Raw genomic sequence first — 55,279 nt, 5'->3', positions numbered from 1 at the left:
CGCGGTCGCCGAGGACGGGATCCACGTCTACAACCGCGACGTCCACAGGGTCGGCACTGACGCGATGGCCTTCTTCCCTGATCTCGACGTGACGAGCGACGGCGCCCACGCCTTCTATCTCGGAGCCGAGCTCGCCAAGGCCGAGACCGCCTGGCGGCTCGGCAAGCGCTACGTCCAGGACGAGGCCCTCGACTGGGGCTGCGCGGCCGACGCTGACGTCGAGGACTCGACCGCGTTCAAGAAGGCCGGACACACCCGCCATTCCGGTCCCGACGCGCCTCCGCCCGGTACCCGCGATGCACGGCTGGTGAAGCCCGAGGCGGATGCCGACGCCCCAAAGACGATCTCGGAAGTCGAGGTCCGCTACGAGGCGCAGCCAGAGAACCCGCAGCCCGCAACCAAGCTGGTCTGCGGCCGACTGGTGCCGGCGGATAGGGCCTGAGCGATGCCGCTGATCCTCGAGACCATCGTCACCACGCTTGCGCCGTCCGGTGAGCTGCATCTCGTGCCGTTCGGGCTGATCGGCGAGGAAAACGGCTACGTGCTGGCGCCGTTCCGACCCTCGCCGACCATCGTCAATCTCGAGGCCAATCCGTGTTTCGCGGCGTCGAGCCCGAGGGACATCCGGGTCATCGCGGGTGCGGTAACGGGCCGGCGCGAATGGCCGACCGTGGCGTGCGCGGTCATTGCCGGCCGGCGGCTAGCCGACAGTTTCGGCCATGCCGAGTTCCAGGTCGCATCGGTCGAGGACCAGGAGACCCGGCCGCGCTTCCACGGCCGCCTCGTGCATTCGGCCGCCCACGCACCGTTCATTGGCTACAACCGCGCCCAGGCCGCGGTGCTCGAGGCGGCGATCCTCTCGACCCGGCTCCACATGCTTGAGCCGGACAAGGTGTTGACGGAGATGGCCTACCTCGCCATCGCCATCACCAAGACCGCGGGCCCGCGCGAGCGCGAGGCCTGGGGCTGGATCGAGGACAAGGTCGCTGAGGCTTTCGGGGCCGAAGCGCGCATTCTCGGTCGGGACGCAAGCTAGATCCGTATCCGAGAAATCGAATGCGGCTCTGACACTCACTTGTGACACGCACTCGGACGTAGAACCGGTATCTCGATGCCGGACCGCGCCCCGGAGGCGGGAGGAGCAGGACACGATGAAGAAAATGACCCTGGCCCTGGCGGCCACGGCCGCCCTGGTGGCGGCGACCGCGCAGGCCCACGGCCCGACCCGGCGCAAGATTTCCGAGTCGATCGAGATCAACGCCCCGGCCGACAAGGTCTGGGCCGTGATTGGTGACGTTAAGAACGCCGACTGGATGGAGAACGTCACCAAGACCGAGGTCAGCGGCGACGTGCCGAACAAGTTCACGCGCACCCTAACGCTGAAGAACGGCAACCAGATTCAAGAGACCAGCAACAAGTACAAGCCGGACGAGAAGCTTTTTTCGTACTACATCGAGAAGGTCGATGTGAAGGACCTGCCGGCCAACGATTACTCTGCTACGATCACGGTCGAGCCCGCGGGCGACGCCAAGTCCAAAGTCGAGTGGAAAGCGGCCTTTTATCGCGGCTACATGAACAACGATCCGCCGCCCGAACTCAACGACGAAGCCTCCGAGAAGGGCGTCGGTGCCTGGATCAAGGCGAGCCTCGCCAACTTGAAGGCCAAGGTCGAGAAGGGCTCGTGAGCCTGCGCGGGTTTCGCAAAAGCGTCCTGCGGTTTTGCGATAAAAACCTGCGCCGTCACCGCAAATGGGGCCAGGCGGCGTTCGTCGCCGGCCTGTCCCTGACCGCGACGCACGCCCGCGCCGAACAGGCGCGGGAAGCGATCGTGACGACGCAGCTTGGCGGCGCGGTCGAAATTGTCGATCTCGCAGCCGGCAAGGTGGTGCGTAGCATCAAGCTCGACGGGGCGCCGGCAGGAATCGCCCTGTCGCCCGATCGCAAGCGGGCATACGTCACGCGGCCCGAAGGTCACGGTCTCGCGGTGCTTGATCTCGATGCCGGCCTCGTTGCCGCAGAAGTGCCGCTGCCGGGTGGACCCTTGGGCGTCGCTGCCGATCCGATGGGCGTCAAAATCTACGTGGCGGATTGGTACGGGCATCGCCTGTTCGTTTTGACCGAGCGCGACGGCCACCTGATCCCCGATGGCGAGATCGCGGTCGGCGCCTCGCCATCGGGTATCGCCGTCTCACCCGACGGTGCGACGCTCTACGTGGCCAACCGGGAGGCCAACACGGTCTCCGTGGTCGATGCCAGGACCCGCAAAGAAACCAAGGTCATCCCCGTCGGGCAGCACCCGTTCGGAATTACCCTGGATGCTGCCACTGGCCGCGCCTACACGGCGAACGTCACGAGCGACGACGTCTCCGTGATCGATCTGGCGGCCGGACGAGAGATCGGTCGGATCCCGACCGGTCGGCGACCCTATGTGATCGCCCTTACGCAAGGGCGCGGCTTCGTGACCGATCAGTATGCCGGCAGCGTCACAGCCTTCGATCTCACGACTCTCAAGCCGCTCGCGGATATCGACGTCGGCGATCATCCCGAAGGCATCGCGGCCGACGCTGGCGGTCGCCTCTACGTCGCCAATTGGGGTGACAACACGCTGAGCGTCCTCGACGGCCGGACGCTGAAGGTGCTGACGACCATCCCGACCGGGAACGGCCCCCGCGCGTTCGGCGATTTCCTCAGGTAGTGCAGCTGCAAGATCGTGGGTCGCCCCCACACCTTCATCGCCCCGTTCAAGGGTGATGGCCGCTTCGAACTGTTCGCGATGACGGGCGTGTAGCAACCGCGATTGTGAGTAGCGAAAGCACGTCACCGGGCATCCAGACCAACGATGTGGCGTGTGAGCCCTGATCGGTCGACCGGAGGCGTCCTTGAATGGAACGCCGTGCCGGACAACCCCGACACAGAGCGGCAGCGCGGCAAACGGGGCACAGCCTCGCGATCGGAGCGCGCCGGATCACTGAGGTAGCCCGCAAGGCCGATCCGGTCCGCACGCATTGCAATCCGCGCCCTCGGCTCGATCGGCGACGTAGCCTGCCCAAGGCTCCGAGAGTCCGCGCCCGAGAACCGAGCAGGCCGCATGTGAAATGCGCCGAGGAACCTCGAAACGGCCAAGTCGCTTGCCCTTGCATGCCGGACACGACACCCGCAAAGAAGAAAACGCCGGCGAAGCCGAAGCGGGCTAAGCCCGTCGTGAAACCACCTGCCAAGGTCGGCATGGCTACGCAGCTCGCTGCGATCCAGGACCGCTACCGTCGCGCCATGACTGCCGCCCTTGATCACCCGCATCGCGAGCAAGGCAATCTGATCCGCATCGCCTTGGCCGCCCTGCTGGCCGAGAAAGTCGCGCTCGGCGTCGCGGACGGTGAAGAGACGGCTGAGGCTGCGGAATCGTAGTTCCTGGCGCCCGTGCGAAGGCAACTGCCCGCCGCGAAAGCGTCTTGCCCGACCATTCAGGTAAGACGCTCCCGATCTATGCCGGGCCTCCGCGACCATCCGTTGGGGCTGATCCACGGAACGAACCGATCGCTCAGTCCAGCTGACGGTTTGGCGCCCGACGGTAGGCGATGCGGGCGATGACAAGGGCGCCACCGATCTGGAGAAAACCGGATTCACCGAGATCCGCCGGCGCATAATGCGCCTGGATCAGCAATCGTGTCAGCGCGTTCAGCGCAAGGAGAGTCAGGCAGAAGGCTGCTGCAGCGAGCAGACTGGCGACGAACTCGGGCATGCTTCGTTTCCCGTGTCGAACACGGACAGAGTAGCAAGCCCTACGCCAAGGGAAAGGCGGGTGTTTGTCGATCAGCGCTTTCTACCTGGCGAAGCCGGAGTGGCTGCCTGGGCCGCCGGCGCCGCCAGTCGGGGCGTTTCCACCGAGAGGCGCTTCACCGGCCACCCGTCGCTCCAGCGCTCCATGTCTGCGAGCCGCGGATTGTTCTTCATCGCATTCGCGTCCGAGCCGGCGAAGGCAGCGGCAGCGGCGATGTCGAAGGTCTTCCAGAACCCGAGGTAGTCCAGCGCGTCGACGCGGGCGATATTGATCTGTGCGACCAGCGTCTGCTGTTCGCCGGTCAACGCCATATCGGCGGACCAGCGGAACGGCGGCGGCTTCGGGGCGTCCTTGGCCGCGTCCTTTGGATCCGGCCCCGGCTTGATCGCGCCGCCATCATAGGCTGTGTCGGTTCCGGCGGGAGCCGCGAGCGTGGCCGTCAGAGCGGGGAAGCCGTGATCGTCCGAGAGGGCGCGCACGAAGAGCTTACGCTCCAGCGGTACGGCACTCGCTTCACGCAGCAGCCGTTTCGCCGCCAGGTCCGCCGCCCGGGTATCCTTGTCGCCGACCATGGCGATGAGCAGGGTGGAGGACTGGATGCCGGACAGCTCCGTCAGCGCGATTCCCCGCGATTTGGGGCCGCTGGCGATGCCGCCCGGCGCGGCCATGAAGATCAGCTTCGGGACGGGGAGGCCATGCTGCTTGGCGTCGGCGGCCATGTCCATGGCGAGCGGGGCGCCAGCCAGGTGCCCGATCAGGGCGACGCGGCCGAGATCGGGTTTGGCGTCCGCGTCCGAGGCCAAATCCGCCAGCGCCGCTTTGACCAGGCTTTCGGCGAGGCCGGGTGCGTCGGCCGGGCGCGTCCGGTTCACGTCCTGAAAGCGCGGGTAGAGCACAAGCCAACCCTGGCGGGTGAGATGGTCGATCCAGCCGCCGTAGCTTTGCGGATTGACCACGCCCCATCCGTGCAGGAACACAACCACGGGCCGGCCGGCCTCCGGGGCGGCGCCCGCAGCGTGGAACGCGAACGTCGTCGCGGTCCCACGCCCGAGCAGACGCTTCATGATCGTCGCCTTGCGGTCGCCGAAACCGCCGGCCCCCTCAGACGGCTGCGGCGGCGGGGACGCGGCTTGGGCAACGCTCAACCCCGCAAGCGCCAGGATCACACCGGCGGCAAACGATCCGCGAAGAACATTGAGACGCATGAGGGGCTCGACTGAGAGACGCGATGCGCCGGCAGGTCAGAGCGCGCTGAATAGCAGATTCATTGGCCTTGGCGACTCATCCCGACCTGATCGGTCAGGCGCCGCAAGCGCGCTCGGATTCCGGACGGTCCAGGCGCTCGGCCAGCGCCAGGATCTCGGCTGGGACGGCATCGGCGATGGGCCTGTAGTGCGCGCGCAGCTCGTCGGTCACCGTGTCGAGGAGATCGGCCTCCTGATGGGCGTCCCAAGAGCGCCGACGCAGGGAATCGGCGTAGTTGGCAGCGACGATGAGCATGATTGATCTGAGCTGCCGACGGAGTTGCTCGGGATCGGGCGTCTTGCGCCCCGGGAGTGCCGTACAACCCGGAGTAGGTCTCAGGTTTCCAGACCCGGCATAATTAATTTTCCGCCCGGTCCGATCACCGCCGGGCCGGTCGACGCCGACGGACGACCGGCCGCCTGCTCGACCCAGGCCAGAATATCCTCGGCGCGCCAGGGCTTCGGGATGAAGGTCGCCGACATGCGCAGGTCGCTCGGCTGGTCGCCCGCATCCCCGGAGGTCAGCAGCACCCGGACCCGCGGCCAGGTCACGCCGATGATCCGCGCAAGTTCGAAGCCGCCGATCGGTCCGGGCGTACGCACGTCGGAGAACACGACGCTGACTTCGTCCGCGCGGTCGTTGAGGATGGCGAGCGCCCGTTCGGCAGTCTCAGCCTCGATCACCGTGAAGCCGGTATCCTCCAGGAGCGTGGCCGCGAGGAAGCGCTCGTCGGGTTGGTCCTCCACGACGAGGATGACGGGCTTCTGTCCGGGCTGTACCGAGTCGCTCATGGGCCGGGACACTCTACAGGGGCTGAACGGCGGTCGCGACGATCGGTTCAACGCTCCGATCGCAGCGAATGGCCGGACCCGCGCAGGCACAGATCCTCCTGCGACCCTGGCATATTCGGCAAGTTGTGGCCGTGTCCCGGGAAGCACAGCCATCCAGGAACATCCTGGTAAGACCGCCAGGATCGGTTTGATCAGCCGACGCCGTTGGCTTTCAGGAAGGCGAGAGCGCGGGTCCAGCCGTCCTCGGCGGCGTCCTTGCGGTAGCTCGGCCGATAATCCGCGTGGAATCCGTGCGGCGCATCCGGGTAGATCACCAGTTCGACGCTCCTGCCCGCCTGCCTGGCCTTGTCGCGCGCTTCCTCTGCGGAGGCCGGCGGGATGCCGGTATCGGCGCCGCCGTAGAGTGCAAGCAACGGCGCGTGGATCTCGGCCGCGACATCTCCGGCTGTGCGCGGCTGGATAGGAGTCCGATCACCGCCGAGGGGGCCATACCATGCGACCGCCGCCTTCAGGTCGCGACGATGCGCCGCGTACAGCCAAGCGTCGCGACCACCGCGGCACCAACCCATCACGCCGAGCCGACCGGCATCGCCCTTGGCAGCGGAGGCGGCCCAAGCCGCGGTGGCGTCGAGATCGCCGATCCACTGCGCGTCCGGGGTCTTCGAGATGATGTCCCGGATGATGATCTTGGGATCGGTCATGGTCGAGAGGTCGCCCTGCCGGGCATACAGTTCGGGCGCGACGGCGCAGTATCCAGCCTTGGCGAGGCGACGGCAGATGTCTTTAATGTACTCGTGAACCCCGAAGATCTCTTCGATCACCAGCACGATCGGAAACGGCCCCGCCCCATTGGGTACCGCCCGGTAGGCGGGCATCGGACCGTCTGCCGCGGGGATTTTGACCTCGCCGGCCTCGATACCGGTGGCATCGGTGTGAATCGCCTGCGCCTCGACACGGGTCGTCGCGACAGTCAGGCCACTGATGAGACTGGTCATCACGAAGCCGCGCCGCGACAACGGCGGTATCATCAGCCCGTCGAGTTCGGCGTGATTGCTGTCTGCCATGATCTTCCCTCCCGCGATCCTACGTAGAGGGCTATCCGCCGGCACCGGCCATGGTCAAATGCGTCCGCGGCACACCCGAACCTTCATGCGCCTGCCGCCGCCAGTGCGCGCCTGACCGGCTTGGCCGCGACACGGACCGTCGCCGGAGCCGCGCGGGGCTTCAGCACGTCGGCAAGCGTTACGAAGCTGTCCGGCGTGGATGCGTTCACTGCTCGGATCCCGTAGCCCAATGCAAAGGATCGAGTCAGGTCGGCATCGCGCGCGATTCCGAATTGGTCGAGCGCTGCCAGGAATGCCTCGCGAAACAGGCTTGGCCGGCACCAGGACTTTTCGGCCATCTGCAGCGGCCAGTCCCAAAGGTTTTCGGCCCGCCGTGTCGCAAGGCCGACCCGGCTGATGAAGTAACCCGTGCAACGGTGCTCTAGCCCGTCCGCGCTCACCGACCAATCGTCGTTGCCGAACAGCTCGGCATCGGCCACGTTGCTCATCGGGTCCTCCGCGCAAGGCCGGCACTCCGAAGCGCCGGAACAATTCCGGAACATTGGCTCGGAACATCCCGACGGTCAAGGCCATTGTTCCCGCTGCGTTCACGCCAGACCCAGTCGCCTCAGCGTCCCTTGAACAAAGGGTGCTCGATCCGGTCGCCGGCCTGGATCCCGAGCTTGGCGGCCGTCCCGGCATTGAGTTCGAGTACGGCAGAGACAGGGCTGCCGGACGGGATGATCGCGGTCGACAGCGGCTCGGTTTCGGCGGCGATCCGGCTCACGGTCCCGTCCGGACGAATGAACAGCATGTCGAGCGGCAGATAGGTGTTCTTCATCCACATGGTCACGGGTTCGGCGCGTTCGAAATCGAACAGCATGCCATGCTCCGGCGCCATGTGCCGGCGGAACATCAGCCCGCGTGATCGGCCGGCGTCGTCACGCATCACCTCGACGTCGAACCGCTTCGGCCCGGCCTTGGTGGCGATGGTCAGTGGCTCTGTCTTGGCGGCGTTCTGCGGTGATGCGCTCTGGGCAGTGGCCTGATGGACGGAAAGCGGCGCGACCAGGATGAGGCAGGCGATGGCCGCCGCTTGCGGGACGCGGAATAGAACTCTCAAGGACAGCCTCTCGGGAAATGCGGTCGCGGGCGGTGTGCCGACCGCAGATTCAGATAGCGCGCGCGAAATGGGGCGTCAGTGAGAGGCCGGGAGCGCCCCGTCGACGAGACGGATCTCGGCCGCCATGACGCCCTTGGAGCCGTCGCCGTAGCGCACCAAAACGGCGTCGCCCGGCTTGAGCTCGGCGATGCCGTAGCGGCGCAGGGTTTCCATGTGGACGAAAATATCCGGCGTGCCGTCGCCGCGGGTCAGGAAGCCGAAGCCGCGCAGCCGGTTGAACCACTTCACCACCGCCGTCTCCAGGCCGCTCGTTGGCGTGACCGAGACGTGGGTGCGCGGCATCGGCATCTCGGAGGGATGCACGGCCGCGGACTGATCCAAAGTCAGAACTTTGAACGCCTGCCAGCCGCGCGGGCGCTCCACCGCCTCGACGACGATGCGCGCGCCTTCGCTGGCCGCCTGGAACCCGTCCCGCCGCAGGCAGGTGACGTGCAGCAGGATGTCGGGGGCGCCGTCGTCGGGTACGATGAAGCCGAAGCCCTTGGACACGTCGAACCACTTGATGCGGCCGGAGACCTCTACGAGGTCGAGTGCCTCGTCCTCACCGCCGGCCGCTTCGGCGACACGGCTGTCCTCGGTCCGATTGGGATTCTGCAGCCCGGATCCGCGTTCATCAGACATGGCCGAGCAACCTACACCGAATCACGCCGCGCGCTCTCACAGCAAGATTAACGAAGTCCTGATTCCCGGAAAGCCCATATGACCGGCATAGGAGCCCTCGCGAGTTGCAATCTTGCCTGGGGGAGGCAGGTCCGCAACAGTCGATCGGTCGCAGGGAGAGCGGAATTGGGCGTCCTGTCGCCACCAAGGCATCTGGATCGCCCGCCATATCGCGTCCAATCAGGTTTTTGCGACCTTCGTGCGCCCGTGTTCACGTCTTCGAGAGCGGTTTCGATCGCGGCAAGGGCGCGGCTGGGGCGCGGCGCGATCTCGAGCAGCGGTGGCGTCCGAGGTCCAGGCGTGGTTTGAGCCCATCGCCATGTCGATAGCCCCCGCACCTCCCACGCCCCCTGAGACGACCAAGCGCGCCGCGCGGGCAGGCCGCTACCCGATCATCGACGCGGTGCGGGCGGCGGCCCTCGTGGCGATGGCGAGCTACCACACGCTTTGGGACCTCGGCTTCCTGCGGCTGACGGCCGAGAATTACGCGCTGACGGCGGCGGGCCACCGGGCGGCTGAGACGATCGCCGGGAGCTTCCTCACGCTCGTCGGCGTCGGACTAGTCTTGATGAACGGGCGCGGCATTCGTGCGCGCCATACCGTGCTGAGGCTCGCGCGGATCGGCGGGGCTGCGCTCCTCGTGACACTCGGGACCTGGATCGCGTTTCCCGACGCGTACGTGTTCTTCGGCATCCTGCACTGCATTGCCGTCTCGAGCGTGCTCGGCCTGCCGTTCCTCTTCGCCCCTGTGGCGGTGACGGCGCTCGCCGCGATGGCGGTCTTCGCCGCACCGCTCGTGGTGCACGGGTCTCTGCTCGATGACCCGATCCTGTTCTTCCTCGGCCTTGGTTCCGGGACGCCGCGAACCAACGATTACGTGCCGTTATTCCCGTGGTTCGGGTTCGTCTTGTCGGGGATCGTCCTCGGGCGGCTCGGCCTGCCGATTCTTGCGCGGTCCCAGCTCGGCAACTGGGCGCCGCGTTCGGCACCTGGGCGTGCGGCGACGTTCTTGGGGCGCCACAGCCTGATCGTGTATCTCGTGCACCAGCCCGTGCTGCTGGGGCTGCTCACCGGTCTCGTCACCCTGACGGGACCGAACCCGATGGCTGGTCTCCGCGCGTTTCGGGCCGATTACGTGACGATCTGCACACGCACCGGCGGGGAGCCGCCGCTCTGCCGCATCGCGGCCCGGTGCACCTCCGATGCGCTGATCAAGGAGGATCTTTTCCGGGAGGATGGCCGCCCCTTCAGCCCGGCAGAGCGGTTGCGGGCACAAGCCCTAACGCAGGGCTGCTACGGGTCGATCGAGGCGGCCTCTCGAATGCCGAAGTAGGATACGAACCGCGGCAGCCTTGCAAGACAGCGCAGGGTGCGTCCAACCCACTGCCTTGGTCTAGCGAAGAACGTATCGCGGGCTTCGAAGGAGCCGCTCAGGGATCGTCGAACGATCGGGAGAACTCCTGATCAACACCTGCATTGCGTCGGCATCTCAGGATCAGGGCGCGGGCAAGATAAGATCTCCAGCCCACGCCATGATCGTCTCGCAGTCAGAATCCCCTAGCAAATCAATCCTTGGCGCGCTCGACGTAGGCGCCGTCCGCCGTCATCACCACCACGCGGGTACCGGCGGCGATGTGAGGCGGCACGGTGGTGCGGACGCCGTTCGAGAGGGTGGCGGGCTTGTAGGACGAGGAGGCGGTCTGGCCCTTGAGCACCGGCTCGGTTTCGGTGACCTCCAAGGTCACCCGCTGGGGCAACTCGATGGTCAGCGGCACGTCGTTATGGCTCGACAGCATCACGGCCATGCCCTCCTGAAGGTAGGGGGCGGCGTCGCCGACCACGTCCGCCGGTACAGCGACCTGCTCGTAGCTCTCGGGGTTCATGAAGTGGAACCCCTCGGCGTCGCTGTAGAGGAAGGTGTGCTCGCGATCCTCCACGAAGGCCCGCTCGACCTGCTCGGTGGTCCGGTAGCGCTCGGACACCTTCACGCCGTCCGTGATGCGGCGCATGTCGAGCTGGGTCACCGGGGTGCCCTTGCCGGGATGGATGTTCTCGACGAACAGGATCACGTAGAGCTTGCCGTCCTTGTCGACGACGTTGCCCTTGCGGAGCGTTGAGGCGATCACCTTCACGGAATTCGGTCCTGCATTGACAAGGCGGGTCGGCACGCGCCAAGCGCGTGCACTGGATCTCAGGCCCCGCCACTATCGCATCTGCGGCGTGGTTGCCAGCCGGCGAACCTCACCCGGCGGTCTCGGCGAAAGGCACCGATGCTTCCCCGCGGTGGATCGGAGGCCAGCCTCGCGCCTGGGTCGCACTCACGGCGGCTTGCTCGTGCCTGGGGCCGGCCATGCTGGAGACCGATTGTGACCGGAGCTGTCTCGCCCTGGTGGGCGCCCGACCGCCACGCCGACCGCAGGCCTCGCCTGCTGCTGCGCAACCGGATTCTGGCCGCGTTCCGGGCCTGGTTCGCGGAGCGGGACTTCGTCGAGGCCGAGACCGCCTGCCTGCAGGTCTCCCCCGGCAACGAAGCGCATCTCTCGGCCTTCGCCACCGAAGCCATCGGCGGCAGTGGCGCGCGGACGCCGCTCTACCTGCACACCTCCCCGGAATTCGCCTGCAAGAAGCTGCTGGCTGCGGGCGAAACGCGGCTCCTCAGTGTCGCTCGGGTGTTCCGAAACCGTGAGCGCGGCCCTCTGCACCACCCCGAATTCACCATGCTGGAATGGTACCGCGCTGGCGTGCCCTACACGGCGTTGATGGCCGATTGCGCCGAGCTTCTGGCGCTTGCCGCCGAGACCGCCGGCACACGCCGGTTCGACTACCGGGGCCGGGACGCCGACCCGTTCGCCGCGTGCGAGCGGCTGACCCTGGCCGAGGCGTTCGCGCGCTTTGCCGGCATCGACCTGCTGGCCACACTATCGCCGGATGGCGAGACCGACCGCGACGCCCTTGCCGGCGCCGTGGAGGCGGCGGACTTGCGCGTCGCCCCGGATGACACGTGGGCGGATCTGTTTTCGCGGGTTCTGGTTGCGCGGATCGAGCCGCATCTTGGTATCGGGCGCCCGACTATCCTGTGCGAATACCCGATCAGCGAGGCGGCCCTGGCCCGCCCGGTGCCGGACGATCCGCGGGTCTCCGAACGGTTCGAGCTCTATGCCTGCGGTGTCGAACTCGCGAATGCCTTCGGAGAATTGACCGATCCGGTCGCGTTACGCCGCCGTTTCGACGCGGAGATGGCGGTGAAGCTGCGCGTTTACGACGAAGCGTATCCGATCGACTCCGACTTCTTCGAAGCATTGGCCGTAATGCCCGACGCGTCCGGCATCGCCCTCGGCTTCGACCGCTTGGCCATGCTGGCCTGCGGCGCGAATCGCGTGGACGACGTGATCTGGACGCCGGTCGTGGAGACCCTGCCGTGAACCGCACGCTGCGCAGCGCCGCCGACCTCGCCGAGGCCGGCCTGCTGTCCGGCCCGGAGGCGGAGGCGCTGCACGATGTGCTGGCGCGCTACGCCGTCTCGGTCACCCCGGACATGGCCGAACTGATCGACCGGGACGATCCGGCGGATCCGATCGCCCGTCAGTTCGTGCCGCGGGCCGAGGAGGCCGTCGCCGCCCCGGAGGAGCGCGCCGACCCGATCGGCGACGAGGCGCACGCTCCGGTTGTGGGCATCGTCCACCGCTATCCGGACCGCGTGCTGCTGAAGCCGCTGCACATCTGCCCGGTCTATTGCCGGTTCTGTTTCCGCCGGGAGATGGTCGGGCCGGACGGCCTCGGCTCCCTGACCGACGCGGAGCTCGATGCCGCCCTTGCCTACATCGCGCAGGACCCGCGGATCTGGGAGGTCGTCGTCACCGGCGGCGATCCGTTCGCGCTCTCGCCCCGCCGGCTCGGCGCGATCGCCGACCGGCTGTCGGCGATCGCGCATGTCCGGGTGATGCGGATCCACACCCGCGTGCCGGTGGTGAAGCCCGACCTCGTCGGCGACGATCTGGTGCGGTCGCTCAAGCGGTTCGGGCGCGCGGTGTTCGTGGCGCTCCACGCCAACCACCCGCGCGAGTTCACCCCGGCGGCTCAAGAAGCCTGCGCCCGGCTGGTCGATGCCGGGATCCCGATGGTCAGCCAGTCGGTGCTGCTGCGCGGGGTCAACGACGATCCCGCCACCCTGGAGGCGCTGATGCGGACCTTCGTGGAGAACCGGATCAAGCCCTACTACCTGCATCACGGCGACCTGGCCCCAGGCACGGGCCATCTGCGCACCAGCCTCGACGCGGGACAGGTGCTGATGCGCGCCCTGCGCGGCCGCCTCTCGGGTCTGGCCCAGCCGACCTACGTGCTCGACATTCCCGGCGGCCACGGCAAGGTGCCGGTCGGCCCCGGGTACCTGCGCGAGGCGGGCGACGGGACGCGGGTCACCGATCCGAACGGGTGCGAGCACGCCTACCCGCCGAAAGTCTGAGGGAGGTCTTGGTGACGTTGCGCAAGCTCTGGGGGCGGCTCACCTCGGTGAACGTGCAGAAGGCCGTCTGGGGACTCGACGAGGCCGGACTCGCCTATGAGCGGATCGATGCCGGCGGTGCGCATGGCATCGTCGCCGATCGCGCCTACCGCGGCAAGAACCCGAACGGGCTCGTTCCGACCCTCGAGGAGGATGGGTTCGTTCTCTGGGAGTCGAACGCCATCCTGCGCTACGTGGCCTCGACCGCTCCGACCCTGGCGCTGCCGGCCGATCCGCGGACCCGCGCCCATGTCGATCAATGGCTGGACTGGCAGGCCACCACCTTCACGCCCGCGATGCGCGACGCGTTCTGGCAGCTCTACCGCTCGCAGAATCCCGACCGGACGGTGGTCTCCGCCTCGATGACGCGGACGGAGGCGCTGGCGGCCATGCTGGACGCGCATCTGTCGGACCGAGATTACATGGTGGGCGACGGCTTCGGCATCGCCGACATCGCGCTCGGCTGCGCCGCTCATCGCTGGCTGAACCTGCCAGCCGAGCGCATCGAACGCCCGGCCCTGCGCCGCTGGTACGAACGGCTCGCCGGCAGACCCGGTGCGGCTCGGGCGCTCGGCGAGCCGATCGCCTGAGCCGCGGGCCGGCAAGACACCGCCGATCCGGTTACGGTGGCAGGAGTGTCTGTCCCACCGGTGTTTCTTCGAGACCGGGCCGACGTGTTGCGCAGCGAGGAATCAAGCGCGGCCTTGTCGGCGCGCCCGCGCGATCCACCTTGACGGCAACGCGCCGATCCGTCCGGCGGCCCCTCACGGAACATCCCGATGGCGATCGACCCGACCCTGCGCGATGCGCTCTCCGCCGTAACGCCGGCCAGCCTGGCGCGGGCATTGACGCGCGCCGGGATCAAGGCGTTCAGCCCGCGCGGCCTGACGGCACGGGGCGGCAGTGCCATCGGCCCTGCCTATACCCTCCGGATGATTCCGGCCCGGAACGATGCCGCCGGTGACCTCGCTGCCGCGATCGACGCCGTTCCGGAGGGTGCCGTGCTGGTCATCGATGCCGCGGGTTCCGGCCTCGCCCTCCCCTTCGGAGCGATCGTGGCGGCGCGGCTCGCCCAGCGCGGCGTCGCCGGCTTGATCACCGACGGCGCCCTGCCGGATCCCACCGGTCTGCCGGTCTGGTCCGCGCAAGAGGCCGGCAGCGAGACCCTCGCCCTGGTCGGCGCGCAGGAACGCGTCTCATGCGGCGGGGCCGCCATCCATCCCGGCGACATCGTGGTCTGCGGGTCCGGCGGGATCGTCGCGCTACCGGCCGACCTCGCCGAGCGGGTCGCCATGGAGGCCGTCGAGCAACAGCGCCTGGACCTGTGGATCCAGCGCGAGGCCGAGAGGGGCGAAAACCTCGCCAGCCTGCTTCCGCCGGACGCCGCGGCCCTGGCCCGGTTCGAGGCCGAGACGAAGCCGGCTTGAGGCCTACCGATGTTCTTCCCGCTTTCGAAGGTGGTCTACTTTCTGATCACCCCATCGAATTTCTGCCTCTTTGCCGTCCTGATCGGCCTCGGTCTGGTGGCGGTGACGCGCCGGCGACGCTCCGGTCTGGGGCTCGCCGGTCTCGGCCTGCTGGGCCTGATACTGGGCGGTTTGTCACCGCTGTCGGACATGGCGATGTTGCCGCTGGAGCAGCGCTTCCCGCCGTACCCGGACGACGGGCCCGCACCGACCGGGATCGTCGTGCTCGGCGGTGCCATCGAAGCGGGTCCGTCCGAGGTGCGGGATCAGGTCATCGTCAACGATGCCGGCGAGCGGCAGATCTACTTCGCCGACCTCGCCCGCCGTTTCCCTGGGGCCCGGCTGGTCTTCTCCGGCAGCAGTGGCTTCATCGGGGGCGGCATTTCGGAGGCCGACATCGTCAGTCGCCAGGCGGATGTCATCGGGCTGCCGCGGACGCGCATGATCCTCGAGAACCGATCGCGCAACACCTACGAGAACGCGATGTTCTCCGCTGCGCTGGTTCAACCGAAGCCCGGCGAGCGCTGGTTGCTCGTGACGTCGGCCTGGCACATGCCCCGGGCGATCGGGTGTTTCCGGAATGCGGGTTTCACGGTCGATGCCTTCCCGGTGGATTACCGGACCCGGGGCTGGGGCGACGTGGCCCATTTCCACGGCTTCGCTTCGGAGGGGCTCCTCCAGCTCGATCTGGCCGTGAAAGAGTGGATCGGCCTCGCGGTCTATCGCCTCGCCGGCTACACGCCGGATTGGCTGCCCGGGCCGGAGCCGGTCGCCGCACCCGGCAGCGCCAGCCGGTAGATCCCCCGGAAGTCGTCCGGGTCCACCGGCTTACCCTTGCGCAGGATCGCGACCCGGCCCGCATGGGCGAGCCGCACCGCCACCCGGCGCACCGGCTGCATCAGCGGGCCCCATCCGTCCGGATGCGGACCGCCCAGGGCCCTGGCCACCTCCGACGGGCAGATCGTCTTGCCGGCCCCACGCTCGGCCACGAGGCCAAGCAGGGTTTCCTCGATCGTTGCCTCGTCAGCTTTGGTCGTGGTCATATCCGTGCCTCTTCGGCGGGGGCCAGGAGCGGACCCTCGTGCGGCCCTTCACCGGCCTCCAGCAACGCCTTGCGGATCTCCGAGGCGAACTGTCGACGCCACATGATGATGACCACGGAGGTTGTCGAGGCGAGCAACACATATGGGCTGATGAACCAGCCGAGATAGGCCAGCGCGAAGAAGAACGCGCGCTGCCCCCGGGCGAAATGGCGCCCCGCGCTGACGTTCATCGCCGCCACCCGGCGGACGGCCCGCAGCATCTCGGTGTCGCTGGCGCCGGACCCCTTCGACGGCACGGCCCCGAGCAGGATCGCCGCGTAGTTGAACAGCCGGTAGGCCCAGGCGAACTTGAAGAACGCGTAGACGAACACGAATGCGAGGCCGGCGACCTTCAACTCCCAGGTGGTCCGGTTCGCCACCGTGCCGAACGGCAGGGTCGCGAACAGGTTGAGCACGTCGTCGCCGGAGCGCGACAGGGTCAGCACCGAGCCCAGCGCGATCAGCGAGGTTGAGGCGAAGAAGGCGGTCCCGTTCTGCAGCGAGGCGTTGATCTGCGTGTCGACCACCCGGTTGTCGCGGCCGATGACCTGCCGGGCCCAGTTGGACCGGTGGACGTTCATGATCTGGCTGAGGGAGACCATCCGACCGCGCAGGCGCCCGACCGACAGGCCGTACGCCACCCAGGCGAGGATGAAGTACACCAGGGCCCCGATATCGAGGGGCGAGAAGGCGGCGCTGCCGGTGGTCGGGTCGGTCATGATCTCGGAGCGCCAGGGAAGCGGATTCGGATACGGCCTGACGGCCATACCAGTCCGGCCCGCCGCGCAGAACCCGCCCGGATCAACCCCGCAGGATGTCGAAGCCGTGCGTCTCGGGCGGATCGCCGCCTTCCTGCACGATGACCTCGCCGACGCGGGCGTGGGGCGGGCCGGAGCGGCATAATGCGATCATCCGGTCCACCGCATCCGGCGCGCCACAGAACACGGCCTCGACCGAGCCGTCGGCGCGGTTGCGGACGAAGCCGGTCAGATCCAGCGCACGTGCTTCGGCCTGGGTCCAGGCTCGGTAGGAGACGCCCTGGACGCGTCCCTTGACGATCACTGAGACGGTGCAGGTCACGCTCATCGGATCGGCACCGCCTCGCAACAAGCCCGCGCGAACGGCGCGGGCTGCCATACAGCTTATTCGGCCGCCATTGGGCGACGCACGCCGGCGCCGACCCGGGCTGAACGCGTCTCGCCCGTACGGACGTGGGTCGAGTAGAGCATCAGGCCGGTGAAGGCGAGGCCGCCGACGATGTTCCCGAGCAGGGTCGGGATCTCGTTCCACAGCAGGTAATCCATGACGGTCAGGTGGCCGCCCATGAGGATCGCCGATGGGAACAGGAACATGTTCACGACCGAATGTTCAAAGGTCATGAAGAAGAACACCGTGATCGGCATCCACATGGCGATCACCTTGCCGGGCACCGAGGTGGACAGCATCGCCCCGATCACGCCGGTGGAGACCATCCAGTTGCACATCATCGCGCGCACGAAGAGCGTCAGCATGCCGGCGGCGCCGTACTTCTCGTAGCCGAGGGTGCGCGCCTCGCCGATGCCGGCGATCGCCTTGCCGACGGCGTTCGGCTCGGTGGCGAAGCCGAAGGTGAACACGATGGCCATCATCAATGCGGTGGTGAGCGCGCCGGCGAAGTTGCCGAAGAACACCAATGTCCAGTTCCGGGCGATGCCGGCCACGGTGACGCCCGGGCGCTTATCGATCAAGGCGAGCGGCGTGAGCACGCAGACGCCCGTGAACAGATCGTAGCCGAGCAGGTACAGCATCGAGAAGCCGACCGGGAACAGCAGCGCGCCGACCAGCGGCTGACCGGTGGTCTGGTTGATCGTCACCGCGAAGGCGGCCGCGAGCGCCAGGATCGCGCCGGCCATGTAGGCCCGGATGAAGGTGTCTTTGGTGGCCATGAAGACCTTCGATTCACCGGCATCGACGGCCTTCTTCACGAAATCGGCGGGCGCCAGATAGGACATGCGAACCTCTCCCTCGCACGCGGCCGCCGATCGCCGTTGACCGAAGGGCGCGCTGCGCAAATACGACAGCTTTCCGGGGCGAAAGGCTGGTGTGGCTGCCCCGGTCGATCGCGAGCAAGCAGGTTGCGTACCAACTGCCGCCCGTTCAGGCGGGCGGTCCGCGCATCCAGGTACTGAGTTCGCGGATATAGGCCGGCGGAAGCTGGGCGGCACGCGCGGCCGCCAGCACGGCGTCGAGGTATCCGGGTCTTGGCCGGCCCGGTGCGGTGGAGCGGCCGAGATAGATCAGGGCGCGCTTGGTGCCGGCGGCCGTGGTCACGGGCAGCGTCGCCTTGGCGTAGAGCCCGCCCGCGACGCCCTCGTAGCGGTCCAGCGCCGGGATGTCGTCGAGCGCCAGCTCCCACAGGACTCCGTGCACCACCCGGGCGGGATCGCGCACCACCGAGGCGTAGCCCTCGCGCATGACGATGAAGCGATGCCGTTTCAGGCAGCCGCCGCCGATCAGCCGCGAGACCGGGCAGCGCAGGGCCATCGCGGCGGCATCCATGTTCGCGCCGTAGGCGAAGTAGAGGGGCATACCGCAGCGATCAGCGGCCGACCGGTCGAGTCACTTCCCCGATTTGCGCTCGTCGCGCTGCACGGCCCACTCGTTCGCCCGCATCGCCGCGTAGGCCACGGCGACGGTGACGGCGGGAATCACGAACGTCACGAAGATTTCGCCCGAGCTCATGGCTTGATGCTCCGCAGCACGCGCCTGCCGATCGCATGTAAGCCGATGCCTGCGGAAAGCCAGATCGCCGCGAAGAATGCGGTGGCCGGATGCAAGGTCGGCGCGCTCGCGACTCCAAAACTCATGGCCGTGATCGGCGTCACGAACCCGATCACCGCGAAAGCCACCGCGATGTTGTTCAGCGCGGTGGCCAGGAGCTTCGTCTGCTCGTTGTGAACTGCAGTCACGACGAGTGCGCTGCGATCAGGCGAATTCGAGGATCACCGCGTCGACCGCGAGGCTGTCGCCTTCCTTGGCGTGGATCTTCGCGACCGTGGCGTCGCGCTCGGCGCGGAGCATGTTCTCCATCTTCATCGCCTCGACCACCGCGATCGGCTCGCCGTTCTTCACCTCCTGGCCCTCGGTGACCAGGATCTGCTTCACGAGGCCCGGCATCGGGCAGAGCACCTGCTTGCCCGAGCCGGCCTGCTCCTTCACCGGCATCAGCGCGGCGAGTTCGGCTTCCCGGCGGGTGTAGACCCGGGCCTCGGCGGCCGCGCCGGCATGCTGCAGGAACACGCCGTTCAGCAGGCCGCGCACCTGGATGGCGACGCGCTCGGAGCCGATCGTTCCGATCCAGACCGGCTCGCCCGGGCGCCACGCACTCGCCACCGGCAGCGCCGTGCCGTCATCGCGGGTGACGATCAGGTCCTCGCCCTCCGGCTCGATGGTCACCGCGTAGGATTGGCCGGCCAGGATCACGACGCGATCCCGCTCGAACGCGAACAGGCCCGGCGCGCGCATCTGCCCGGAGATGCCGCGCTTGCGCTGGTTCAGCTTGTGGTCGATCGCCGCCGCCGCGGCCATCATGCGGATCGCCACCGCACCCGCGGGCTCCGGGGCGACGAAGCCGTTCGGGAATTCCTCGGCGATGAAGCCGGTGGAGAGCTCGCCCTCCTGCCAGCGCGGATGCGCCATCAGCGCGGAGAGGAACGGGATGTTGTGGCGGATGCCGTCGATCGCGAAGGCGTCGAGCGCGTCGCCCTGCGCTGCGATCGCCTCGGCCCGGGTCGGCGCCCAGGTGACCAGCTTGGCGATCATTGGATCGTAGTGGATCGCGATCTCGCCGCCCTCCTCCACGCCGGTGTCGTTGCGCACGATCGCGGTGCCCTGACGGCCCTCCTCCGGCGGCCGGTAGGTGGTCAGACGTCCGATCGAGGGCAGGAAGTTGCGGGTCGGATCCTCGGCGTAGACGCGGCTCTCGACGGCCCAGCCGTCCAGCTTCACTTGCTCCTGCGTCAGCGGTAGCTTCTCGCCGGCCGCGACCCGGATCATCAGCTCGACGAGGTCGAGGCCGGTGATCATCTCGGTCACGGGATGCTCGACCTGGAGGCGGGTGTTCATTTCGAGGAAGTAGAACGACTTGTCCTGGCCGGCGACGAACTCGACCGTGCCGGCGGAATCGTAGTTCACGGCCTTGGCGAGGGCGACGGCCTGCTCGCCCATCTTCCGGCGCGTCTCGGCGTCGAGCAGCGGCGACGGCGCCTCTTCGATCACCTTCTGATTGCGGCGCTGGATCGAGCACTCGCGCTCGCCGAGATAGATCACGTTGCCGTGCTTATCGCCGATCACCTGGATCTCGATGTGCCGCGGGTCGGTGATGAACTTTTCCACGAACACCCGGTCGTCGCCGAAGGACGAGGACGCCTCGGACTTGGCGCGGGCGAATCCCTCGGCGACTTCGCCCGACGAATGGGCGATGCGCATGCCCTTTCCGCCGCCGCCCGCGGAGGCCTTGATCATCACCGGGTAGCCGATGCCGTCGGCGATCTCGACGGCGTGCTCGGGGCTCTCGATCACGCCGAGGTAGCCCGGGACCGTTGAGACGTTGGCGGCGGCGGCCGCCTTCTTGGATTCGATCTTGTCGCCCATGGCGGCGATGGCGCCGGGATTGGGGCCGATGAACACGATGCCGGCGGCCTCAAGGGCCTTCGGGAAGGCCTCGCGCTCGGACAGGAAGCCGTAGCCGGGATGGACCGCCTGGGCGCCGGTCTGCCGGCAGGCCTCGATGATCTTCTCGATGACCAGGTAGGACTGCGCCGCGGCGGCGGGGCCGATATGGACCGCTTCGTCGGCCATCGTGACGTGCACCGCATCGCGGTCGGCGTCCGAATAGACTGCCACCGTCCTGATGCCCATCTTCCGGGCGGTCTTGATGACCCGGCAGGCGATTTCGCCCCGGTTGGCGATCAGGATCTTATCGAACATCGCTGGCGCATCACTTTCGAGATCGCCGGATTGCACACCGGCTTGACTGTCCCGATAGATCAGTTGCGCCGCGGACGGAAGCTGCGCCTTGGTCGAAGGGTCGCTCAGGCGGCGAGCGCGAAGGTGAGGCGCGGAGCCTGGGCCGCCTCACGGGTCCAGCGGTTGGCGTCCAGCGCGAAGGCCATCAAGGTCTCGGCGCTGCCTTCCGCCTCACGGACGATCTCCATGGCGATCCGGGCGCCGACCGGGCTCGGGCCGTCCCGGCCGCTGAGCGAGCTGGCGAGCCAGGCGGCGACATCCCGGTCGATGTAGCCGGTCGGGCGCAGGCCCCAGACGGCGAAGTCGACCACCGAAGCCACAAGAAAGTCCGCGAAGGCCTCGGAGCCGATCACGGCCCGCTCCAGGGCGATCAGCATGTCGGCTTCGTCGCGGCTCATGATCCCCTCCGGCAGAACCTCGCGCTTGAGGACCAGCAGGTCCTCGTCGCTGATCGCGCCAGTGGAAACGGCATGGTTGCAGAACTGTTGAACGGAGATCATGGTCATGGCTGCCTGCTCCTCCGACCTTTGCTGCGGTCGGTGTTTGTCCCGGTGTGATTTGAACTTACGGGACGGCACCCCTGCCGGAAGTTAACGGCAAGATCTGAACGGAAGTTCAGGTAAACACGGACCGAGCAAGCAGGCTTATTGGGACGTTGACCAGTTGCGTTACCGGACGATGACCGTGGCTCCGACCGGGGCACGATCGAACAGGTCCACCACGTCGATGTTGCGCATGCGGATGCAGCCCGACGAGACCGCTTGGCCGATCTTCTCCGGCTCGTTGGTTCCGTGGATCCGGTAGAGCGTGTCCTTGCCGTGATCGGACAGGTAGAGGGCGCGCGCGCCGAGCGGGTTCATCGGTCCGCCCTCCATCGCGTGAACGTGCGGCCAGCGCCGGATCATCTCGGCCGGAGGGTTCCAGGCCGGCCACTCGGCCTTGCGGGTGACCGTGGCTGTCCCGGTCCAGCCATAGGCCTCATCACCCACCGTGACGCCGTAGCGGATCGCCTTGCCGTCCGGCAGCACGAGGTAGAGCTGGCGCTCCCTGGTCTCGACGACGATCGTGCCCGGAGGCTGTCCGGTCGGATCGCTCACCTGGTAGCGCGCGAAGTGCGGATCGAACTCGGCGTCGGGCACGAGCGCCATGAACTCGGCGTCGCGGGCCGAAACCTTCGGGTCGGGCACGGCCTTGAACGTGCAGCCCGCGAGCAGGACGACGCAGGCGATGGCCGGGATGAGACGCGGGATGAGACGCATGCGGCTGTTCTCGGACCTCCTCCGCGCCGCCGGGCATGCGGCCCGGCCGCAATGCGCCCGCGGAAGATTCGAGCAACTATAATCAGGGCGGGCACGCACCCGTAGTCCGCGCGTTCCGCCCATGGCACATTGCCGGCTCTTGTTGCAGGCGCGCGACAGGACCGCACCCGGGAGCGACCGTCGTGACCACCCTGTACGTCAGCCATCCCGCGAGTTTCGACCACGAGGTGCCGGAGGGCCATCCGGAGCGGCCGGCGCGGATGCGTGCGATCGAGCGCGCCCTGGAGGACGAGCGCTTCGCCGGCCTCGTGCGGGTCGCGGCGCCCAGGGCGGAGATCGAGGTGGCCACCCTGGCGCATCCGCGCGAGTACGTGGACGCATTGGTGGCGGCGGTCCCGGAGCACGGGATGGTCGGGATCGATGCCGACACCATCCTGTCCGCCGGTAGCCTGGAGGCGACCCTGCGGGCGATCGGGGGCGCCAACCATGCCCTGGATTCGGTCATGGCCGGCGAATGCCGCAACGCCTTCGTGGCGATGCGCCCGCCCGGGCACCATGCGGAGCGGACCCGCTCGATGGGCTTTTGCCTGTTCAACCACGCCGCCATCGCGGCCCGCTACGCCCGGCAAAAGCATGGTGCCGAGCGCGTCGCGCTGGTCGATTGGGATGTGCATCACGGCAACGGCAGCCAGGACATCTTCTGGGACGATGGCAGCGTGCTCTACTGCTCGACCCACCAGATGCCGTTGTATCCGGGCAGTGGCGCCGCCTCGGAGCGCGGCGAGAAGGACACGATCGTCAATGTGCCGCTGCGGCCCAACGACGACGGCGAGGTGTTCCGCGAGGCGTTCGAGGCCGGCATCCTCTCGCGGCTGGAGACCTTCCAGCCCGACGTGATCGTGATCTCGGCGGGCTTCGATGCACACCGCCTCGACCCGCTGGCCAATCTCCGGCTGGAAGCGGAGGATTTCGGGTGGGCGACCCGCAAGTTGATGGACTTGGCCGAGCGGTCCGCCGGCGGCCGGATCGTCTCGGTGCTCGAGGGCGGCTACAGCCTGGAAGGCCTCGCCAAATCCGTGTCCGCCCATGTCGACGCACTCATGGGCCGGTAGGCCCAGACCTATCGAGATGTTCGAGCAAAGGTCGGCATAGGACTGTCCCGCTTGGCCAGTGACCCCTGGTCTTTGCCGAGGGCGTTCTGAAAACTGCCTCGTCATCCCGGGGCCGCGAAGCGGAGCCTAGGATCTAGAACCAGTGTCGGATCAGTGACTTGCGCCGTACGGGGTTCTGGATCCCGGGCTCGCCTACTGCGCCCCGGGATGACAGGGCAGCGGCTGAAATGTCCGCGGAACCCTGGGATCCGCGGAGGAAGCATAACCGTCGGCGACAGGTCTGTTCCTTCCCCGCCCACTTCTCGGCGGTCACCTTGGCGAGAGCTGGTCGCATGCCCTCGGACCTAGCCTGCGCCCTCCAAAACGCTTGGTCCCATGGCCGAAGCGCCTCGCGTGCAGAGCGATCCAAACACCTCGAAACGGCTGACCGGTAGGCCCCTCGCGTGTCCGGTTGCCGTCGGCATCCGGCACGCCATAGTCGGGTCCACCAACGGGCAGGCGAATCGCGCGATGTCACAGAGAATGATCGGCGCGAGACCGGAGGCGGCCCGCCCGGCCGCCGCAAGCCCGTTGGACCCGGGCTTTGCGCGATGACGTCGGCCGGCTTCCTCACTTACGCCTTGGCGCTCGGCGTCGCGGCCGCGGTGCCCGGCCCCGGCGTCGTCGCCCTGGTCGCGCGCGCCCTCTCTTCAGGCTTCAAGGCCGCCATGGCCTTCGCGGTGGGGCTGGTCCTGGGCGACCTCACGTTTCTGTCCGCGGCGGTATTCGGGCTGGCCCTGATCGCGGAGACTTTGGGCGAGCTGTTCGTGATCGTCCGCCTCTGCGCCGGCCTGTATCTCGCCGTTCTCGCGGTCCGGCTCTGGCGCTCGGCCGGCCGGACCGACCGGGTGGAGGGCGGCCCGGCCGACCGGCCGCTGGCGAGCTTCCTCGCCGGACTCACCGTCACCCTGGCCAACCCCAAGACGATCGTCTTCTACCTCGCTGTGCTGCCGACGCTGATCGACCTTCGCACCATCACGACCGGGGACTACGCCACACTCGTCGGCCTGACCGGATCGGTGCTCGCTGTGGTGATGACGCCCTATGCCGCCCTCGCGGCACGGGCGCGGGATGCCTTGAGCGAACCTGCCTTCCGCGCCCGGCTGAACAGGGGCGCCGCCGCCATCATGGCGGGCGCCGCAATCTGGACCATCGCGCGCCGCGCCTGAGGCGCGTCCGGCCTCGGATCACCCCTCCAGCGGCTCGTCGCCCAGGAGTTCGATACCGAAGCCCGAGAGGCCGACATACGAGCGCGCCGAGGTCGCGAGGTTGCGGATCGACACGATTCCGAGGTCGCGCAGGATCTGGGCACCGAGGCCGACCTCGCGCCACTGGCGGGCGCGCAGGGCCTCCGTGCCCTCCTCGGTGGCACTCTTCATGGGAACGCCCGCCGTGCCGTCGCGCAGGTAGACCAGCACCCCACGACCCTCGGACGCGAAGCGCTTGAGCACGGTGTCGATCTGCTTGCCGCCGCCGATCACGTCGGCGGCGACGTTGGAGCGGTGCAGGCGCACCAGCACGTCCTGGCCGTTGCCGATCTCGCCCATCACGAAGGCAAATTGCTGGATCGTCTCGAACGGCGTGGAGAACGCGTAGGCCGTCACGTCGCCGTGGTTGGAATGGACCGTGAAGTGCCCGACCCGCTCCACCAGCCGGTCCCGGGCCTGCCGGTAGGCGATGAGGTCGGCGACCGAGACGCGCTTGAGGCCGTGCGTCTCGGAAAAGGCCTCGATCTGCGGGCCCTTCATCACCGTGCCGTCGTCGTTTGCGAGCTCGCAGATCACCCCGACCGGGGGCAGTTCGGCGAGCTTGCACAGGTCGACCGCGGCCTCGGTATGGCCCGAGCGCATCAGCACGCCGCCGTTGCGGGCGATCAGCGGGAAGACGTGGCCGGGGCGGACGAAATCGCCGGCGCCCATGTTGCCGTTGGCGAGCGCCCGCACGGTGTTGCAGCGCTGTTCCGCGGAGATGCCGGTGGTCAGCCCATGCTTGGTGTCGACCGTGACCGTGAACGCGGTGCCCAGCGGCGCGTCGTTCGAGGCCACCATCGGGTCGAGATGCAGCCGGCGGGCCTCATCCTGGGTGATCGGCGCGCAGACGATTCCGCAGGTGTTGCGGATGATGAACGCCATCTTCTCCGGCGTGCAGAGCGAGGCGGCGACGACGAGATCGCCTTCGTTCTCGCGGTCGTCATCGTCGGTGACGACCACGATCTCGCCGCGGGCGAAGGCTGCGATGGCCTCGGTAACGGTGCAATGGGGCACGGATCGCTCTCTCGTCTCGCATCTCTCCGCCCCGCGCGGGGTGGACAGGCCCGGCTCGCCCGCGCCGGAAAATGGTCCGGCGCGGGCGAGACTGTGAAATCGTGAATCCGAAGCGCTCGGTCGATCGCGGGGCGATCGGCCTCGGCTGCGGCGCGTCAGGCGGCTCCCACCTGTCCGCGATGACGTAGATAGTGATCGGCCAGCACGCAGGCCATCATGGCCTCCGCCACCGGGACGGCGCGGATGCCGACGCACGGATCGTGGCGGCCCTTGGTAATCAGGTCGACCTCGCCGCCGTCGCGGTTCACCGAGCGGCGCGGGGTCAGGATCGAGGAGGTCGGCTTCACGGCGAAACGCACCACCACCGGCTCGCCGTTGGAGATGCCGCCCAGGATGCCGCCCGCATGGTTGGCCATGAACCGCGGGCGCCCGCCGTTGCCGCTGCGCATCTCGTCGGCGTTGTCCTCGCCGCGCAGGGCGGCGGCCGCGAACCCGTCGCCGATCTCCACGCCCTTCACGGCGTTGATCGACATCATGGCGGCGGCGAGATCCGCGTCGAGCTTGCCGTAGACCGGGGCGCCCAGGCCCGGGGGCACGCCCTCGGCCACGACCTCGATCACGGCGCCGACCGAGGAGCCGTCCTTGCGAATGCCGTCCAGATAGGTCTCGTACAGGGCGGCCGTCTCGGGGTCGGGGCAGAAGAACGGGTTGTTGCCGACCTCTTCCCAGTCCCAGCGCGACCGGTCGATGGCGTGCGGTCCCATCTGCACCAGGGCGGCCCGGATGGTGATGCCCGGAATCACCTTGCGCGCCACCGCACCCGCGGCGACCCGGGCCGCGGTCTCCCGGGCCGAGGAGCGGCCGCCGCCGCGATAGTCGCGGATGCCGTACTTGGCATCGTAGGTGTAGTCGGCGTGGCCGGGCCGGTAGCTGTCGCGGATCTCGGAATAGTCCTTCGAGCGCTGGTCGGTGTTCTCGATCATCAGCGCGATCGGCGTGCCGGTCGTGAACTGACGCCCGCCGGTGCGGTCGTCCGAGAACACTCCCGACAGGATCTTCACTTGGTCGGGCTCGCGGCGCTGGGTGGTGAAGCGCGACTGGCCGGGCTTGCGGCGGTCGAGTTCCGCCTGGATCTCGTCGGCCTCCAGCGCCAGCCCGGGCGGACAGCCATCCACCACGCAGCCGAGCGCGACCCCGTGGCTCTCGCCGAAGGTTGTGACGCGGAACAGGTGGCCGAAGGTGTTGTGAGACATGACGCGGCCCGTCTAGCGCGGGAGCGCCGGTGGCACAAACGGCAGGTGATGCATGCGATCGTTCAGTTCGCGATCAACCCGCCGGGCTGGCATTCGATACGAGCCTGAGGAAGCTCGCCGCATTCAGCGCTCGTTGGCCCGCTTCGCAAAATGTAGCGCCCCAAACCCGAGGATAAGCGCTGCCGCAGGAACGCTCAGCAGGACGAGGAGATTCACGATGCTCATGACACCAACTCCTTCAGGAAGCGCCGCACAGCGTAATGTCGGCTCGCGCTCGCGATCCAGCAAACAATCGCGATGCAAACAACCCCGGGGATCGGAACGCTCGGCGGACTCGATGTGTACAAGACTGCAAAGATTGGCGCCAGCCCACCAACGGCGAAGATCGATCCAGCGATCGCATTGACATAATTTGCGGTCAGCTTTGTTCGCTCATTCACAATAAGAATGGTCCGCGGAGAGGGTCTGTTTTTGAAGAGCGATCTGTCCATCTGTCGTGACTCGAGCTTCTTGCTCGGCATTTTCACCTCACCAGAGCCTTGTGGGAAGGTGAATTTCAGACGAATTCGTTGCCTGTCGTTAGATCGCACTCTGTCGATCAGAGTTTATTATATGGCAATCGATTTGCTATAAACCGAATGTTTATTTCATGCATTTATCTATAATTCAATACGAATGGTAGTTTATGCGATTGAAAGGCCTTCTTTGGCCTCTCCCCGTTCGAGACCACCCCGCCCCTTGAGCGCCCGATAAGCCGCCACGCCCGCCGCCAGATCCGCGCGCAGCCGCCGCTCGTCGCCGAGGTCGTCGAGGGCGTAGGTCAGGCCGAGGATGTGCGCGGCCTCGTAGCCCTCCGGCAACTCGCCGGCGCTGCCGAGGGTGATGCACCGGTTCGGCAGGCGCTCGGCGAAGTCGGCGAGGCGTACGCGCAGGGCATCCCCGCTGGCGCGCAGGTAGGCCTCGGCGCGCGGCCCGTGCTCGCGGATCGCGGCGACGGTCCCCTGCGCGAGCGACAGGTGGACGACCGGGCGGTGCGCCGGGAACAGGTAGACGAGGTAATAGCCGCGCGTCGCGCTGGTCGTGACGGCCGGGTCGAACACCGCCACCCATGGGACGGCGGCCCAACGGGTGCCCCGGCCGGGACTGCCCTTGACGAGGAACGGGCCATCGATCGGTTCGAGGGCTGCCCGCAGCTCATCCGGCGCCCCGCGTCGGATTACCGCCGCGAGGGGATGCCTGGCCGGCGGATCGAGGCGGGCGAGCGGGTATTCCTCGACAATCCGGCGCAGGGCGTGGCCGAGGCTCACCCACCCGCCGGCATCATGCCGGCACCTGGTCGATGGACGTCGGTTCCGTCTCCGGCGTCTGATTGCGGCTATGGCGGAAATTGGAAAGCGCCTGATAGGTCTTGAGCCGCGCGCGCATCAGCGAACCCAGCGGGCGATGCGCCACCAGGCTGTGGGCCGGCCGGAAGGACAGCACGTCGTCGGCGTAGCGCGTCCGCGCCGCGGACCGGGCATCCTGGGCCGGCAGGACGAGTCGCGCCACGGTGCGGTAGGGGCTGGCCGCCTCGTTCCAGCGCTTCGATGCATCCTCGACCGGCATGTCGTCGAGGTTGGTGCAGAGTTGGACGCGGAGTTCGAAGACGGCCGCATCGCCCGCGAAGAAGGCACCGACCGCGTGCCGGAACGCGTCCGGGTCCTGGCCCGGATGCAGCTCCTCGTTCGCCAGGGCCTGCTGCCGCGCGCCGGCCGGGAAGGCCGCGATCTTCGCGACATGATCGCCGTAGCGGAGCGCGGCCTGGGAATAATACGGCTCGGCCAGCGGGTGCAGAGGCTGGTGTCCGAAGAAGTCCAGCAGCGCCGAGCTCTCGCCGGTCGCCGACTTCACCACCGCGTCGGCCGCCCTTGCGATGTGAGACACAACGGACTTTACGGCCTCCGGCGCCTTCGTGCCGGCTTCCAGCTGCTTCATGCTGCCCAGGAAGCCCTTCGCGTCCGGGTTCGGGAAAACCGGGCCCGTGGCGAGCACGAAATCCTGCGTGGCGGCCCCGTGGCCGGGTAGCGTCTCGCCCGGGACGCCCAGGACCTTGATCGCCATGCCCCGATGGGTGGAGACGCTGTCCTTAAGCAACTCCCCCGGCCCCTGCGCGAAGCGCACGATCACCGGATAGCTGCCGCCTTTGGCGAACAGACCCTGCTTTAGCTCGGGCGGGAGGTCGTCCGGCACCTGAAGCTCGCCCGTGACCACGCCGCTGACCTTGGCGTGCGACGCCCGCACCGCATGGCCGTAGCGCGCGGCCGTCGTCTCGCTCTCGCGGGTCATCGACGCGATGATCGCATCGATCGTTTCGGCCTCATAAGGCGCGGGCGTCTCGATGCCGTCGTGATAGCGCAGGTAGGTCTCGGCCAAAGTCTCGGATCCCGATCGCCTCGATCCAAGTCCAACAGACGGGCCGTTCGTCGGGTTCGGGCCTCGCGATCAGGCAATCGGTCGCGCCAGCACCCCGCCGGTCTTCGGCTCGCTCACTCCGGTGGTTGAGGGGAACGTGATCGGGAGGCCCCGGAGGGAGCGGACCGCCAGATACGCGAAGGCCTGCGCCTCCAGGTAGGCCGACGACCATCCGATGGCGTCTGCAGTCGTGATCTCGGACCGCAGGTGATAGTTCAGGAGCCGCACCAACTCGCCGTTGCGCGCGCCGCCGCCCGCCACGATCCAGCGGGTCGGGATCTCGGGGGCGTGGTCCAGGGCCCGGGCCACCGCCCGCGCCGTGAAGGCCGTGAGCGTCGCGGCGCCGTCCTCCGTGGAGAGCTGACCGGCCAGCTTGTGCGAGAACCAGTTGCGGTCGAGGGACTTCGGCGGGCGGCGGAAGAAGAACGGATGCATCAGCAGCCAGGCGAGCAGCGGCTCGTCAGCGCGGCCCCGGGCGGCGGTACGGCCGCCGTCGTCGAGGTTCTTGCCCTCGCGCTCCTGCATCCACTCGTCGATCAGGGCGTTGCCGGGGCCGGTGTCGAAGGCGATCACGCCGCCCTTGGAATCGATCAGGGTGGCGTTGGCGACGCCGCCGATGTTGAGGATGCCGAACGGTCCGTCGAATCCGGAGGCCTGCGCCAACGCCTTGTGGAACACCGGCACCAGCGGCGCCCCCTGCCCGCCGGCCTCGATGTCGGCCCGGCGCAGATCGGAGACCACCGGGATGCCGAGCCGGGTCGCCAGCGCCTGCCCGTCACCGATCTGGATCGAGATGCGCTGGTCCGGCCGGTGGATCACGGTCTGGCCGTGGAAGCCGATCACGTCGACCGTGCTCGCGTCCAGGCCGTTCTCGGCGAGAAACCGTTCGACGGCCTCGGCATGGGCCTGGGTGACGAAGGCCTCCGCCTCGGGCAGCCGGCCGGGCCGGTCGCCCGGATGGAGCACCGATTCCGCATCCTTGGTCGCCACCCGCAGGAGCGCCTTCTCGTCGTCGGAGTAGCCGCGATAGCCGGTCGGCCCAAGCGGCTCGAGGAAGTTGTTGTGGCCCCTCACCACGTGGACCCGCTCGCCGTCGGTCTCGATCAGCGCGATGTCGACGCCGTCCAGCGAGGTGCCGCTCATCAGTCCGATCGCGCGCATCATCGCCATTGTGCTCGACCCCGTGCCTTTCGGCGAACGCCCTGCTAAGAGCGCGCCGTATCCTGAACCCCAGCCCGAGCTAGCACGCAGAGCCTTTGCCTGTCGCGCCGGCTGGCGACCCGAGACCGCAGCCATGAATGCCGAGAGCTTCGCGCCGAAATCCGACTTCCTGCGGATCCTCACCGAGCGCGGCTATATTCACCAGACCTCCGATCTCGCCGGGATCGATACCGCGGCGCTCGAAGGGCGGCTGACGACCTACGTCGGCTACGATTGCACGGCGCCCTCGCTCCATGTCGGGCACCTGCTGTCGATCATGATGCTGCACTGGCTTCAGGCCACCGGGGCTAAGCCGATCGCCCTCATGGGCGGCGGCACCACCCGGGTCGGCGACCCGTCCGGTCGCGACGAGAGCCGGAAGATCCTGACCGTCGAGCAGATCGACGCCAACAAGGCCGAGATCCGCAAGACCTTCGACCGGTTCCTGCGCTTCGGCGAGGGCGCCGGCGATGCCGTGATGGTCGACAACGCCGAGTGGCTGACCAAGCTCAACTACATCGAGATGCTGCGCGACATCGGCCGCCATTTCTCGGTGAACCGCATGCTGTCGATGGACAGCGTCCGGATGCGCCTGGAGCGCGACCAGGAACTGTCGTTCCTAGAATTCAACTACATGATCCTGCAATCCTACGACTTCGTGGAGCTGAACCGCCGCTACGGCTGCACCCTGCAGATGGGCGGCTCGGATCAGTGGGGCAACATCGTCAACGGCATCGATCTCGGCCGGCGCATGGGCACGCCCCAGCTCTACGCCCTGACCTGCCCGCTGCTGACCACTTCTTCGGGCGTCAAGATGGGCAAGACCGCCGCCGGCGCGGTCTGGCTCAACCCGGACATGCTCAAGCCGTACGATTACTGGCAGTTCTGGCGGAACACCGAGGATGCGGACGTGGTCCGCTTCCTGAAGCTGTTCACTTTGCTGCCGATGGAAGAGATCGCGCGGCTCGCGGCGCTGGCCGGCTCCGAGATCAACGCGGCCAAGACGGTGCTCGCCACCGAGGCCACGGCGCTGATGCACGGCCGCGAGGTGGCGGAAGCCGCCGCCGAGACCGCCCGGAAGACGTTCGTCGAAGGCACCCTCGCGACGGATCTCCCCAGCGTCACCGTTCCGGCCGCCACCCTCGAAGCCGGACTCGGCGTGCTCACCGCGTTCGGGCCGGACATCGCCAAGCTGGTGCCCTCGACCAGCGAGGCGCGCCGCCAGATCAAGGGCGGCGGTTTGCGGGTGAACGATGCCGCCGTGACGGACGAGAAGGCGGTGCTGACGCCCGCAGACCTGACTCAGGACGGGGTGATCAAGCTGTCCTTCGGCAAGAAGCGTCACGTGCTGCTGCGAACGGCGTAGGGCTCCGACGAGGTGGCTGTTTCGCATCCCTCAAGAATCAAGAGTGATTGGGGCCGGTTCGCTCGACTAGACTCCCGGCCCGTGTGCTGAATGGTTGGGACGGGCGGGGCAGGACGCGCGCAACGGCACAAGCCTCCTCCTTGTCATCCCGGGGCCGCTAAGCGGAGCCCGGGATCCATACACGCTGACAGCTTAAGGCCTTGCACCGTTGGCGTTTATAGGTTCCGGGCTCGCCTGCGGCGCCCCGGAATGACACGGCGATCGATCTTGCCGTCTTGGCATCGTCGGCACGCCGGAGGTCACAGGTCAGCGGTGAAACGCATTCCGAACCGTTGATCGCTGCCGACGCCGATCCTTACGGATCCAACCCTTCCGCGGCCCGACGCGCCGCGCGCAGCTTCTCCACGCGCGAAACGGAGAACACCGAGGCCTCGTAGAGGATCAGCATCGGCAGCGCGAGCGAGAGCTGGGAGATGACGTCCGGCGGGGTCAGCACTGCGGCCACGACGAAGACGAGAACGATCGCGTAGCGGCGCTTCTCGCGCAGGAACGCCGCGTCGATGATGCCGATCTGGCCGAGCAACGTGAGGATCACAGGCAACTGGAACGCGATGCCGAAGGCGAAGATCAGCGTCATGATCAGCGAAAGGTACTCGTCGACCTTGGGCAACAGCTTGATCGTCGGCTCGCCGGCCACGCCGACCTGCTGCAGCGACACCGAGAACTTGATCAGCAGCGGCATAGCCAGGAAGAAGACCACCAGCGCGCCCAGGATGAAGAAGATCGGCGTGGCCACGAGGTAGGGCAGGAACGCCTTGCGCTCGTTCCGGTACAGGCCCGGCGCCACGAACGCGTAGATCTGCGTGGCGATCACCGGAAAGGCGAGAAACGCGGCGCCGAACACGCTGAGCTTGATGTTGGTGAACACCTGCTCGAGGAAGTGCGTCGCGATCAGTTCGGCGTTCTGGACCCCCACGATCGAGACGTAGGGGTAGACCAGGATGTTGTAGATATCCCGGGAGAAGAAGAAGCAGCCGAAGAACATCACCACGAAGGCCGCCAGCGACTTGATCAGCCGCGCGCGCAATTCGATCAGGTGTTCGAGCAGCGGTGCCCGGGACGCTTCGATCTCGGCCTCGTCGGCGTCGCTCATCATCGGGCAGTGGCGCCGTTCTTCGGGTCCAGGGGAGCGTCGTGCGGGGTCTGAGGTTCGGGCGGCGGTCCGTAGGGATCGTCGACCGAGCCCGGGACCGGAAGCGGGGCCTCAGGCGGCACCGCGTCGGTATGCGGCGCAGCGTCAACGGCACCGGGGTCCGCATTGGCCGGTGCGACGGCGTCCTGCTCGGCCTTGAGCTGCGCGGTAGCGTCGGCCAGGGAACGCGTGTCCGCGACCGGCTTCTCGGGGCCGAGGGGCTCGGAACCCTGGCGGGCGGCGACCCGGCCCTCGACTGCGCCTTTCAATTCGTCCCGGATCGTCTGGACCGGATTGAAGCCGGAACTCGCGGTACGGACCGTGTTGCGGATGCCGTCGACCTCCTTGCGGACCTCGTCGAGTTCGGCTTCGCGGATCGCCTCGTTGAACTGCATCTGAAACTCGCCGGCCATGCGGCGCAGTTTCGTGGTGATCTGTCCGACGGTGCGCAGCGCCTTCGGCAAGTCCTTCGGCCCGATGACGATGAGGGCGACGCCGCCGATCAGCATCACCTCGCCCCAGCTCATGTCCAGCATGTCGTCGACGGTCCCGCTGCCCTGGGATCCGGACCTCGATCCGAACCCCGTCAGGCTCTACACCACAGCGCGCGCCCTGACAGTCCTCAGACCGGCTTACGCTCGCCGCCGGGCAGATGGCTCGCCGGAACCGCGGTCCCGGGGCTCGTCTCGGCGGCGTGGGGGATGGTGCGGACCGGCTCGTTCGGCGGAGCGACCGGCTGGCTGCTGACCGGCGGCGTCTCGTCCTCGGCCATGCCCTTCTTGAACGCTTTGATGCCCTTGGCGACGTCACCCATTAGGTCCGAGACCTTGCCGCGTCCGAACAGCAGCATGACGATGACGGCAACGATGACCCAGTGCCAGATACTCATGCTGCCCATGGCAACCTCCTGCGTGCGCCCACCTGGCCGCGCCCACTTGCCTGCGCTCCCATATGGGGGCGGGACGCCACGGCCGGTTGAAGAATTCCGGGCGAACCTAGGGATCGTACCGCCCGAACACAAGCAGAGGCGGCATCAGGGACAGTGGATGCCCGCGGTGGAAGGCCGCGGATCAGGCGGCGGTCGCGAGCGCGGCCGCGAACCGGGCCCGGGCTTCGGGCACGTCGAGCCCGTCGCCGGCACGGTCCAGGCATGCCAGGGCTGCAGCGGCCCGCCTCGCGGCGGCGCCGTCGAGAGTCGGTGCCGCCTCAGCGACGGCCCGCATCTCGTCCATCGCGCCGTTGCAATGCAGGCCGACATCGATCCCCGCCGTGAAGGCGGCTTCGGTTCGGTCGCGGAACGTGCCGGTGAGCGCGTGCATCGACAGGTCGTCGGTCATCAGCAGGCCGTCGAAGCCGATGGCGCCGCGGATCACGTCGCGGATGACGGTCGCCGACTGGGTCGCCGGGCGGTCGGGATCGATGGCCGTGAAGACGACATGGGCGCTCATCGCCATCGGTAGGTCGGCGAGCGCCTGGAACGGCCGGAAATCCTGAGCGGCCAGCGCCGCCAGGGTCGCCTCCACTACCGGCAGGCCGTGATGGCTGTCGCAGGCGGCGCGGCCATGGCCGGGCACGTGCTTCATCACCGGTAGGACGCCGCCGGCCATCAAGCCTTCCGCGACGGCCCGGCCGATCTCGGCCACCCGATCCGGGGACGATCCGTAGGCCCGGTCGCCGATGATGTCGTGCGATCCCGGCGCCGGCACGTCCAGGACAGGCGCGCAATCGACGTTGATGCCGACCTCGGCCAAGTCATGGGCCATCAGTCGGGCCCCGAGCCGCGCGATCGCGGTGGCACTCCCGTTCAGGCGTCCGTAGCGGCCGCCCGCCGGGTAGGCCGGCCAGTGCGGCGGGCCCATGCGCTGGACCCGGCCGCCCTCCTGATCGATCAGGATCGGGGCGGCGTCGGAACCCAGGCAGTCCCGCAGCGCCGCCGTCAGCGCCCGGACCTCGTCCGGCGTGCCGATGTTGCGCTTGAACAGGATGAAGCCCCAGGGCCGAACGTCCCGGAAGAAGGCGGCCTCCTCGACGGAGAGCGTCTTGCCGGCGCAGCCGAGGATCAGGGCACGGGCGGTCATGCGGGGTTCTCGGTGGCCGCTTGGGTGCGGCGGAGGATATGTCGGGTTCGGCGAATCGGTGGCGGCAGAGTCGGGCGGGAACAGGGAGGCGGCAAGGCGAAACCGCGGGCCTGAAAGATTGGAGCCCAAGTCCGAGACCGAGTGTTGCGGGCGGGACTCGCGTGCACCGCCCCCCTCAGATCAGCCCCTGCCCTCTCAGGCTGGGGCGCAACACGCCCGCCCCTAGCCGACGTTCACGTCCGGCGGCGAGGCGTCGACCTCGTAGTGCACCAAATCCGGAGCCTGACCGGTGGCCGGCGCTACCGCGGCCTCAGTTCTTGGCGACGAAGCACTGCCCGCCCTCGCCCTGGAGGGTGCTGCACAGGCTGGTTGCCTCGTTCTTGGCCAGGGGCCCGACGCGGACGCGGAAGATCGTCTTGCCGTTGACCTCTGCCTGGCGGATCAGCTCGGGCTTGCCGGCAAGGCCGCTGTACTTGGCCTGCATCTGCTTGAGCGCCGCCTTCGCCTCGGCGGCGGAGCTGCGGACGCCGAGCTGGACCGAGAACCCGCCGACCGAACCCGTCTTGACGGTGTCGTCGACGGCATCCGGGGCGTCCGGGGCCGGCGTGGCCACGGTGGCGACCCGCTGCGCGGCCTTCGGGGCCGGCTTGACGGCGACGGACTTCGGCGGGGCGGCATCGGCCGCCATGGAATTCGGCGCGGCCTGGACCGGCTCGGGATCCGGCGCCGCCAGGGAGGCGGCGGCCTGGCGGCCGGGCTTGGACTTGGTCTGGGGCGGCTCGTCGGTGGGCAACACCATGGTCGGGATCGGGGCCGGCGCGGCGTCGGCCTGGGCCTCGCGCTGGACCGGCGCGGGAGGGGCCTCCGGCTTCACCGCGACGGTGCGGACCCGGCGCGGCTCGCCGAACGCCTCGAACGGGCCGTTGCCCGGCGTGGTGCCGCTCTGCGCACCGCCGGCGGGACCGGTCCCCTGCGCCGCGCGGGCCGCCTCGGCCACGTCGATGGGCTGCTCCTCGCGGTTGACGATCTTGATCTGGGCTTCCTTGGTCTTGCCCTTGGTATCGTAGATCTGCCGGTTCTGGTCCGGGATCTCGACGCCGTCGGCGACCTTCGGGGCGACCTTGAGCGGGGTCGAATCGGCCTGGACCACGGGTACGCCGCCGGCGCTGCCCGAGCCCTGCAGGCCCTTGTAGGTGAGCGCTCCCGTCACCGCCACGGCGACGATGGCGATGCCGGCTCCGACGGACGCCAGACGGCGGCGCGGGTTCACCCGGCGCAGCGAGCGACCCTCCGCGTAGTCCGCGGCGGCGGCCTCCTGCGGATCCCCGGCTTCCGCGCCGTACGCGACCGGTTCCTCGTGGGTGTCGCGATCTACTGAGGCCAAGTACTGGTCGAAGGCGTCGGCAGGGTTCGACTTGGGCGGCTCGGGGGCGAAGCTCGGCTCGACCCGGCCGTCCCAGTTGGCCTGCGGCTGCGCGGGCGCCGCGCCGCGCATCTCGTCGCGGGCCGCCAGGAGCGCACGGAACGGGTCATCCTGTCCGACGATCCGCGCCAGCTCGGCCAGCGGATCGGGCTTGGCGCCCCCCGGGGGAACACGCCCCTGCTCCTGACGCAGATCGCGCGCAAGGGCGTCCAAATCGACCTGAGCGCGCGAAGCGTTCGTCATGGCAGCATCCTCACATCACGGCCGGTCACCGGCCCGATGCATATCGAGCCTATCGCATCTCATCCGGCGCGGTCACACCGAGCACTGCGAGGCCGGCCGCGAGGGTACTCCGTAGAGCCTCGACGAGCGCCAGCCGCGCCCAGGTCGACTTTCGGTCGGTTGCATTAACAAACCGTAATTGCGGCAAGTCTTTGCCCTTGTTCCATAAAGTATGGAGCGCGGCCGCCGTCTCGTAGAGGTGGAACGCGATCCGATGCGGCTCGTGCGCCATGGCCGCCGATTCGAGCACGCGGGGATATTGGGCGATCAGCCGCATCACCTCGACCTCGCCGGGATCGGTCAGGAGGCTGAAATCGGCCTCGCGCAGCAACGCCGCCACGGACAGGTCCGCGCCCGGGAAAGCCTCGCGCGCCTGCCGCTGCACCGAGCGGACGCGGGCATGGGCGTATTGGACGTAGAAGACCGGGTTGTCCTTCGACTGCTCGACCACCTTGGCGAGGTCGAAATCGAGGGTCGCGTCGTTTTTCCGATAGAGCATCATGAACCGGATCGCGTCGCGGCCGACCTCGTCGATCACGTCGCGCAGGGTCACGAACTCGCCGGCCCGCTTCGACATCTTCACGGGCTCGCCCGCGCGCAACAGCCGCACCAGCTGGCACAGCTTCACGTCCAGCGTCGCCTTGCCGTCGCTGACCGCCTTCACGGCCGCCTGCATGCGCTTGACGTAGCCGCCGTGGTCGGCGCCGAGCACGTCGATCAGCTCGGTGGCGCCCGCCAGGTACTTCGCGCGGTGGTAGGCGATGTCGGAGGCGAAGTAGGTGTAGGATCCGTCCGACTTCAGCAGCGGACGGTCGTTGTCGTCGCCGAAATCCTTGGTGCGGAACAGCGTCTGCTCGCGATCCTCCCAATCCTCGGGCAACTGGCCCTTGGGCGGCGGGAGGCGGCCCTCGTAGACCAGCCCACGCTCGCGCAGCTCCTCGAGCAGCGCCTTCACGGCGCCGCTCTGCTGGAGGGTCCGCTCGGAGAAGAACACGTCGTGCCGGATGCCGATCGCCGCGAGGTCGGCCCGGATCATGTCCATCATCATGGCGAGGGCCGTCTCGCGCACGGCGGGGAGCCAGTGCGCTTCCGGCTGATCGAGGAGTGCGCGGCCGTGGGTCTCGGCGAGATGTGCGCCCACGGGCTTGAGGTAATCGCCCGGATAGAGCCCTTCGGCGATCGCGAACGGCTCGCCCAGAGCCTCGCGGTACCGCTGGTAGGCGGATCGGGCCAGGACGTCGACCTGAGCCCCGGCGTCGTTGATGTAGTATTCGCGCGTCACTTTGCGGCCGGCTGCGACCAGGAGGTTGCACAGGGCGTCGCCGAAGACCGCGCCGCGGCCGTGGCCGACATGCATCGGCCCGGTTGGGTTGGCCGAGACGTACTCGACGTTGATCGGCCCCCCGGGAAGCTGCGCGCGGCCGAATTGGTCCGGATCGGAGAGCGCGCTGCGGATCACATCCTGGAAGAGTCCGGGCACCAGCCGCAGGTTGATGAAGCCCGGGCCGGCGACGCTGGCCTCCAGGATGCGCGGGTCGGCGCGCAGTTCCGTGGCCAGGGCCTCCCCGAGGGCCTTCGGGTTGGTGCGGGCCTCCTTGGCCAGGACCAGCGCGGCGTTCGTGGCCAGATCGCCGTGCGTCGTGTCGCGCGGCGGCTCGACGACGACGCGGCCGAGGTCGAGGCCCTGGGGCAGCTGGCCGGCGCGGGTCAGCGCCTCCACGGCCTCGCGCACACGCGCCTCGAACAGGGCGAAGATGTTCATCGGTCTCGGTCTCGCTCGCGCGGGGATGCTGCCGCAGGGCCGTCTCGGCCCGCGCCCGCCGGGAGCCGTCTAGCAAGGGGGCGGGAGAGTGTCACGGCGGCGGTACGGGCCGGCCGGTCCGCGGAGCAAGCCGGCGTTAACCGCGCCGCTGGAACGATCGGGCATTCGGCCGGACCAGCGCAGTTTATCCCCACGCGATGACTACCGACGCCCCCCGGACCATCTTGTCTTGGGTCCCATGAGTCTATGTGATCGACAGGATCGCAAAATTCTGGATCTTGGAGATCTTCATGAAGACCTTGATGTTGGCGGGCGCGGCCCTCTGCGCGGTAGCCCTGGCGGCACCGAGCGCCGAGGCCAGGGGCTTCCGGGGCGGAGGATTCCACGGCGGCTATCACGGCGGTTTCGCCGGGCGCGGCGGTTACGGCCGCGGCTTCAGCTATGGCCGTGGCTACGGGTATCGCGGCGGCTACGGACGCGGCCTCGGTTACGGGTTGGCCGGCGCGGGCATCGGCCTGGGGCTCGGGCTCGCCGCCGGCAGCGCGTACGGCGCCTACGGTTACGGTTACGGTGGCGGCTATGGCGGCGGCTATAGCTATCCCGCGGCCTATGGTGGTTACGACTACGCCTACCCGGCCGCTTATGGCGGGTACGGCGGATACGGTTCTGGGGGCTGCTATGGCAGCTTCACCTGCGGCTGCGGCTGCTGATCGCGTTCAATACCCCGCCGGATCTCACGGTTCGGCGAGGGGCAGGCCCCGGCTCGGCAACTCCCAGTACAAGTCGGGCGTCGTCGGAAAGAGCTTGCGATGGGCCAGCACCGCGTAGGTGTCGGTCATCCCGGCGATGTAGTCGGCGACTCGCCGGGCGATGCGCCCTTCCGGTGCATCTGCCAGGCCGGCGCTCCACTCTTCGGGCATCCGGGCCGGAGCCATCGTGAACGCCGCGAACAGGTCATTCACGATGGCGTCGGCCTTCTTGCGCACCGCCACGACACCGGGATGCCGGTACATCCGGGTCCAGAGGAACCGCATGATGTCGGCATCCGCTTCCGCGATGGCCGGCGAGAACACGATGACCGGCTCGGACGCGTGTCGGATGTCCTCCACGCGTCCGGGATCCAGTGCGGCGATCCGGCGGCCGCCCTCGCGGATCACATCCTCCACGAAGCGGGTGATCACGCGCCGGGCCAGCTCATGAATGACGCGGGACGGGTCAAGGCCCGGATGCAGGCGATCGATCTCGTCGAGGATGTCGGCCAGGAACGGCACCGCGCGCAGCTCCGGGATCTCGAACAGGCCGGCGCGCAGACCGTCGTCGAGGTCGTGCGCCGCGTAGGCGATGTCGTCCGCCAGGGACGCCGCCTGCGCCTCCGGTCCGGCCTGGCTCCACAGGTCCAGCGGGTTCAGGACGTCGTATTCGAGGATCGCGGCCGGGATGCCGCGCTCGACGTAGCGCGCCGTCGGCTTACCGTCCTCTGTGAGCAGCGGGCCGTTGTGCTTGACCAGCCCTTCCAGGGTCTCCCAGGCCAGGTTCAGCCCGTCGAAACCTGCGTAGCGCCGTTCGAGCCGCGTGACGATGCGAAGCGCCTGAGCGTTGTGATCGAACCCGCCATGGGCCGCCATGCAGGCCTCCAGCGCATCCTCGCCGGTGTGGCCGAAGCAGGTGTGGCCGAGGTCGTGACTCAGCGCCAGAGCCTCCGCCAGATCCTCGTCGAGACCGAGCGCCCGGGCGAGCGCCCGCGCGATCTGGCTGACCTCCAGGGTGTGTGTCAGGCGGGTGCGATAATGATCGCCCTCGTGGTGCACGAAGACCTGGGTCTTGTGCTTCAGGCGGCGGAACGCCGTGGAGTGGATGATCCGGTCCCGGTCGCGCTGGAAATCGCTACGGGTCGGCGAGGAATCCTCGGCGATCAGCCGTCCGCGCGTCCGCGCAGGATCCGTGGCGTAGGCCGCCCGCCAGCGCTCACCGTTCGGCCGCACGGCGTCCATCCTCGATCTCGCGCAGCCTGATCATGACCCCTCCCCGCCCGGCGCGTTGCAGCGCGGGCCTCGAACCCATATCTTGTAGGCTTAGGCGTGCTCGGCAACAGCCGGGCGACGCCGTCCACCGAACAGCTGCGTGGCCAGAGCTAAAGATGGCTGAGATCACCCTGACCCCCCGCGCCGCCAAGCGCATCAACGAGATCATGGGGGCGGAGCCCCCGGGCGCGTCTCTGCGCATCAGCGTCAACGGCGGCGGCTGCTCCGGATTCTCCTACGCGTTCGACATCGCCCGGTCCCGGGAGGCGCAGGACGTGGCGATCGAGCGCGACGGCGCCACCGTGATCGTCGATCCCGTGTCGCTGGAATACATGTCGGGCTCGACCATCGACTTCGTGAACGACCTGATCGGCCAGTCCTTCAAGATCGAGAATCCGCTGGCGACCGCATCCTGCGGGTGCGGCACCTCGTTCTCGCTCTGACCGGTCGCAACGGTCCTCCTCGGGGAAGGCCGTTGCGCGCCTACGACACTGGAGCCGGCTTAGGGCCCGCGCCTCCGGTGTCCGATTGCCTCGGCCGGTAAAACGCGGCACCCATGCGGTACCCCCGCCGAGCCGTGATCCGGACCCTCCCATGATCCATCCGATGGTCCGATCCCGCCTCCGGTCGGCGTTGGCCGCGACCTGCGCCTTCGCCTGCCTCGCCGGGACGGCGGCACCGCCACCCCTGGCGGCCCAGGAAGGCGCCGCTGCGGTCCAGGACGTGACGATCACCGACGTCATGCTGCCGCTCGGCGGGACGATGCTCCGGGCGCCGAAGTTGACGGCCAGCGGCACGCGCCTGTCCAAGGATGAGCTCGCGGCGATCCTCAAGCCCGATTCGGCCGAGCCCTGGGAATCCCGGCTGGCACGGCTCGACGCGGGCAGCCTGACGATCCCGGTGCTGAGCTCCGAGCATGCCGGCCCCGGCAACGACCGCCAGACCGTGACCTACCGCGACGTGGTCCTCCGCGACGTGAAGGCCGGACGCGTGGGCGAACTCACGGCGGCGGGTGCGACGGTCAGCGCCGTCACGGGTCCGAACCGTGGCGACGGCACCTACGGACAAGTCCGGGCGACCGACCTCGACCTCGCGGCGCTGAATCGGCTTTACACCGTTCCAGGCGACGGCAAGGGCCCTGTGCAGAAGGTCTACGGCACGATCCAGGTCTCGGACGTGACCTATTCCGACGCGCGCGGCACCACCGTGAAGATCGTGCGCCTGAACGGGCGCGACCTCGGCGGCCGACAGGTGCCGGACGGCTGGAACGGCGCGTTCGAGATCGTGGCCGCCGGCTTCCAGGGGCCCAACGACCGTCGGACCTTCGCGGCCTCCGCCGCCGACCTGATCGAGGCCACCACGTTAGGCAGCCTCGACATGCAGGGCTTGAGCGTCAGCAACACCGATCCGCAGGGACCGGTCCTGTTCGAGATCGCGCGGGCGACCTACGCCGCCGGGTCGGATGCGGGCACGGTCCTGGAGAACATCACGCTCGCCCGCGGCAGCCTGCGCGCGCATCTCGCCCGCCTCGCGTTGGCGGACGTCTCGCTCGCGCCGACCATCGCGGCTTTGCGCAACGCCGCGGCCGATCCCACCAGCCGGTCCGGGTTCAGCGATGCCGAGATGCATCGGCTGACGCCGGCACTGGGCGGCCTGACCCTGACCGATCTGAGCATCGACCTCCCGCTCGACGCCGAGCTTCCCAAGGCCGTCCCGCCGGATCCCCGCGCGCCCCCCCGCGCCTCCGCGCCGGGGAAGCCGACGATGGGTCGGCCCACCGACGGAAGGCTTACGGAGCCCAAAACCGCGACCGTGCCGCCCGGCGACCCGCTTTCCGTCACGATCACACCGGCGCCGACACGCCGGGTGGCCCTGCGGGAAGCCAAGCTGTCCTTCGGCCCGCCGCAGGACGGCGTGCCGAATGCCGGACGGCTGACCCTCACCGGCCTGAGCCTCCCGGCGGAGTTCGTGGCCGGCGCGCCGATCATCGGCGCGCTACCGGCCTACGGCTATCGGGATCTCGACCTCGATCTCGTGGCCGACGCGGCCCTCGACGGCAAGGCCCGCGACCTGTCGCTGCGCGAAGTCACGATTTCGGGGCGCGAGATCGGGACCGTCCGGCTGTCCGGAACCCTCGGCGGCATCGGACCGGAGCTGTTCAACGGAAGCCTGCCCGCCGCCACGATGCTGATGTTCACGGGGAGCGCCAAGAGCCTCGACCTCACGGTCGAGAATGCCGGCCTGTTCGAGCGGTTCCTCGCCGCGCAATCGAAGGATCTCAGCCTGCGACCGGACGAGCTGCGCAAGGAATACGTCACCGCCAGCCTGCTCGGCGTGCCGGTGATCCTCGGCAACACGGCGGCGGCCAAGGGCATCGGGGCGGCGATGGGCCAGTTCGTGATGAAGCCGGGTAAGCTCGTGCTGCACGCCAAGTCGAAGGAGCCCGCCGGCATCGGCTTCATCGATATCGGCGCGGCGCGCTCGCCGGCAGCCCTGCTCGACCGGATGGACGTGGACGCCAAGGCGAACTGACCCCTCGGTCCAAGTGTCCGCGCACCGTAACCGCACCGTCCGCGCACCGTCCACACGGCGTGCAGGCTACTCCGCGATGATCCCCGGATGCTGTGCCGCCAGGGCGGCCCGGGTGGTTTCGGCCCAGGCACGGTCGCGCTGTTTGCGCGGGCGGTCGAGCGTGACGTTCGCCATGAGCGTCGCCGGCCGCTTCGAGACGAGCAGCAGCCGGTCCGCGATCCCGATCGCCTCGACGACGTTGTGCGTCACCATCAGGACGCTCATGCCGGCCGAATCCACGGTATCGACCACCAACCCGCGCAGCTCGGCCGCCGCGGCATCGTCCAGGGAGACGAACGGCTCGTCGAGTACCAGAACGCGCGGCGCGTCGGCGAGCGCCCGGGCCAGCGCGACGCGCCGCTGCATCCCGAGCGACAGGGCCTTCGGGTAGCTGCCGCGCCAGGGCGTCAGGCCCAGCTTGGCGAACAGGGCGTCGAGGTCGCATCCGCGCCGAGTCCGCGGCAGGCCCAGCCGGACATTGTGCTCGACGCTGCGCCAGGGAAGCAGGCGCGGCTCCTGAAACACCATGCCGGCGTGATCGGCCCCAGAGACGCGGCCCTCGAAATCGGTGTCGAGGCCGAGCAGGATCCGCAGCGTCGTGGTCTTTCCGGCGCCGGACGGCCCGATCAGGCAGACGATCTCGCCGGCTCCGACCGCGAACGAAAGGTCGCGGACGGCTTCCACCGGCTCGGCGCCCTTCGAGCGGTAGCGCTTCGCGTCGATCGCGACCTGCAGGACGGGTTCAGCGCCAGCGGCGGACATGCGCTTCGAGCCGCTGGAGGAGGAGGACGTCGATGCCGATCATCACGGTCATGAAGACGAGGCTGTAGCCGATGATCGCGGCCACGTCGGTGCTCTGCACGAAGTAGTAGTTGATCGCGAAGCCGACCCCGTCGGGCCGCCCCAGCAGCTCGACCACCAGGACGATCTTCCAGGCGAGCGACAGGCCGGAACGGGCCGCCGTGACCACGTAGGGCTGGAGCTGCGGCACCAGCACGTCCATCGCCCAGGTGCGCCGGTCGAACCGGTAGGCCCGGGCCATCTCGTCCAGGCCGGGATCGAGGTTGCGGGCGCCCTCGCGCACGATCACCGCGACGTTCGGCAGCTTGTTGAGCACCACGGCCAGGATCGCGGCAGTCTCGGTCAACCCGACCCAGACATAGGCCAGCACGGTGATCACCAGCGCCGGTGTGTTGAGGAGGACGAGGAGCGGCGTGTCGAGGGTCAGGTCGGCGGCCTTCGAGCGGCCGAGCGCCACCCCCAGAAGGATCCCCAGCACCATCGCCACCGCGAAGGAGATCGCGACCCGCAGCAGCGTCATCCCGACATTGTGGAACAGGTCGCCGCGCTCGGCCTCCTGCAGGATGAAGCGCAGCACCGCCATCGGAGCCGGCAACAGGCGCGAGCCAGCCTCCAGCGCGGCGAATTGCCAGGCGGCGAGGAGGACGATGAGGGACGCGATGCGGGTCAGCGCGCCCATGCGGTTCCGGCGATCCGGATTCCCGCCCTGAACGCCGGCCTGGCGGGCAGCTCAGCCATCGCGGCCGTTGTCGTAATAGAGGTCCGGCGGCAGCCCGGCGCCCTTGCCGACGAGGCGGGCACCGCCGAGCCGGGACATGACGGCGTAGAGCTTCTCGGCGTCGGTTCGCTCCGCCGCCACCGTCCGGCGCGGGATGCCGGCCAGGAAGTCGCGCTTGAGAGCCTCGAACGTCGCTTCGTTCTCGGCTGCCATCAGCGGGCGCACGATCTCCCAGGTGCTCGGGTCGGAGGCCAACATATCCTTGGCGGACCGGGATGCCCGGGCGAAGCCCGCCACGGCCTCGGGCTTCTCCTTCACGGTGGCATCCTGGAACAGGTAGCCGATCAGGGAGACGTCGCCGGCGACACCGAGCGCGTGCATGATGTCCTCGGCGCCGACGAGCCGGCGGAAGCCCTTGGCCTCGAGCCGGGCGCAATAGGTCCAGTAGGTCAGCGCCGCGTCGAGGGCGCCCTGTTCCAGCTTCAGCGTGATCAGCGGCGGTGCGCCGTACGCGATCTCGGTGGCGCGCTCGAGGTCGATGCCGGCGGCATCCCGGGCCTGCGCCCTCAGCAGCAGCCAGTTCTTGTCGAGGGGGCCGCCGGCGACGCCGAAGCGCTTGCCGTCGAGGTCCTTGAGGCTCTTGATCGGGCTGTCGGCCGGCACCATCACAGCGCCCTCCGAGGTCGAGTACGGGATGAAGCGCACGGCCTGGCCGTCGTTGCCGAGGCGGGCCGCCCAAAGCAGGTCGCCGATGATCGTGTCGACCTGTCCGCCGATGAAGCTGATCCGCGCCGCGTCGTTGCCGGCGAGCTTGACCGCGTCGAGCTGGAAACCGTTGGCGGTATCCAGGCCGCGGGCCTTGATCACCGCCGCCTCCCAGGTCGAGGTGCCGAACGGTAGGCTCCCCAGGCGGATCGCCGGCACGTCCGCCCGCGCCGCCCGCAGGCCGAGGCCGCCGAGCAGGCCGCCGGCGAGCATTGCGCGCCGTGACAGCATCACGCCTTCTCCCATCGTATTGTGCGGTCTTGGACGATCGCAGACTTGGGCGTGGACTTGTCCTGACGCCGTTGGAAAATGGTCATAGGGCCCGCATGGCGCTCCGTCCACCGGGGCCGGCGCCCCTGCGCGCTTGCGCGCCGCCGACGGCGCGGGCACCCTCGGCCTCCGACGGAACGAAAAGGACGAGGCGAATGACCGAACGGCGCGAAGGCGTTCTGGACGAGGCGGCCGTGGAAGCGCGGCTCAAGGCGGAGCTACCGGACTGGCGGCTGGAGGACGGCTGGATCCGCCGCACCTACAAGACGGCGGGGTGGAAGGGCACGCTCATGGTGATCAACACGGTGGGCCACCTCGCCGAGGCCGCCTGGCACCACCCCGACATCACGGCGTCCTACGCCTGGGTCGAGGTTCGGCTGATGAACCATGCGGCCAAGGGCATCACCGAAAAGGATTTCGCCCTGGCCAAGAAGATCGAAGATGTCGTGTCCTGGCAGCCGGCGCTGGAGGGGCAGGGTCTGGAGGGCACGCCGTCGGATCCGCGCTTCGCCTACATCAAGTACGACAAGTAGCGGGGCCGCATCCGGTCACTGCGGCTCCTTCACCCGGCGGCACTCGGTCTTGAGGTAGGCGGACTTGCCGATCTCGTCGCGCCGCTCGGTGCGGGCGATGATCTCCTGCCAGCCGGTGGCGCAACCGAGCTCGTTGGCGACGCGGACCTTGCGCACCTCCAGCGCTTCGGCATCGGTGCAGGCCTCCTGGGCGATCCCGTTCGCGCAGACCAGGACGACGGCGATGAAGGCGTTCATGCGGGCGGTGCTCCTCGGCTCCAGGCGCCTTACGCGTCGGAACAGCCGGGAGTTTCCAGCCACTGCGCGGCAGGCATGCGGGGGGAAAGATTCACGGTCGGCCCGCCCTGAGGGGGCGGAGGGGCGGGCCGACCGCTCATCGCAGCGTAGGCCACGCTGCGATCCGTGATGTCGGATGCTCAGGCACTCTGCACCGCGTGCCGGTCGCGGCTCTCAGGCCGGATCCGGTAGCAGCCGACATAAAGGGCGGGCAGGAACAGGAGTGTCAGGACGGTCGCCGCCAGGATACCGCCGATCATGGCGAATGCCATCGGTCCCCAGAACACTTCCCGGGCAATCGGGATCAGGCCCAGGCTGGCCGCGGCGGCAGTGAGCAGGATCGGCCGCATCCGGTGGTGGGTCGCCTCGTAGACCGCATCCCAGGGTGCCATGCCCTCGTCCCGGAACTCCTCGATCTGGCTCACCAGGATCACGGCGTTGCGGATGATGATGCCGATCAGCGCCAAAATCCCGAGGATCGCCACGAAGCCCATCGGCTTGTCGAACAGCAGCAGCGCCGGGACCACGCCGATCAGCCCGAGGGGCGCCACGGTGAAGACCAGCAGCATCCGGCCGACGCTCTGGAGCTGCACCATCAGCAGCAGCGCCATGGTGAGCAGCATCACCGGGACGACGGCGGCGATCGGACCCTGGCCCTTGGCTGATTCTTCCACGGCGCCGCCCGTCTCCAGCGCGTAGCCCTCGGGCAGCGCCTTCGCGTAGGCGTCGATGCCGGGTTGGAGGGCGGTCACGATGGTGGCCGGCTGCGTGGTGTCGCGGATCGTGGCCCGCACCGTCACGGTCGCCAGCCGGTTCCGGCGCCAGACGATCGGCTGTTCCAGGTCGTAGCCGATCCGCGCGAAGGACAGCAGCGGCACGACGGAGCCGTTCGCGAGGCCGACCTGCAGCGATTGGAGGGTATCGAGCGAGGATCGCTCGATCGCCCGCGCCCGCCCGACGACGTTCACGAGATAGATCGAATCGCGCACCTGGGTGATCGCTTGGCCACCCTCGATGCCGTTGAGGATGCCGGCGATGTCCTGGCTGGTGACCCCGAGCTGGCGCGCCTTGTCCTGGAGGATCTCGACCCGCAGGACCTTGCCGGGCTCGTTCCAGTCGAAGGTCGGCACGTCGAGACGTTTGTCGGCGGCGACCACGTTGCCGAGGTCGAGGGAGAGGCGGCGCACCGTCTCCATGTCCGGGCCGCTGAGGCGGTACTGGACCGGGCGCCCGACCGGCGGGCCGAGGCTCAGGGGCTGGATCAGAACATCGGTGCCCACGAAGTCGCGCCGGCCGATCGCCTGCAGCCGCGTCATGACCTGATCGCGGATCTCCAGGGATTTCGTCACGACCACGATCTGGCCGTAGAACGCGTTGGAGAGCTGCTGGTCGAGGGGCAGATAAAAGCGCACGGCGCCCTGGCCGACATAGGACGACCAGCTCGTTACGTCTGGATCGTCCTTCAGCTTCGCCTCGAACCGGTCCATCTGCGCCTTGGTCTCGGCGATGGTGGCGTTCTGCGGCAGCGTCAGGTCGACCAGCACTTCGGAGCGATCCGAGGACGGGAAGAACTGCTGCTGGACATGGCCCATCCCGACGATGGCCAGCGCCATCAGCGCCAGGCAAAGGGCAACCGTGGTCCAGCGCCAGGCCATCGCGAGCTTGAGCATCGCCAGGAACAGGCGGGTGAACAACCCGCGCTTCTCGGCATGGTGCTTCACGGTCTTGGGCAGCAGCGTCACGCCGATCAGCGGGGCGAACAGCACGGCCACCACCCAGGAGACCAGCAGCGCGGCGGCCAGCACCACGAACAGCGAGTAGGTGTATTCACCCGCGCCCGAGCCGTTGAAGCCGATCGGCAGGAAGCCCGCCACCGTCACGAGCGTGCCGGTCAGCATCGGGAAGGCCGTCGAGGTGTAGGCGAAGGTCGCCGCCTTGCGGAGCGTGTCGCCCTGCTCCAGCCGGGCGACCATCATCTCGACCGTGATCATGGCGTCGTCGACAAGGAGGCCCAGCGCGATGATCAGCGCGCCGAGCGAGATGCGCTGGAGCGTCACGTCCATCATCTGCATGACCACGAAGACGATCGCCAGCACCAGCGGGATCGACACCGAGACCACGAGTCCGGCGCGCACGCCAAGACTGACGAAGCTGACCGCGAGCACGATCACCACGGCCTCGACCAGCGCCTCGGTGAAGTCACCGACCGCGTGCTCGACCTGCTTGGGTTGATCCGACACCAAGTGGACGCCCACGCCCACGGGCAGCGTCGCCTCGATCCGCCGCATCTGCGCCTTCAGGGCCTCGCCGAAATGCAGCAGGTTGGCGCCGGGCCGCATGGCGATGGCGAGGCCGATGGCGGCCTTGCCGTCGACCCGGAACATCGGGGCGGGCGGATCCTCGTAGCCGCGGCTGATCTCGGCGATGTCGGCCAACCGGAAGAACCGGTCGTTGACCCGCAGGTTCACGTCCTGCAGCGAGGCCTCCGAGGTGAAGGAGCCGCTGACCCGCAGCGAGACGCGTTCCGGCCCGGCCTGCACCACGCCGGAGGCCGACACCGCGTTCTGGGCTTGAAGCGCCTTGATCAGCGCCTGGAAGTCGATGCCGTAGCCGGCGAGCTTGCGGGTCGAGAAGTCGAGATAGATGGTCTCGGCCTGGGTTCCGATCAGCTGGGTCTTGCCGATGTCGGGGACCCTGAGCACTTCGGTTCGGATGCCCTCGACGTAGTCGCGCAGCTGGCGGTAGGTCAGCCCGTCGGCCGTGAAGGCGTAGATGTTGCCGTAGACATCGCCGAACTCGTCGTTGAAGAACGGGCCCTGCACGCCGTCCGGGAACTGACCCTTGATGTCACCGAGCCGCTTGCGGACCTGGTAGAAAGCCGGCTGAACTTCGGACTTCTTCAGCGTGTCGCGGAACTGCACGAACACCGTCGACGAGCCCGGTGTCGTGTAGCTGCGGACGTAATCCAGGCCGTTGAGCTGCTGCAGCTCCTTCTCGATGCGGTCGGTGACCTGATCGAGGGTGTCCTTGATGGTGGCGCCGGGCCACGTCGTCTGCACGACCATGGTCTTGATCGTGAAGGGTGGGTCCTCCTCGCGGCCCAGGCGGCTATAGGCCATCACACCCGCCACGAGCGAGACCGCCATCAGGAACCAGACGAACGAGCGGTGCCCGAGCGCCCAGTCGGAGAGATTGAAAGCCTTCACGGAAAACCCTCGTCCGACCGGATCAACGGGCGTCGTCGGTCAGGCGGACGGCCTGGCCTTGCTGCAGGGCGTGGACGCCGGCGACGACGACCCGCTCGCCCGGTTCGACACCATCACGGATGGCGACGCGTCCGGCCTCGACCGTCTCCGGGTTAGAGGCCAGGGTCACATCCCGGCTCGCCACCGATGTTCCGGCCGCATCGACGACCCAGACCGAGCGGCGCGGGCCGTCTTCCAGCAGCGCTGCGGCGGGCAGGAGGACGTGGCGCGGCACCGTGCGGGAGAGCGCCACGTCGATCGTCGCACCCAGGCGGAAGGCCGGGCCGGGATCGTCGAGCGTGATGCGGATGCGCCGGAACCGTGTCCCGGCCTCGGCGAGCGGCGCGATCTCCCGGACGCGCCCCCGGGCCGTCAGCTCGGGCGCGCTCTGGAGCGACACCGTGAACACCCCATCCGCCGGAAGCGCGCCGACATATTGCTCCGGAATGTCGACGACCGCCTCGCGGATCTCCGGCCGGGCGACGGTGACGACGCCCTGTCCGGCGCTCAACACCTGCCCGATCTCGGCGAGGCGCTGGGTGACGACGCCGTCGAACTCCGCCTTGAGCTCGGTGTAGCCCATCTGGTCCCGGGCCTTCTGAAGGCTCGCTGCCGCCTGATCGAGCCGCGCCTTCGCAGTGTCGCGCTTGGCCACGGCCTGATCGAGGGTCGCCTGCGAGACGTTGTTGCCCGACATGAGCCGCCGGGCGCGCGCCTCGGCGGCGTCGGCATTCTCGGCCTGCCCCCGGGCATCCGCGAGATCGGCCTCGGCGCGGGTGAGGTCGAACCGCGTGACCACGGTGTCGAGGGCAGCCAGCCGCTGCCCCTTGGTGACGATGTCGCCGACGGTCACGTCGCGCGCGATCATCCGGCCGGGGATCTGGAAGCCGAGCTGGGACTGGTAGCGCGGCTCGACCGTCCCCGCGAAGGGGCCGAACATGACGGCGTCCTTCGGCACGGCGACCTGCGTGAGGACCGGCCGCACGGGTGCAGGCGCGGCCTCAGCGTTCTGGTCATCGTGTCCGCCGCATCCGCCGAGAATCACCGCACAGGCGGTGAGAGTCAGAACCGCACGCGTGCTCATGGGTTGCTCTCGACGAGGTTGGCAGCAACCTCCTGTCCGGGGCGCAGAAATTGAATACCTGCGATCACGACGCGCTCGCCCGGCTCGATCCCGCCCTTCAGGGCGATGACATCCGGCCCGTATTTATCGATCTCGACGGCGCGGACCGACACGGTTCGGTTGCCGGGATCGAAGACCCAGACCGCGGGGCGTCCGCCGTAGCGGTAGAGCGCGGACCAGGGCAGGATGACCGCATCGTGTGGCGCAAACCGCCCGTGGCCGATGACAACCGCGCCGAGCCCCATGGCCGGCGGCGTCTGTTCCAGGCCTATCTTGACCCGTACCGTGCCGCTCGACGCATCGACCGTCGGCGAGATCTCGCGGACCGTGCCGTTCACCGAGATCGACGGGTTCGTCTGCAGCGTGACCGTGATGGTCTTGTCGCCCGGCGGCCGGGCGGTCAGCGATTCGTAGACGTTGAACACCGCATCCCGGGGGCCGTCCTGCGCCAGCACCAGGACGGTCTGGCCGGACTGGACCACCTGGCCGACCTCGACGCTGCGGCTCGTGACGATCCCGGAGAGGCCGGCGCGCAACTCGGTGTAGGAGAACTGCTCCTGCGCGGTCCCCAGCGCGGCTTTGGCCGAATCGAGCGCCGCCTGCGTGGTCCGCAGCTCCTGCTCGGCATTGTCGTAGCTCGGCCGCGTCGTGTACCCGCCGGCCAGGAGCTGCTTCTGACGCTCGAACGCCATCTTGGCCTGGGTCAGCAACGCTTCGGCCGAGGCCACGGCGGCCTTGGCGTTGTCGAGGTTCGCCCGCTGGGTCAGCGGCTCCAGCACCGCGAGGACCTGGTCGGGCTCGACGTGGTCGCCGACCTCGACCCGACGCTCGGCGACCTTGCCGTTCGTCCGGAACGAGACATTGACCTGCGCCTGGGCCTGGATGTCGCCGGTGAGCACGACCTCCGAGGCGACCGGCGTACGCCGCGCCTCGACGATCCGGACCCGCACGAGCGCCGAATCGGGCTCCGCTGCCGGTTCGGCCGCCCGGGCCGCTGGTGCCAGCGCAATCGTCGCGAGCACGAGAGCTGTGTATCGTTGAGCGAACATGCGGATCTTGTCGGCGGCCGTTGCAGACGAAGGGCGCCCAACGGCCTGACGCGGTCCTACTCCATCGCTTACATACCGTCCAGTCGGTTTCTAAAATGGTGACCTATGCGTGCGAAACGGCAGCGGCTGGCGGAACGGCCGGAAATCATCCTGGAGGCGGCCGACGCCGTGTTGCGCAAGGGCGGCGCACGGGCCTTGACCATCGATGCGGTCGCGGTCGAGGCCGGTCTCAGCAAGGGCGGCGTCCTGCACCACTACGCATCAAAGGACGCGCTGATCCTGGCCCTGGTGGCCCGCAAGCTCACCGAGCTGCGTGAGGAAATCGTCGCCTGCGAGGGTGAACTTCCGCCCGGGCCGTCGCAATTGCCGATGGCGATGGTGGCGCATGTCCGCTCGCATTACTGCGACGACGACGAGTCATCGCGGGCGCTGCTCCTGGCGTCGATCGAGTATCCCGAAGCTCTGAACGATTACCGGGCCTTCGTGGCCGATCAACTCGACCGGCTCGGCGGGATGAACAGCACGTGCCCCGGCGAGGGCTCGGTGCTGTTCTTCGCGATCCTCGGGGTGATCATGGGCCGGACCCTGGGATTCCATCAGCTCGACCTGGACGAGTTGAAGCCGATGTTCGACGCCCTGGAACGCATCGCCCGCAAATCGGACGCGTAGGCTCGCCGCGCACCCGGGCCTTTGGTTGTGGACGGCGCTTCGCGATGGCCGCCCCCCTGGCGGAGGCAGATCGAGAGCATCCTACCGAAAGCCGGCCGCCGGCCTTCGGATTGAGGCCGACGCAAACCGGACGTGTGTGCAGGTGACGGACCTTGCAATGCGGATCGCACGGCGCCCCGATGGTCACGGCGCCCGGAAAGATCTACGCGCTGAGCCGCGGTCATCGAGCCTGTAAAGCGCGCGGCTGCTTCATTCCTGTATCGCTGGACCGAAGCCGTCAGAAGACTCTCAGCACTGTCACGCCCGTGGCCGACAAGGGCTTTGCGTGCGGGTCGCGATTTTCCGTGCGATGACGTGTGTTCGTCATGCGCCCCTGAGTCCGTCGGCTGAACGAGCGCGTTGACTGCCATCCCGTTACTCGCCGCCAGCGTAGCGTCATGAACGAACACGTCGCGATCTCGCCGCCCGACGACCTGCGCCGTGCCCTGGCGCGCACCCTCTACGAGCATGACGGCAGCGGGATCGCCGATTACCCGGCGTGGGACGATGACGCCCTCGATACGCATCACCCCGGGCTGCGCGAGCGCTATCTCGAACGCGCCGACGCCCTGGCCGAAGGTCCCCTCGCCGCCCTGATCACGGATCGAACCGATGTCACCGCGCGCGACGAGGAATTGCGCGTCCTGCGGCGTCAGCGCATGGCGCCGGAGCGCGAACGCGAGTTGCTCGAGGCCAACAACCGGGTGCTCGCGCGGGCCAACGCGGCGGAAGCCGCGCGCGTGGCCGCCGAAGCCGAACTGACGACGGCATTGCGGGAAAGGGACGTCGCCCGGGAGGCCGAAGCGTTCTGGCAACGCTTCGCCTTCGATGCCGACGAATTGGCGACCCGCCGCCTGATCGAGCAGACCGATGCCCGGGCGGAAGCCGAGCGCGTCGCAATCCGCGAACGATGCCGACGTGAGCGGGCCGAGAGCGCGCTCCGCCTGTTCGCCGACAGGGCCGAGGTCATGCCGAAGGAGGGCTGGGCGTCGGACCTGGCCACCGCCAACCGGGACATCCCGCTCTGGTGGTTTCATGCCGCCCGGGTGGCCCTCGACTCATACGAGCCACAGCCTGGCCCGGAGCCGAGCACGCCGTAAGCCGGACCACGCCCACAGGGCGGGCAATGCAAGCCGCCAGCGTGGTGCGGACTTCAGGCGGCCGCGGGCCTCGCGAGATCCGCGGGCGGCTCGCGGAACAGGGCGGTGCAGCCGGAGCCGCGGTGCATGCTGAGGATCGAGGCGCGGTCGATGTCGGGATGCGCCTTCAACACCTTCTGCACGCAGCACAATACGCGGTCATATTGCGCGGCATCGAAATTCGGTTCCAGCGGGCTCACGGCGATGTAGGTCTCGACGACGAGCACGCGTTCCGCCCGGTCGCGGTCGACATCGACGGCGATCCAGGAAGACTTGATCAAGCTGGTGCTGGCGAGCATGGGCGTTCCTCGTTCAGCGTTGTCGCGGGACCGTCCGTTTGGCGAACGGTGGATTTTGGCGGAATGATGGACCGCCTTAAGACGTATGCCAAGAGGGACCGGATCAGTTCCCCCAGTGCACGGAGCCCGCAGCGTTGAGACGCAGAACTCTTGGGTCTATGCTACGGCGATGCCTACAACCTTCGCGAGTGCTTCTTTCTACTCGCCTCCCGCGAATGGCATGTGGTATACAAGTGTGACGGCCCTCTCGATGGGGCCGGCGTGACGGGTCCGCGAATCGACGGGACCGCGCATCGGGAGGGAGTTTCGGCATGATCCGTCCGAGACGCGGGGACGCGGGTCTCCACGATCGTTACGCAGCCGTCGCGACGGCGCGGCGCGCGAGACCTCACCGCTGCAGCCCGTCACCGTCCGTCGGCGCCAGGCCGATCACGGACCCGACCTGAGACACAGCCCGCCGCTTCCCGAAACCCGATCCGAGATCCGAGACCGACCATGACCAAGGCCCTTGAAGGCGTCCGCATCCTGGACTTCACCCATGTGCAATCCGGCCCGACCTGCACCCAGCTTCTGGCCTGGTTCGGCGCTGACGTGATCAAGGTCGAGCGGCCGGGAGTCGGCGACGCCACCCGCCAGCAGTTGCAGGACATCCCGGATGTGGACAGCCTGTATTTCACGATGCTGAACCACAACAAGCGCTCCCTCACGCTCGATTCCAAGAACCCGAAGGGCAAGGAGGTGCTCTGGCGCCTCATCGAGGAATGCGACGTCCTCGTGGAGAATTTCGCCCCCGGCGCGTTGGCCCGGATGGGTCTGACCTGGGAGAAGATCCACGCGAAGAACCCGCGCATGATCTTGGCATCCGTGAAGGGCTTCGGCCCCGGCCGCTACGAGGATTGCAAGGTTTACGAGAACGTCGCGCAATGCGCCGGCGGCTCGGCCTCCACCACCGGGTTCCGGGACGGCATCCCGATGGTGACCGGCGCCCAGATCGGCGATTCCGGCACCGGCCTGCACCTGGCGTTGGGCATCGTCACGGCGCTCTACCACCGCACCCAGACCGGCCTCGGCCAGAAGGTCGACTGCGCCATGCAGGACGGCGTGCTGAACCTCTGTCGGGTCAAGCTGCGCGACCAGCAGCGCCTCGAGCACGGCCCGCTCAAGGAATACAGCCAGTTCGGCGAAGGCATCCCGTTCGGCGAGGCGACCCCGCGGGCCGGCAACGATTCCGGCGGCGGCCAGCCGGGCCGGATCCTGCGCTGCAAGGGCTGGGAGCAGGACCCGAACGCCTACATCTACGTCATCACCCAGGCAGCGGTCTGGG

60 protein-coding genes (2 of these 60 only partly in view) are annotated in these 55,279 nt (G+C 68.4%); 21 read left to right on the top strand and 39 right to left on the bottom strand.

The annotated features are described in order from the left end of the window. The 5 genes from FV242_RS07975 to FV242_RS07955 all read left to right on the top strand — a co-directional run. Positions 1-442 carry the 3' portion of a DUF6513 domain-containing protein gene (locus FV242_RS07975; RefSeq protein WP_147938557.1) on the top strand. The gene continues 1,118 nt to the left of window position 1, outside the view, so only the last 442 of its 1,560 coding nucleotides appear in the window; the start codon falls outside the window, past its left edge; the stop codon is at positions 440-442. 3 nt (positions 443-445) lie between these two features. After that, positions 446-1,036 (top strand): DUF447 domain-containing protein, encoded by a 591-nt coding sequence (locus FV242_RS07970; protein ID WP_147938556.1) that lies wholly within the window; start codon positions 446-448, stop codon positions 1,034-1,036. A gap of 115 nt (positions 1,037-1,151) precedes the next feature. Next, a complete protein-coding gene (locus tag FV242_RS07965) occupies positions 1,152-1,685 on the top strand; it encodes an SRPBCC family protein (protein ID WP_147938555.1) in 534 nt (177 codons plus the stop codon). Positions 1,686-1,777: 92 nt separating this feature from the next. Then, entirely contained in the window at positions 1,778-2,695 is a 918-nt protein-coding gene (locus FV242_RS07960; RefSeq protein ID WP_246692420.1) for a YncE family protein, read from the top strand. Between the two features lie 443 nt (positions 2,696-3,138). Continuing rightward, positions 3,139-3,405 carry a hypothetical protein gene (locus tag FV242_RS07955; RefSeq protein ID WP_147938554.1) on the top strand — a complete coding sequence of 89 codons (267 nt, stop codon included), beginning with the start codon at positions 3,139-3,141 and terminating at the stop codon, positions 3,403-3,405. Between the two features lie 133 nt (positions 3,406-3,538). Here FV242_RS07955 and FV242_RS07950 read toward each other — a convergent pair whose 3' ends face one another. From FV242_RS07950 to FV242_RS07915, 8 genes are all read right to left on the bottom strand, one after another. After that, positions 3,539-3,739 carry a hypothetical protein gene (locus tag FV242_RS07950; RefSeq protein WP_147906753.1) on the bottom strand — a complete coding sequence of 67 codons (201 nt, stop codon included), beginning with the start codon at positions 3,737-3,739 and terminating at the stop codon, positions 3,539-3,541. Positions 3,740-3,810: 71 nt separating this feature from the next. After that, positions 3,811-4,983 (bottom strand): alpha/beta hydrolase, encoded by a 1,173-nt coding sequence (locus FV242_RS07945; RefSeq protein WP_147938553.1) that lies wholly within the window; start codon positions 4,981-4,983, stop codon positions 3,811-3,813. Positions 4,984-5,077: 94 nt separating this feature from the next. Further along, the gene (locus FV242_RS07940; RefSeq protein ID WP_147906751.1) at positions 5,078-5,278 is read right to left on the bottom strand and encodes a hypothetical protein; all 201 of its coding nucleotides are present in this window, start codon (positions 5,276-5,278) and stop codon (positions 5,078-5,080) included. Positions 5,279-5,358: 80 nt separating this feature from the next. Beyond that, positions 5,359-5,814, bottom strand: coding sequence for a response regulator (locus tag FV242_RS07935; protein WP_147906750.1), 456 nt, complete (start codon positions 5,812-5,814; stop codon positions 5,359-5,361). Between the two features lie 191 nt (positions 5,815-6,005). Further along, positions 6,006-6,878, bottom strand: a complete 873-nt coding sequence (locus FV242_RS07930; RefSeq protein ID WP_147938552.1) for a dienelactone hydrolase family protein — start codon at positions 6,876-6,878, stop codon at positions 6,006-6,008. Positions 6,879-6,961: 83 nt separating this feature from the next. Continuing rightward, complete coding sequence (locus tag FV242_RS07925) at positions 6,962-7,366, bottom strand: hypothetical protein (RefSeq protein ID WP_147938551.1); 405 nt, start codon at positions 7,364-7,366, stop codon at positions 6,962-6,964. A 119-nt stretch (positions 7,367-7,485) separates the two neighbouring features. Further along, entirely contained in the window at positions 7,486-7,980 is a 495-nt protein-coding gene (locus FV242_RS07920) for a DUF192 domain-containing protein (protein ID WP_187278359.1), read from the bottom strand. A gap of 75 nt (positions 7,981-8,055) precedes the next feature. Then, positions 8,056-8,661, bottom strand: a complete 606-nt coding sequence (locus tag FV242_RS07915; RefSeq protein ID WP_147938549.1) for a cold-shock protein — start codon at positions 8,659-8,661, stop codon at positions 8,056-8,058. A gap of 358 nt (positions 8,662-9,019) precedes the next feature. On the opposite strand from FV242_RS07915, the gene FV242_RS07910 reads away from it, so the two are divergent. Next, a complete protein-coding gene (locus tag FV242_RS07910) occupies positions 9,020-10,033 on the top strand; it encodes a heparan-alpha-glucosaminide N-acetyltransferase (protein ID WP_147938548.1) in 1,014 nt (337 codons plus the stop codon). A gap of 232 nt (positions 10,034-10,265) precedes the next feature. Here FV242_RS07910 and efp read toward each other — a convergent pair whose 3' ends face one another. Further along, positions 10,266-10,832, bottom strand: coding sequence for an elongation factor P (gene efp, locus FV242_RS07905; RefSeq protein ID WP_147853941.1), 567 nt, complete (start codon positions 10,830-10,832; stop codon positions 10,266-10,268). 234 nt (positions 10,833-11,066) lie between these two features. Between efp and epmA the strand changes: the two genes are divergently transcribed. The 5 genes from epmA to FV242_RS07880 all read left to right on the top strand — a co-directional run bounded on the left by epmA (position 11,067) and on the right by FV242_RS07880 (position 15,465). Beyond that, positions 11,067-12,122, top strand: a complete 1,056-nt coding sequence (gene epmA / locus FV242_RS07900; RefSeq protein ID WP_147938547.1) for an EF-P lysine aminoacylase EpmA — start codon at positions 11,067-11,069, stop codon at positions 12,120-12,122. Then, entirely contained in the window at positions 12,119-13,162 is a 1,044-nt protein-coding gene (locus FV242_RS07895) for a lysine-2,3-aminomutase-like protein (protein WP_147938546.1), read from the top strand. The genes epmA and FV242_RS07895 overlap by 4 nt, the downstream gene beginning before the upstream one ends. Before the next feature lie 11 nt (positions 13,163-13,173). Further along, entirely contained in the window at positions 13,174-13,791 is a 618-nt protein-coding gene (locus FV242_RS07890; protein ID WP_187278358.1) for a glutathione S-transferase family protein, read from the top strand. Positions 13,792-13,980: 189 nt separating this feature from the next. Continuing rightward, positions 13,981-14,628 (top strand): dimethylmenaquinone methyltransferase, encoded by a 648-nt coding sequence (locus FV242_RS07885; protein WP_147938545.1) that lies wholly within the window; start codon positions 13,981-13,983, stop codon positions 14,626-14,628. Positions 14,629-14,637: 9 nt separating this feature from the next. Then, entirely contained in the window at positions 14,638-15,465 is an 828-nt protein-coding gene (locus tag FV242_RS07880) for a YdcF family protein (RefSeq protein WP_147938544.1), read from the top strand. On the opposite strand, the gene FV242_RS07875 is transcribed toward FV242_RS07880, so the two are convergent. The 10 genes from FV242_RS07875 to FV242_RS07835 form a co-directional block, all read right to left on the bottom strand. Beyond that, positions 15,402-15,710 carry a DUF3253 domain-containing protein gene (locus tag FV242_RS07875; RefSeq protein WP_147906740.1) on the bottom strand — a complete coding sequence of 103 codons (309 nt, stop codon included), beginning with the start codon at positions 15,708-15,710 and terminating at the stop codon, positions 15,402-15,404. The two genes, FV242_RS07880 and FV242_RS07875, sit on opposite strands and share 64 nt — an antisense overlap. Further along, positions 15,707-16,468 carry a DUF599 domain-containing protein gene (locus FV242_RS07870; protein WP_147906739.1) on the bottom strand — a complete coding sequence of 254 codons (762 nt, stop codon included), beginning with the start codon at positions 16,466-16,468 and terminating at the stop codon, positions 15,707-15,709. Before FV242_RS07870 ends, FV242_RS07875 begins: the two co-directional genes overlap by 4 nt. 82 nt (positions 16,469-16,550) lie before the next feature. After that, positions 16,551-16,835, bottom strand: coding sequence for an acylphosphatase (locus tag FV242_RS07865; protein ID WP_147938543.1), 285 nt, complete (start codon positions 16,833-16,835; stop codon positions 16,551-16,553). Positions 16,836-16,891: 56 nt separating this feature from the next. Further along, positions 16,892-17,740 carry a formate/nitrite transporter family protein gene (locus FV242_RS07860; RefSeq protein WP_147938542.1) on the bottom strand — a complete coding sequence of 283 codons (849 nt, stop codon included), beginning with the start codon at positions 17,738-17,740 and terminating at the stop codon, positions 16,892-16,894. 145 nt (positions 17,741-17,885) lie between these two features. Continuing rightward, the gene (locus FV242_RS07855; protein WP_147906737.1) at positions 17,886-18,317 is read right to left on the bottom strand and encodes a gamma-glutamylcyclotransferase family protein; all 432 of its coding nucleotides are present in this window, start codon (positions 18,315-18,317) and stop codon (positions 17,886-17,888) included. Between the two features lie 30 nt (positions 18,318-18,347). Then, complete coding sequence (locus FV242_RS36050; protein WP_281407049.1) at positions 18,348-18,470, bottom strand: hypothetical protein; 123 nt, start codon at positions 18,468-18,470, stop codon at positions 18,348-18,350. Beyond that, a complete protein-coding gene (locus FV242_RS35150) occupies positions 18,467-18,697 on the bottom strand; it encodes a hypothetical protein (protein WP_147938541.1) in 231 nt (76 codons plus the stop codon). Before FV242_RS35150 ends, FV242_RS36050 begins: the two co-directional genes overlap by 4 nt. 16 nt (positions 18,698-18,713) lie before the next feature. Then, positions 18,714-20,717, bottom strand: coding sequence for an acetyl/propionyl/methylcrotonyl-CoA carboxylase subunit alpha (locus FV242_RS07845; RefSeq protein ID WP_147938540.1), 2,004 nt, complete (start codon positions 20,715-20,717; stop codon positions 18,714-18,716). Positions 20,718-20,821: 104 nt separating this feature from the next. Further along, a complete protein-coding gene (locus FV242_RS07840; RefSeq protein ID WP_147854217.1) occupies positions 20,822-21,262 on the bottom strand; it encodes a hypothetical protein in 441 nt (146 codons plus the stop codon). Positions 21,263-21,424: 162 nt separating this feature from the next. Beyond that, the gene (locus tag FV242_RS07835) at positions 21,425-22,015 is read right to left on the bottom strand and encodes a L,D-transpeptidase (protein WP_147938539.1); all 591 of its coding nucleotides are present in this window, start codon (positions 22,013-22,015) and stop codon (positions 21,425-21,427) included. Between the two features lie 182 nt (positions 22,016-22,197). Between FV242_RS07835 and FV242_RS07830 the strand changes: the two genes are divergently transcribed. Further along, positions 22,198-23,127 (top strand): histone deacetylase family protein, encoded by a 930-nt coding sequence (locus FV242_RS07830; protein ID WP_147938538.1) that lies wholly within the window; start codon positions 22,198-22,200, stop codon positions 23,125-23,127. Between the two features lie 590 nt (positions 23,128-23,717). Further along, entirely contained in the window at positions 23,718-24,335 is a 618-nt protein-coding gene (locus FV242_RS07825; RefSeq protein ID WP_147938537.1) for a LysE family translocator, read from the top strand. 18 nt (positions 24,336-24,353) lie between these two features. On the opposite strand, the gene ribB is transcribed toward FV242_RS07825, so the two are convergent. The 5 genes from ribB to FV242_RS07800 all read right to left on the bottom strand — a co-directional run bounded on the left by ribB (position 24,354) and on the right by FV242_RS07800 (position 30,304). After that, on the bottom strand, positions 24,354-25,430 hold the full coding sequence (ribB, locus tag FV242_RS07820) for a 3,4-dihydroxy-2-butanone-4-phosphate synthase (protein WP_147938536.1): 1,077 nt from the start codon (positions 25,428-25,430) through the stop codon (positions 24,354-24,356). Positions 25,431-25,585: 155 nt separating this feature from the next. After that, entirely contained in the window at positions 25,586-26,683 is a 1,098-nt protein-coding gene (aroC, locus tag FV242_RS07815; RefSeq protein WP_147938535.1) for a chorismate synthase, read from the bottom strand. A 683-nt stretch (positions 26,684-27,366) separates the two neighbouring features. Next, the gene (locus FV242_RS07810; protein WP_147938534.1) at positions 27,367-27,990 is read right to left on the bottom strand and encodes a DUF3578 domain-containing protein; all 624 of its coding nucleotides are present in this window, start codon (positions 27,988-27,990) and stop codon (positions 27,367-27,369) included. Positions 27,991-28,003: 13 nt separating this feature from the next. Then, positions 28,004-29,095: a catalase family protein gene (locus FV242_RS07805; RefSeq protein ID WP_147938533.1), complete on the bottom strand. Its 1,092-nt coding sequence runs from the start codon at positions 29,093-29,095 to the stop codon at positions 28,004-28,006. 69 nt (positions 29,096-29,164) lie between these two features. Further along, the gene (locus tag FV242_RS07800) at positions 29,165-30,304 is read right to left on the bottom strand and encodes an anhydro-N-acetylmuramic acid kinase (protein ID WP_147906727.1); all 1,140 of its coding nucleotides are present in this window, start codon (positions 30,302-30,304) and stop codon (positions 29,165-29,167) included. A gap of 124 nt (positions 30,305-30,428) precedes the next feature. On the opposite strand from FV242_RS07800, the gene tyrS reads away from it, so the two are divergent. Beyond that, a complete protein-coding gene (gene tyrS, locus FV242_RS07795) occupies positions 30,429-31,700 on the top strand; it encodes a tyrosine--tRNA ligase (protein ID WP_147938532.1) in 1,272 nt (423 codons plus the stop codon). A gap of 355 nt (positions 31,701-32,055) precedes the next feature. Here tyrS and tatC read toward each other — a convergent pair whose 3' ends face one another. The 6 genes from tatC to argS all read right to left on the bottom strand — a co-directional run bounded on the left by tatC (position 32,056) and on the right by argS (position 38,437). Next, a complete protein-coding gene (gene tatC, locus FV242_RS07790; RefSeq protein WP_147906725.1) occupies positions 32,056-32,856 on the bottom strand; it encodes a twin-arginine translocase subunit TatC in 801 nt (266 codons plus the stop codon). Beyond that, positions 32,853-33,428, bottom strand: a complete 576-nt coding sequence (gene tatB, locus FV242_RS07785) for a Sec-independent protein translocase protein TatB (RefSeq protein WP_147938531.1) — start codon at positions 33,426-33,428, stop codon at positions 32,853-32,855. The genes tatC and tatB overlap by 4 nt, the downstream gene beginning before the upstream one ends. 86 nt (positions 33,429-33,514) lie before the next feature. After that, positions 33,515-33,790 (bottom strand): twin-arginine translocase TatA/TatE family subunit, encoded by a 276-nt coding sequence (locus FV242_RS07780; protein WP_147906723.1) that lies wholly within the window; start codon positions 33,788-33,790, stop codon positions 33,515-33,517. A 172-nt stretch (positions 33,791-33,962) separates the two neighbouring features. Continuing rightward, positions 33,963-34,970 (bottom strand): beta-N-acetylhexosaminidase, encoded by a 1,008-nt coding sequence (gene nagZ, locus FV242_RS07775; protein ID WP_147938530.1) that lies wholly within the window; start codon positions 34,968-34,970, stop codon positions 33,963-33,965. 310 nt (positions 34,971-35,280) lie between these two features. Continuing rightward, entirely contained in the window at positions 35,281-36,636 is a 1,356-nt protein-coding gene (locus tag FV242_RS07770; protein WP_147938529.1) for an SPOR domain-containing protein, read from the bottom strand. A 49-nt stretch (positions 36,637-36,685) separates the two neighbouring features. Further along, a complete protein-coding gene (gene argS / locus FV242_RS07765; RefSeq protein WP_147938528.1) occupies positions 36,686-38,437 on the bottom strand; it encodes an arginine--tRNA ligase in 1,752 nt (583 codons plus the stop codon). 290 nt (positions 38,438-38,727) lie between these two features. Between argS and FV242_RS07760 the strand changes: the two genes are divergently transcribed. Further along, positions 38,728-39,147 carry a hypothetical protein gene (locus FV242_RS07760; RefSeq protein WP_147938527.1) on the top strand — a complete coding sequence of 140 codons (420 nt, stop codon included), beginning with the start codon at positions 38,728-38,730 and terminating at the stop codon, positions 39,145-39,147. A 24-nt stretch (positions 39,148-39,171) separates the two neighbouring features. On the opposite strand, the gene FV242_RS07755 is transcribed toward FV242_RS07760, so the two are convergent. Beyond that, on the bottom strand, positions 39,172-40,428 hold the full coding sequence (locus FV242_RS07755) for a deoxyguanosinetriphosphate triphosphohydrolase (protein WP_147938526.1): 1,257 nt from the start codon (positions 40,426-40,428) through the stop codon (positions 39,172-39,174). 146 nt (positions 40,429-40,574) lie between these two features. Between FV242_RS07755 and FV242_RS07750 the strand changes: the two genes are divergently transcribed. Next, complete coding sequence (locus tag FV242_RS07750) at positions 40,575-40,901, top strand: iron-sulfur cluster assembly accessory protein (RefSeq protein WP_147856233.1); 327 nt, start codon at positions 40,575-40,577, stop codon at positions 40,899-40,901. A gap of 151 nt (positions 40,902-41,052) precedes the next feature. Beyond that, positions 41,053-42,990, top strand: coding sequence for a hypothetical protein (locus tag FV242_RS07745; RefSeq protein ID WP_147938525.1), 1,938 nt, complete (start codon positions 41,053-41,055; stop codon positions 42,988-42,990). 66 nt (positions 42,991-43,056) lie between these two features. Here the strand turns inward: FV242_RS07745 and FV242_RS07740 are convergent, their stop codons facing one another. From FV242_RS07740 to FV242_RS07730, 3 genes are read right to left on the bottom strand one after another with little or no spacing between them, the layout of a single operon-like run. Further along, positions 43,057-43,791 (bottom strand): ABC transporter ATP-binding protein, encoded by a 735-nt coding sequence (locus FV242_RS07740; protein ID WP_147938524.1) that lies wholly within the window; start codon positions 43,789-43,791, stop codon positions 43,057-43,059. Then, the gene (locus tag FV242_RS07735) at positions 43,772-44,509 is read right to left on the bottom strand and encodes an ABC transporter permease (RefSeq protein WP_147938523.1); all 738 of its coding nucleotides are present in this window, start codon (positions 44,507-44,509) and stop codon (positions 43,772-43,774) included. The genes FV242_RS07740 and FV242_RS07735 overlap by 20 nt, the downstream gene beginning before the upstream one ends. A 51-nt stretch (positions 44,510-44,560) precedes the next feature. After that, entirely contained in the window at positions 44,561-45,544 is a 984-nt protein-coding gene (locus tag FV242_RS07730) for an ABC transporter substrate-binding protein (RefSeq protein WP_147938522.1), read from the bottom strand. A gap of 194 nt (positions 45,545-45,738) precedes the next feature. On the opposite strand from FV242_RS07730, the gene FV242_RS07725 reads away from it, so the two are divergent. Continuing rightward, positions 45,739-46,116 (top strand): 4a-hydroxytetrahydrobiopterin dehydratase, encoded by a 378-nt coding sequence (locus tag FV242_RS07725; RefSeq protein WP_147906713.1) that lies wholly within the window; start codon positions 45,739-45,741, stop codon positions 46,114-46,116. Positions 46,117-46,131: 15 nt separating this feature from the next. On the opposite strand, the gene FV242_RS07720 is transcribed toward FV242_RS07725, so the two are convergent. From FV242_RS07720 to FV242_RS07705, 4 genes are all read right to left on the bottom strand, one after another. Further along, positions 46,132-46,353, bottom strand: coding sequence for a hypothetical protein (locus FV242_RS07720; RefSeq protein WP_147906712.1), 222 nt, complete (start codon positions 46,351-46,353; stop codon positions 46,132-46,134). A gap of 179 nt (positions 46,354-46,532) precedes the next feature. Continuing rightward, on the bottom strand, positions 46,533-49,598 hold the full coding sequence (locus FV242_RS07715; RefSeq protein ID WP_147938521.1) for an efflux RND transporter permease subunit: 3,066 nt from the start codon (positions 49,596-49,598) through the stop codon (positions 46,533-46,535). Between the two features lie 22 nt (positions 49,599-49,620). Beyond that, positions 49,621-50,721: an efflux RND transporter periplasmic adaptor subunit gene (locus tag FV242_RS07710; protein ID WP_147938520.1), complete on the bottom strand. Its 1,101-nt coding sequence runs from the start codon at positions 50,719-50,721 to the stop codon at positions 49,621-49,623. Then, complete coding sequence (locus tag FV242_RS07705; RefSeq protein WP_147938519.1) at positions 50,718-51,809, bottom strand: efflux RND transporter periplasmic adaptor subunit; 1,092 nt, start codon at positions 51,807-51,809, stop codon at positions 50,718-50,720. Before FV242_RS07705 ends, FV242_RS07710 begins: the two co-directional genes overlap by 4 nt. Before the next feature lie 105 nt (positions 51,810-51,914). On the opposite strand from FV242_RS07705, the gene FV242_RS07700 reads away from it, so the two are divergent. Beyond that, positions 51,915-52,478, top strand: coding sequence for a TetR/AcrR family transcriptional regulator (locus FV242_RS07700; protein ID WP_147938518.1), 564 nt, complete (start codon positions 51,915-51,917; stop codon positions 52,476-52,478). Between the two features lie 437 nt (positions 52,479-52,915). Next, entirely contained in the window at positions 52,916-53,617 is a 702-nt protein-coding gene (locus tag FV242_RS07695) for a hypothetical protein (protein ID WP_147938517.1), read from the top strand. A 53-nt stretch (positions 53,618-53,670) separates the two neighbouring features. Here FV242_RS07695 and FV242_RS07690 read toward each other — a convergent pair whose 3' ends face one another. Next, the gene (locus FV242_RS07690) at positions 53,671-53,955 is read right to left on the bottom strand and encodes a hypothetical protein (RefSeq protein ID WP_147906706.1); all 285 of its coding nucleotides are present in this window, start codon (positions 53,953-53,955) and stop codon (positions 53,671-53,673) included. A 495-nt stretch (positions 53,956-54,450) separates the two neighbouring features. Between FV242_RS07690 and frc the strand changes: the two genes are divergently transcribed. Continuing rightward, positions 54,451-55,279: the 5' portion of a formyl-CoA transferase gene (gene frc, locus FV242_RS07685; RefSeq protein ID WP_147854566.1), read on the top strand. Its footprint extends 449 nt past the window's final position; only the first 829 of its 1,278 coding nucleotides appear in the window; its start codon is at positions 54,451-54,453; its stop codon lies off the right edge, out of view.

The organism is Methylobacterium sp. WL64 (assembly GCF_008039945.1).
Lineage (GTDB): Bacteria > Pseudomonadota > Alphaproteobacteria > Rhizobiales > Beijerinckiaceae > Methylobacterium.
Note: the sequence above shows the minus strand (reverse complement) of the source record. Positions and strands in the feature narration are given on the sequence as shown.

What these genes read in the sequence shown, in the direction of transcription:
- FV242_RS07935 (WP_147906750.1), bottom strand. Translation starts at nt 5,814, where the DNA reads ATGAGCGACTCGGTACAGCCCGGACAGAAGCCCGTCATCCTCGTCGTG.
- FV242_RS07740 (WP_147938524.1), bottom strand. Translation starts at nt 43,791, where the DNA reads ATGTCCGCCGCTGGCGCTGAACCCGTCCTGCAGGTCGCGATCGACGCG.
- FV242_RS07745 (WP_147938525.1), top strand. Translation starts at nt 41,053, where the DNA reads ATGATCCATCCGATGGTCCGATCCCGCCTCCGGTCGGCGTTGGCCGCG.
- FV242_RS07700 (WP_147938518.1), top strand. Translation starts at nt 51,915, where the DNA reads ATGCGTGCGAAACGGCAGCGGCTGGCGGAACGGCCGGAAATCATCCTG.
- tatB (WP_147938531.1), bottom strand. Translation starts at nt 33,428, where the DNA reads ATGCTGGACATGAGCTGGGGCGAGGTGATGCTGATCGGCGGCGTCGCC.
- FV242_RS07730 (WP_147938522.1), bottom strand. Translation starts at nt 45,544, where the DNA reads ATGCTGTCACGGCGCGCAATGCTCGCCGGCGGCCTGCTCGGCGGCCTC.
- FV242_RS07940 (WP_147906751.1), bottom strand. Translation starts at nt 5,278, where the DNA reads ATGCTCATCGTCGCTGCCAACTACGCCGATTCCCTGCGTCGGCGCTCT.
- FV242_RS07870 (WP_147906739.1), bottom strand. Translation starts at nt 16,468, where the DNA reads ATGACCGACCCGACCACCGGCAGCGCCGCCTTCTCGCCCCTCGATATC.
- tatC (WP_147906725.1), bottom strand. Translation starts at nt 32,856, where the DNA reads ATGATGAGCGACGCCGACGAGGCCGAGATCGAAGCGTCCCGGGCACCG.
- FV242_RS07925 (WP_147938551.1), bottom strand. Translation starts at nt 7,366, where the DNA reads ATGAGCAACGTGGCCGATGCCGAGCTGTTCGGCAACGACGATTGGTCG.
- FV242_RS07930 (WP_147938552.1), bottom strand. Translation starts at nt 6,878, where the DNA reads ATGGCAGACAGCAATCACGCCGAACTCGACGGGCTGATGATACCGCCG.
- FV242_RS07855 (WP_147906737.1), bottom strand. Translation starts at nt 18,317, where the DNA reads ATGCCCCTCTACTTCGCCTACGGCGCGAACATGGATGCCGCCGCGATG.
- FV242_RS07965 (WP_147938555.1), top strand. Translation starts at nt 1,152, where the DNA reads ATGAAGAAAATGACCCTGGCCCTGGCGGCCACGGCCGCCCTGGTGGCG.
- FV242_RS07755 (WP_147938526.1), bottom strand. Translation starts at nt 40,428, where the DNA reads ATGGACGCCGTGCGGCCGAACGGTGAGCGCTGGCGGGCGGCCTACGCC.
- FV242_RS07770 (WP_147938529.1), bottom strand. Translation starts at nt 36,636, where the DNA reads ATGACGAACGCTTCGCGCGCTCAGGTCGATTTGGACGCCCTTGCGCGC.
- FV242_RS07885 (WP_147938545.1), top strand. Translation starts at nt 13,981, where the DNA reads ATGGCGATCGACCCGACCCTGCGCGATGCGCTCTCCGCCGTAACGCCG.
- FV242_RS07750 (WP_147856233.1), top strand. Translation starts at nt 40,575, where the DNA reads ATGGCTGAGATCACCCTGACCCCCCGCGCCGCCAAGCGCATCAACGAG.
- FV242_RS07865 (WP_147938543.1), bottom strand. Translation starts at nt 16,835, where the DNA reads ATGAGCGTGACCTGCACCGTCTCAGTGATCGTCAAGGGACGCGTCCAG.
- FV242_RS07835 (WP_147938539.1), bottom strand. Translation starts at nt 22,015, where the DNA reads ATGCGTCTCATCCCGCGTCTCATCCCGGCCATCGCCTGCGTCGTCCTG.
- FV242_RS07875 (WP_147906740.1), bottom strand. Translation starts at nt 15,710, where the DNA reads ATGACCACGACCAAAGCTGACGAGGCAACGATCGAGGAAACCCTGCTT.
- FV242_RS07705 (WP_147938519.1), bottom strand. Translation starts at nt 51,809, where the DNA reads ATGTTCGCTCAACGATACACAGCTCTCGTGCTCGCGACGATTGCGCTG.
- FV242_RS07915 (WP_147938549.1), bottom strand. Translation starts at nt 8,661, where the DNA reads ATGTCTGATGAACGCGGATCCGGGCTGCAGAATCCCAATCGGACCGAG.
- FV242_RS07690 (WP_147906706.1), bottom strand. Translation starts at nt 53,955, where the DNA reads ATGCTCGCCAGCACCAGCTTGATCAAGTCTTCCTGGATCGCCGTCGAT.
- FV242_RS07710 (WP_147938520.1), bottom strand. Translation starts at nt 50,721, where the DNA reads ATGAGCACGCGTGCGGTTCTGACTCTCACCGCCTGTGCGGTGATTCTC.
- FV242_RS07825 (WP_147938537.1), top strand. Translation starts at nt 23,718, where the DNA reads ATGACGTCGGCCGGCTTCCTCACTTACGCCTTGGCGCTCGGCGTCGCG.
- FV242_RS07725 (WP_147906713.1), top strand. Translation starts at nt 45,739, where the DNA reads ATGACCGAACGGCGCGAAGGCGTTCTGGACGAGGCGGCCGTGGAAGCG.
- FV242_RS07845 (WP_147938540.1), bottom strand. Translation starts at nt 20,717, where the DNA reads ATGTTCGATAAGATCCTGATCGCCAACCGGGGCGAAATCGCCTGCCGG.
- FV242_RS07860 (WP_147938542.1), bottom strand. Translation starts at nt 17,740, where the DNA reads ATGTCCTATCTGGCGCCCGCCGATTTCGTGAAGAAGGCCGTCGATGCC.
- tyrS (WP_147938532.1), top strand. Translation starts at nt 30,429, where the DNA reads ATGAATGCCGAGAGCTTCGCGCCGAAATCCGACTTCCTGCGGATCCTC.
- FV242_RS07695 (WP_147938517.1), top strand. Translation starts at nt 52,916, where the DNA reads ATGAACGAACACGTCGCGATCTCGCCGCCCGACGACCTGCGCCGTGCC.
- FV242_RS07880 (WP_147938544.1), top strand. Translation starts at nt 14,638, where the DNA reads ATGTTCTTCCCGCTTTCGAAGGTGGTCTACTTTCTGATCACCCCATCG.
- aroC (WP_147938535.1), bottom strand. Translation starts at nt 26,683, where the DNA reads ATGTCTCACAACACCTTCGGCCACCTGTTCCGCGTCACAACCTTCGGC.
- FV242_RS07840 (WP_147854217.1), bottom strand. Translation starts at nt 21,262, where the DNA reads ATGACCATGATCTCCGTTCAACAGTTCTGCAACCATGCCGTTTCCACT.
- FV242_RS07760 (WP_147938527.1), top strand. Translation starts at nt 38,728, where the DNA reads ATGAAGACCTTGATGTTGGCGGGCGCGGCCCTCTGCGCGGTAGCCCTG.
- FV242_RS36050 (WP_281407049.1), bottom strand. Translation starts at nt 18,470, where the DNA reads ATGAGCTCGGGCGAAATCTTCGTGACGTTCGTGATTCCCGCCGTCACC.
- FV242_RS07735 (WP_147938523.1), bottom strand. Translation starts at nt 44,509, where the DNA reads ATGGGCGCGCTGACCCGCATCGCGTCCCTCATCGTCCTCCTCGCCGCC.
- FV242_RS07910 (WP_147938548.1), top strand. Translation starts at nt 9,020, where the DNA reads ATGTCGATAGCCCCCGCACCTCCCACGCCCCCTGAGACGACCAAGCGC.
- FV242_RS07945 (WP_147938553.1), bottom strand. Translation starts at nt 4,983, where the DNA reads ATGCGTCTCAATGTTCTTCGCGGATCGTTTGCCGCCGGTGTGATCCTG.
- FV242_RS07800 (WP_147906727.1), bottom strand. Translation starts at nt 30,304, where the DNA reads ATGGCGATGATGCGCGCGATCGGACTGATGAGCGGCACCTCGCTGGAC.
- FV242_RS07950 (WP_147906753.1), bottom strand. Translation starts at nt 3,739, where the DNA reads ATGCCCGAGTTCGTCGCCAGTCTGCTCGCTGCAGCAGCCTTCTGCCTG.
- FV242_RS07955 (WP_147938554.1), top strand. Translation starts at nt 3,139, where the DNA reads ATGCCGGACACGACACCCGCAAAGAAGAAAACGCCGGCGAAGCCGAAG.
- FV242_RS07720 (WP_147906712.1), bottom strand. Translation starts at nt 46,353, where the DNA reads ATGAACGCCTTCATCGCCGTCGTCCTGGTCTGCGCGAACGGGATCGCC.
- FV242_RS07970 (WP_147938556.1), top strand. Translation starts at nt 446, where the DNA reads ATGCCGCTGATCCTCGAGACCATCGTCACCACGCTTGCGCCGTCCGGT.
- argS (WP_147938528.1), bottom strand. Translation starts at nt 38,437, where the DNA reads ATGAACATCTTCGCCCTGTTCGAGGCGCGTGTGCGCGAGGCCGTGGAG.
- nagZ (WP_147938530.1), bottom strand. Translation starts at nt 34,970, where the DNA reads ATGACCGCCCGTGCCCTGATCCTCGGCTGCGCCGGCAAGACGCTCTCC.
- FV242_RS07780 (WP_147906723.1), bottom strand. Translation starts at nt 33,790, where the DNA reads ATGGGCAGCATGAGTATCTGGCACTGGGTCATCGTTGCCGTCATCGTC.